This window comes from Haematobacter massiliensis, from assembly GCF_000740795.1.
Lineage (GTDB): Bacteria > Pseudomonadota > Alphaproteobacteria > Rhodobacterales > Rhodobacteraceae > Haematobacter > Haematobacter massiliensis.
Genome location: NZ_JGYG01000009.1, coordinates 1 through 57,052 on the forward strand (window position 1 = coordinate 1; position 57,052 = coordinate 57,052).

Below are 57,052 nucleotides of genomic sequence, written 5' to 3' on the forward strand. Positions count from 1 at the left end.
GGTTCCGACACCGAACGTCTCTGTCGTGGACTTGGTGTTCGAGGCGGCACGGGACACGACGGCGGAGGAGATCAACGCCGCGATCCGCTAGGCGGCGGCGGGGCGGCTGGCGGGGATCCTCGGCTTCACGGAGGAGGCGAACGTCTCCTCCGACTTCAACCACGACCCCCGCTCCTCGGTGTTTCACATGGACCAGACCAGAGTGATGGAGGGCCGGCTCTGCCGCATCCTCTCCTGGTACGACAACGAATGGGGCTTCTCCAACCGAATGGCAGATACCGCCGCCGCTATCGGACGGCTCGGCGATCCCGCCTGAGGCACCCGGGCTTTCCGCCGGGGGTCGCGGGGGGCGTCCCCCGCGCTGCCGAAGGCAGCCTCCCTGCCGGATTGCGCGCCATGCCCTGCCGGAGGGCAGCCTCTGACCCCCAGCGGCTTCAGCACGGTCACTCTGACCCCCACCGGCGCGCGGGCCGGCGGAAGCGGATAGACCAACCTGGCCGTCACGCGCTCACAGGCGATGGCGCAGCCGGCCAAGGCTCCTTGACGCCATCCCGGCCCTCCACACGCGCTGGGGCGATAGTAATCAAGAATCTCGTGCTGGCGTTCACAAAGCCAGCCCTCCACACGCGCGGGAGTGATAGGAACTCAGTCCCATTCCTCGGCGCGCCCTCAAACGGCCCTCCGCACACGCGGGGGCGATTGGTTTGTGGAAAATATGAACAATGCCTCTATCATCGGCTCTCCGCACGCGCGGGGGCGATTGCCAGAGCGCCCGGCCCTCTTGATCGCACCAGGGGCGGCCCGCCCGAAGCACGCCGGCGATAGGTTCTTGTCGCCACGCGCCAGCATGCCGAGGACCAGACCCTCCCTGCGCGCGCTGTCGATAGGCTCGTTCGATCCTTAAAGCCTCGGCAGCAGCCTGACCTCCCAGCCGGCGAGCGATGTCGGCAGCCCGAGAGCGTATTGAGCACACAGTCGCTGACCTCCACGCGCGGACGAGCAATATCCCGGCCAAGTCTCTGTCTTTCTGCGCTCCTGTGCGACCTCTATGCGCGTGGGCGATTGCGCTTCGCCGGTTCCGGGGGCAGGCAAACCCGGGCTACCTCTAGGCGCGCGTGGGCGATTAGTTCTGGAATTAACTGGTTCTAGAATTAACGGCCTCTAGCTTGGGGTCACTGACCTCCACGCGCGCACGAGCGATCACGAGCGATTGTGTCCATGCCCTTGCCGTCCATGCGGCGTGGGCTGACCTCCACTCGCACGGGCTATTGGTTTATCCCTAAGCGCCTTGCATGGCTTGCAAGCTGACCTCCACGCGCGCGGGCGATTGCTAGACGCAGCCATGAATGCGCCCATCCGTGACCTGACCTCCACGCGCGCGCGGGCGATTGGGTACTTATGCGGCGGTTCCAGTGGCAGGGCTCCTGAGCTCCACACGCGCCCGGGCGATTGGGGTGGTCACGCCAGTTGGCTTGCATAGTGTGGCTGATCTCCGCGGGCGCGGGCGATTGTCTAGCAGGAGAAGCACACGAGTGACGTCTGGGCGTCATGAATGCGCGCGCGAGATCCTTCGGGAACCCTCCGCCGACGGGCAGTGGAGCCTTTGACGCCGCCCATGCGCGGGCTATGCTTTTGCGGGAAGCCAAGGAGCCTGTGATGAACAAGCCATCCCCCATCGATCCCTCTGCCGGCCCTGTGAGCGAGGAGCTGCTCGACCGGCTCGCGGAAGTTGCCGTGAAGGTCGGTCTGAACCTTCAGCCCGGGCAGGATCTCGTGCTGACCGCGCCGGTCGCCGCCCTGCCCCTCGTCCGCCGGATCGCCGCGCGGGCCTATGCCGCCGGTGCGGGCGTGGTAACGCCGATCCTGTCGGACGAAGGCGTGACGCTCGCCCGGTTCCAGCATGGTCAGGATGCCTCCTTCGACCGTGCGCCGGACTGGCTTTATCGCGGCATGGCCGCCGCCTATGAGGGGAATGCCGCACGGCTTGCCGTTTCAGGCGACAATCCCATGCTGCTGGCCGAACAGGATCCCGCCAAAGTGGCCCGCGCCAACCGGGCCAACTCCGCTGCCTACAAACCCGCGCTGGAGAAGATCTCCAATTTCGATATCAACTGGAACATCGTCTCCTATCCCAACCCGTCCTGGGCGCGGCTCGTCTTTCCCGACCTGCCGGAGGATTCGGCGGTGGCGCGGCTGGCAGACGCGATCTTCGCCGCCTCCCGCGTTGACGGGCCGGACCCGGTCGCCGCCTGGGCTTCACATAACGCTGCGCTGAAGACGCGCGCGGGCTGGCTGAACGAGCATCGGTTCGCCGCGCTCCATTTCACCGGACCCGGTACCGATCTGACGGTGGGCCTTGCCGACGGGCATGAGTGGATGGGCGGGGCGTCACCCGCCAAGAACGGCATCACCTGCAACCCCAACATCCCGACGGAAGAGGTCTTCACCACGCCCCATTCCCAGCGCGTTGAAGGCTATGTCCGCTCCACCAAGCCGCTCGCCCATCAGGGCACGCTGATCGACAATATCCAAGTGCGGTTCGAGGGCGGGCGCATCACGGAGGCGCGCGCCACCAAGGGGGAAGCCGTGCTGCTCAAGGTGCTGGATACGGACGAGGGCGCGCGGCGGCTGGGAGAGGTGGCGCTGGTGCCCCATTCCTCTCCCATCTCGCAATCGGGGTTGCTGTTCTACAACACACTGTTCGACGAGAACGCCGCCTGCCACATCGCGCTCGGCCAGTGCTACTCCAAATGCTTCGTCGACGGGGCGAGCCTCACGCCGGAAGAGATCGCCGCGCAGGGGGGCAACTCCAGCCTCATCCATGTGGACTGGATGATCGGCTCCGGCGAGATAGACATCGACGGGATCGGCGCCGACGGCGCCCGGGTGCCAGTGTTCCGCAAGGGGGAATGGGCCACCCGCTGAGCCATAGGGGTGGGGCGCGGGCACCCCTCCCCGTCTCCCCCGTCAGTCCTCATCCGCGGCGAGCTGGCTCAACACCTTGCCGCGGCCCCGGATACGCAGGATCATCGGCACCACGAAGGCGAGGACCGCCACCGTCATCAAGCCTGCCGAAACCGGCGAGGAGACAAGCACCGTCCAGTCCCCCTGGCTGATCGCCAGCGCCCGGCGCAGCTGCTGCTCCGCCAGCGGGCCGAGGATCAGCCCCACGACGATCGGTGCGATCGGGTAGCCGAAGAGCCGCATCACGAAGCCCAAGAGGCCAAAGGCCAGCAGCATCGCCAGTTCGAACACCGAGGGATTGGCCCCGATGGTGCCCAGCGTCGCGAACAGCAGGATGCCTGCGTAAAGCCATGGCCGCGGGATGGTGAGCAGCTTCACCCACAGCCCGATCAGCGGCAGGTTCAGCACGAGCAGCATGGCGTTTGCGATCAGCAGCGAGGCCACCAGCCCCCAGACAAGCGTGGGATTCGTGGCGAAGAGCAGCGGCCCGGGCTGCAGGCCGAACTGCTGGAACCCGGCCAGCATGATCGCCGCCGTCGCCGTCGTCGGCAGGCCGAGCGTGAGCAGCGGCACCAGCGTTCCGGCAGCAGAGGCATTGTTCGCGGCTTCCGGCCCGGCGACGCCTTCGATGGCCCCCTCTCCGAATTCCTCGGGATGTTTGGTCATCTTCTTTTCGACGGCATAGGACAGGAAGGTGCCGATCTCCGCCCCGCCTGCCGGCATGGCGCCGATGGGAAAGCCGATGGCGGTGCCGCGGAGCCAGGGCCGCCATGACCGTTTCCAGTCCTGCCGGTTCATCCAGAGCGATCCCTTGACCGCGATCACCTCATCCTTGCCCGACCACCGCTGCGAGGCGAGGTAGAGCGCCTCCCCGATGGCGAACATCGCGACGGCCAGTGTCGTCACCTCCACCCCGTCGAGCAGTTCGGGCATACCGAACGAGAGGCGCGCCTGCCCCGAAAGCTGGTCGATCCCGATGACGGCCAGCCCCAGCCCCAGAAACAGCGATGTCAGCCCCCGCAGCGCCGATTCCCCGAAAGCGGAGGAGACGGTCACGAAGGCCAGCACCATCAGCGCAAAGTACTCCCGCGGGCCGAACACCAGCGCGAGCTTCACGATGATCGGCGCGACGAAGGCGAGCAGCAGCGTCGCGATCAGCCCCGCCACGAAGGAGCCGATGGCCGCGGTGGCGAGCGCGGGGCCGCCCCGACCCTTGCGCGCCATCCGGTTGCCCTCCAGCGCGGTGATGATCGAGGCGCTTTCCCCTGGCGTATTCAGCAGGATGGAGGTTGTCGACCCGCCGTACATCCCCCCGTAATAGATGCCCGCGAACATGATGAGAGATCCGGCCGGGTCGAGCTTGTAGGTCACCGGCAGCAGGAGCGCCACGGTCAGCGCGGGGCCGATCCCCGGCAGCACACCGACCGCCGTGCCAAGCGTCACGCCGATCAGCGCATAGAGCAGGTTCATCGGCTGCATGGCTATGGCGAGGCCCTGCAGCAGGAAATCGAATGTCGTCACCGGACCGCCCTCAGAAAGAGGTTCTCAAGCACGCCTTCCGGCAGGTGCAGTTGCAGCAGTTGCGAAAACAGCAGCCAGACCGCGAAGGACAGGACGATCCCCACGATCACGGCGAAGATCAGGTTGCGATAGCCGAAGCCACGCGCCGTCGCGCCGAACATCACGCCCGTGGCGATGGAGAAACCCGCAGGTATCAGCAGCAGGATCTGTGCGACCAGTCCGCCTATCACCCACAGAAGCGGCGGAACCTCCACCCGCTCCCGTTCGGGGAAATCGTGGCGAAAGGCCGCCACGACCGTCCAGACCGCCAGAAGGATCAGCACTCCGCCGACGATTTCCGGCACCGTCCCCGGCCCGACCTGCGAATAGCCGCCGAGATCGGCGAGCTGCAGCGCATCGGCAATAATGACGGCACCGAAGCCGAACAGCCCCGCCGCGATGACGAGCGCGCCGGTATCGGCGCGCCGCCCGTCCCGCCCGCCATGGCCGCTTGGTCCATGGTCCGGGCCATCGTGGCGCTGCCCGCTCACCGGGCGGTCGCTCATTTCACCAGACCGATGTCTTTGAGCACAGCGTTCGTCGCGGCGATATCTTCCTGCAACTGCGTATCGAAGGCGTCGCCCGCGAGATAGGTATCCGCCCAGCCCTTGTCGGAAAGCTGCTTCTGCCACTCCGCCGACTTCACCATCTTCTCGATATCGGCCGAAACGGCGGCCTTCTGCTCCGGCGTCAGCCCCGGCGCGGCGGCGACCATGCGCCAGTTCTCCAGGACGACATCGAGCCCTGATTCCTTGAGCGTCGGCGCATCGAAGCCCTCTACCCGCTCACCGGAGGAAACCGCGAGAAGCCGCAGCGTACCGGCCTTGATCTGCCCCTCGAACTCGCCCAGCGAAGACACCCCCGCCGAAACCTGCGCGCCAAGGATCGCGGCCAGCGCCTCGCCGCCGCCGGAATAGGCGATGTAGTTGATCTTCGTCGGATCCACGCCCGCCGCCTTGGCGATGAGGCCGACAGCGATATGGTCGGTGCCGCCCGCCGATCCGCCCGCCCAGCTCACCGCGCCGGGGTTCTCCTTCAGCGCCGCGATCAGGTCGTTGATCGACTGGAACGGAGAGGAGGCGGGAACGACCACGGCCTCATACTCTCCGGTCAGCCGGGCAATGGGCGTCACGTCGTCGAGCCCGACGGGCGACTTGTTGGTCAGGATCGCACCGACCATGACGTAGCCGCCCACGATCAGCGCGGATGGATCGCCCTTCTTCTGGCTGACGAATTGCGCAAGCCCGATGGTTCCCCCCGCACCCGGCACGTTCTGAACCTGCACGCTGCGCGAGATGCCTGCCTCCTGCAGCACCGTCTGCATGGTGCGGGCCGTCTGGTCCCATCCGCCACCGGGATTGGCGGGCGCGATGATCGTGTAATCCGCGGCCATGGCAGGTAGCGAAAGCGCGCCAGCAATCAGCGACGCCAATGCGAAGTTTTTCATGATTGATCCTCCTCCAACGGCGCTTCTTTGGAAAGCGCCTCCTTCTCCCGGGGAATGTCCTTCCCCGACCCTCCCCTTGGCCGGGGCCGCTCGCGCGGTCGGGTTCAGGATAGAAAGAGGTTTGCCATCTGACAACTGTGTGATCGCAGTGACAGGCGCTTGGCGGGCGGCCCTGCTTTCAGAGCACCTCGTCCCAGCTCCTGGACAGGCGGGCCGCCGCATTGATGAGCCCGACCATCGAATAGGTCTGCGGGAAATTACCCCACAGCTCCCCGCTCTCCACATGCACCCCTTCGGACAACAGCCCCATCGGATTGCGGTGCGACAGGATGTCGAGGAAGATTTCCCGCGCTTCCTCCCGCCGGCCTACCCGGATCAGCGCATCTATGAGCCAGAAGGTGCAGGCCGTGAAGGCTGTCTCCGGCTCACCGAAATCGTCCGGCGCGCGGTAGCGATAGAGGTGGTTGCCGAAGCGGAGCCACTTCTCGCAGGCCGCGAGGGTGGAGAGGAAGCGTGGGTCGGATGCCTCCAGAATGCCGATTTCCGGCATGAGCAGCAGGCTCGCATCCAGATCGCCGCCTCCGAAGGTCGCCACGAAGCTCCCCAGCTCGGCGTTCCATGCCCGGCTCAGCACCCCCTCCCGGATGTGGTCAGCCACCTTGCGCCAGTAGGTGGCCCGCTCCGTCAGGCCGAGCCGCGCCGCGATCCGCGCCAGCCGGTCGCACGCCGCCCAGCACATCATGGAAGAATGGGTATGCACCCCGTTCCGCGTGCGGAATTCCCAGATGCCGGCGTCGGGCTGGTTCCAGCGGCTCTCCGCCTGCGCGCCCAGAACCTCCAGCTGGCGGAACAGCGCCTCTCCCCCCATCACGGGGAGGCGTTCGTCGAAGAAGCACTGGATGATCGACAGGATGACGGAACCGTAGCCGTCGTTCTGGATCTGGGTATAGGCGGCATTGCCCCGCCGCACCGGGCCATGCCCGCGATAGCCGGGAAGCGAGGGCACGATATGCTCGTCCACCTCCCGCTCCAGCCCGAGACCGAAGAGCGGCTGAAGGTACCCGCCCTCGGATCCCATCGCGATGTTGGAGACGTAGGAGAGATAGTCCTCCATCGTGCGGGTGGCCGACAGGCTGTTCAGCGCCTTGACGGTGAAATAGGAATCCCTCAGCCAGCAGAAGCGGTAATCCCAGTTCCGCCCGCTGTCGCCATATTCCGGGATGGAGGTGGTCAGCGCCGCGACGATCGCCCCCGTTTCCTCCGTCGAGCAGAGTTTCAGCGTGATGGCGGATCGGATGACGACATCCTGATAATCCGGGGGGATCGAAAGGCTGCGCACCCATTCCAGCCAATATCGCTCCGTCTCCCGCAGGAAGGAGCGCGCGATGGAACGCGGCGAATCCGTCAGCCGCTCGTCCGGGCCGAGCAGGAAGGCATAGGGCCTGTCCACGATGAACGGCGTCTCATGCGCGATGTATTCCACCGGCGCATCGGTGGTCAGCCGCAGCACCTGCTCCCCCAAGAGGAAGCGGAGATGGTTCGTGCCCCGCGTGGTCTCCGGCCGGGCATTGCCATAGTCGTGACGGGGCCGGACCAGCATCTGCATCCGGGGCGACCCCGCAACCGGCTCCACCAGCCGCACAACCGTCTGCCCGCGGAACATCCGGCCATGCGCCTGAAAGCGGGGACAGAAATCCGTGACGCGAAGGCGGTTGCCCTGGCCATCGACCAGTTCGGTCTCGATGATCGCGGTGTTGCGTCGGTAGCGCTGGGTGGAGCCTGCCTGATCCACCAGACGGATCGACCAGTCTCCTCCTTCTGCCTCCTCCCGGTCCAGCAGGCGGCAGAATACCGGATCTCCGTCGAGGCGCGGGGCGCACATCCAGACGATGGACGCCTCTCTGTCGACAAGCGCTGCCGAGGAGCAGTTTCCGATGACACCAAGGTCGAGCGAAGGGGAGGCGGGTCGCGACATGCGCTGTCCTTTCTGTCTTGTCTGGCCCCTCGGCGGGTGTGGGATGGTGGCTCCTGAGGGAAGCGGTGGCTCCCTGCCTAACCTATTGGCGCCGGACGCGGCAGACGCAAATTGTCAAACCGGCGTGTCCTGCAGCGCAAGAACACAGCTGGGCTCCCCTGTCCCCGAGAGTGGCATCGGGGCGGTTGCCGGGAGGCACACTGCCATGCCGCAACATCCAGTTCCGCGCGCCGGACACTTGTGAAATCGCCAGCCGCATCGCGACGAAGTCCCGTACCACGCGGTTGAGGTGGAAGGAGATGCTGACCAGAGAGGAACTTCCTCGCCCCGGGATACACCACGCGCAGGGGAGGCGCTGGCGCCATCGAAGCCGCCGACCTCCTCCCTGTCCCGATACCGCGCGTCGGGGTAGCAGAACGGCGGTCTGTCTGGAGGGTACCCCGATACCGCGCGCGTAGCGATGGCAGTCATGACGAAATCCACGCTGGACAGCCGCTCGCCACATGTCGTGCGCGAGGGGAGTTACCGGCCGCGTCGTGCGCCCGATCAGCGATGCGCGCTCGCCATACGTCCCGCGCGGGGGACTGACCTCGTTCATCCAGCGGGGAGGCATTTCTAGCGACCACATGTCACGCGCGCGGGGAGTGTCCGCGATCCAACTGGTCGTGACATGCGGCACAGGCCCACATGTCGCGCGCGCGGGGAGCGCCCATCATCACCGCCCGGGGTGTTATAAGCTATGTCCCACATGTCGCGCGCGCGGGGAGCGCCCGCTTGTGCTTGCGGTGTTTATTATCCCATGTCCCACATGTCGCGCGCGCGGGGAGGGCCCCCATCCAGAGACTTGAGGCTGTCCTCCAACTGCCCACATGTCGCGCGCGGGGGAATGCCCCCGTCCTCGCGCCCGGGCGAAGCTATATGCCACGTGCCGCGTGTGTAGGGTGGGGTGACAAGGCCCATCGGTCTCTCCCGCCAGCCTCAATTGCAGGGGTGGCGTAACTGTATCCCCGCGGGTCACGCTATCCGCCGCGGGCCGCGCGTGGGCTGGGCGGCGTGAGGTTGATTGTTTCATCCATGTCTGAGCGGCCCGGTTCCCCGGTTTGCCCTGTCATTGGGGCCAGTTCTCCCTCCGGTGGCGCCAGGACCGGCTCGCCCTGCAAAGCGGAGTCAGAAGATGCTTCCGCAATGGAAGCTGCGACGGAAGTGCCGGTTCCCGCCGCGATCCAGCCTTCCCCGCCTTTCCGAAAGACATGGGGCGGCGTGTAGGCGAAGCGGCCCGCCTCGTCCACGGCAAGGGCGGCGATCTCCACCCGGTCGCGGTCGATGTCGATCAGGTTGAAGCTGTTCTTCTCCCCGCGCAGGCGGGTGGACAGGACTGTCCCCGCCTGGACGAAAAGCACATGCGGATAATTGGTGAACGGAGCGATGTGGGTATTGTGGATATGCCCCGACAGCACGATATCCGCCCCTGCTTCGGCAAAGCCCTCGACGGCTTTTGACGCCCCCCGCATCACCGGTTTACGCGCCCCCGGAAGCTGTTCGAGCGGGTGGTGGAGCACAACGATACGCGCTGCATCGCCCGCCTCGACAAAGGCCTTTTTCGCGCGGCTCAACGCGTGTTTGGGCATTCTGCCCTGCTGCCACGCGAAACGGTTCACCGTGTTGACGCCCACCACCGCCATATCGTCGCTGCGGAACTCCGGCTCCAGCTCCCGGCTGATGAAACGGCGGTAGCGCTTCCACGGCATCAGGAACCGCATGAAGGGATTGTCGAGCGGCGTGTCATGGTTGCCGGGAACCGAGAGCACCGGCCCGGACAAGCGGTTCAGGAAGGCACGCGCCTCCTCGAACTGCCACACGCGGGCGCGCTGGGTGAAATCGCCGGAGATTACCGTAAGGTCGGGTTTCAGGCCATTCACCGCTTCCACCAGCGGGGCGAACAGGGCGGGGTCTGTCCGGCCGAAATGCAGGTCGGAGAGATGGACTATGCGGCTCATGCGGACACCTGATCTTCCGGGCTGGGTGTGACCACGCTGATCGCATCCTTCAGGATCTCGAAGCGCAGGGGGGCGCGCATCCTTGCCTTCTCACCGTCGAAGGCGACGAGAGGATTCTTCTGCGGCAGCTCCACCTCTATCTCCGCCGCGTCGATGAGCGTCACATCCCGACCAACCTGCAGCCGCTTGCTCACCAGCCGCCAGGCCAGACGGAACAATCCGGCGCGCCCCTCCGCCTTGGCCACATACATGGCGAAGCGGTCGCCGTTGATCGCCTCCGTCCCTTCCAGACCATAGCGCTCTATCTGATAAGCGGAGCGGGCGACGAACAGCAGCGGCGTACGGAAGTCCCTCCGCTCCCCATCCGCGAGAATGGACAGTCGCATGGGCCGCTGAAAGCCCAGAAAGGTCTTGATGACCGACCAGTGGGCCAGCAGCCGGTATCTCCCCCAACGCTCGTATACATCCTCGCGCTGCTTCAAGATGGATGGATAAATGCCAAGGCTCGCATTGTTCAGGAACACCTGTCCGTTCACAGTGGCGAGCGACATCTTTTCCGCCCGGCCGGCAAGTATCGCCTCCGCCGCCTCCTGCGGCTCCTGCGGCAATCCCAGCCCGCGCGCGAAGAAGTTGAACGTGCCGAGCGGCAATACCCCCATCGCGGCCTTGCGGTCCCGCATCTCGGAGGCGACGGCCATGATCGTGCCATCGCCGCCAGCGGCCACGATCAGATCGCGCCCCTCGCCCTCCAGCTCATCAATGAGATCGGCCATGCGGTCGGTTTCCGGGTCCCAATAGACCAAGCGCGCGGTGGGGCCGAAGACCTCCATCGCGTGCTCTACCGCCTCCTTCTCGCGCGAGTTCCGTCCCGATCCCGCATTCGCCACGACGCCGATGGCCTTCGCCTGCATTCCGTTTCCGTCCTCTTTAGCCATGAGCCAACGCAGAGCAGGCGCGCCGGTTGCATCCCCGGTGGAACTCTAGCCCAGAAGCACCCGCGCGACAGGAACGGGCAGCACGGGCACGGTCATGTCGAAGAGCCGCGCTCTCTGGCCTGCGACGCGGGCCACCGTCTCGAGAAGGGGGGCAGGGCCCATCAGGGGCAGCGGCGCTGCCCGCCCCTCTCCGCTCCTTGCAGTCAGCGCGTCGAGCCAGCCGGGAGCCGGGACTGCCCCCCGGTAAAGCCGCGCCGCCTCACCGGCCGGGCCAGGGGGCACCGGTGCGCCGCGCCGCTCCATCTCCACCATGTTGCGCCAGAGAAACATTGCCTCCTCCACCGCACGGATGGCCGTCTGGCATGGCTCCTGTCCAGCGGCGGAACCGATGGTGGGGCGGCCGTTGTTGCGGTCCGCTGTGCAGGCGATTGCCACGACGTGCTGCGGCCCTCCCGCCATCCAGAGCGACAGGCCGCGAAGCTGCCCATCGAGGTAGCTGCGGTAGCGCGCCAGTTCCGGCAGATCGACGCGATGAAACGCGGAGCCGTCCCCTTCGGCCAGCCGCGCGAGGGCGAGGTGCTCCAGCGTCTCCAGGCAGGCGCGATCACCGGCATCCCCAAGACCGTCGCCCGCCGCCGCCCCGCGGGAGGTAACGCCCCCACCCCCCGGTGCGCCGAGCGTCAACCGCGTGATCGGTTCATCCACCATAACGCCGCCGGCTGTGGCGAAGGGCATGAGACGGGTGGGCCTTGCGCCGGAATATTGCAGCGCATATCGCTCCGCCCCCTCCATCAGCGCCCGGAACGCCGCCTCCGCGCGAGTCGCCCCCGCGCCGGACGCCACGCGAGCCGCCAGCCCTTCAGGGGGCGCGCAACCTGCGGGTAACGCCAAGGCAACCACCGCAATGTGGAACGGCCAGTCGGGCGGCAGAGCGGGAAAATGCGGCGCCGAAAGCAAATCGCCCGAACAGGCGCGAGCAAGGTGTTTTTCCATCATGCTTCCGGTTGCAAACCGTCGTTCTTCACAGGATTATCGCGAGACTGTGATTCAATCCATATGCATTGCCCCGGGGAGGGTATGGAATGGCACGTCTCAAACTGAAAACCGGTGAAAGCTACAGATCGGTCGGCGCGGCTCTGCTTGAGATGGCCGAGGCCGTCCGTCGAGACACGCCGGAACAGCGTTTTTCGCCCGACCGGGGCGTAGAGCTGTCGGAAAGGTTCAAGGCTCTTTTCGACGAACGTTTCGTCGATGGCCCGCCCACCCTGCTCAAGACCGGGGATGACGGGCCTGTCGAGGATGGTGTCCACCTCGTGCTGCATTTCGACCGGACGGTGTCGGAGGGCGGCAAGACGATGCGGATCGTCAATGTCGCCGTTCCAGACTTCACCGGCAAGGGGCGGATCGACCGCGACACAGGGCTTTCCGGCATCGCGGAGGAGGCGATCGGCTTCGTCACGATCTGTGGCTGCGCGGGATAGAGCGCCGCCCGGATGCTGCCCGCGAGCCACACTGTCGGCCCCCGCAGCCGTATCGCCATCGGGATGGCTGGCATCAGTGTCTTTGGTGCCTTCCGACTGACCGCACCGGACGGACAGGATGCGACCCCGCCAGGGAAGAGAGCGAAGGCGCTTCTCGCGATGCTGGCGCTCGCCCCCGGCGGGCGGCGGACCCGCGGGTGGTTGCAGGATCGGCTCTGGAGTGACCGCGATCCGGCGAAGGGCCGTGCCAGCCTGCGGCAGGAGTTGAGCGCACTCCGCCATCACCTTGTCCGTTACGGGCTGGAGATCATCTCCACCCCCGGTGATGATGTCGTCCTCCATCTGGAGGCGCTGCGGGTGGATGCCTTCGTCTCTGTTCCCGCGCCGCATCTCGATCTGCTGGAAGGGATGGATCTCCCCGATCCGGAGTTCGAGACATGGCTGAGCGAGGAGCGGGCCCATTGGTACGGCAAGCTCGACGGGCACGCTGTACTGACCGCCCCGCCGCAGGCAGTGCCGCAAGGGCCCGAGCCGCCGCAGTTGGCGGCGCGGACCTTGTTTCCGCATCTTGCCATCGAACCTTTCGCGGTGATCGGGGGGGATGCGCAGCTTTCCTATCTCGCCAGCGGCCTGCGCGAGGAGCTGTCCACGGTCATCGGCGCGGTGGTGGGAACTTATCGGATCATCGACCCAAGCCTTGCCGGAGAGGATGTCGACTATCTCCTTCAGGGCAGCTTGCGCATGGAGGGGGAGCTCATCCGCCTCAACGCACGTATCGTGGCCGCGCATGGTGGATCAATCGTCTGGAATGACCGCTTCGACCTTCGCGCCCTGAGTTTCGGCGCACAGGAGCGCCTGTCGCGACGCATCGTGGAAGCGATTCAGACGGCTCTGTCGGATGGTCGCTGGGCAGAGTACTGGGCCGGGTCCGAAACCGATATCCGCGCCTGGGAGCTGTTTCAGAAGGGCCGGGTGCAGGAAAACTCCGTCAGCCGGACAGCGCTGGCGCGGGCAATGGAATTCTACCGTCAGGCCATCGCCATCGACCCCTCGTTCCTGCAGGCACGCGTGTCGCTGGGCTTTTGTCTGCTCGATGGCCTGCGACTTGGCTGGCATGATAACCCGCGTGATGCCGAAGAGGGTGTCGCCCGCATCGTGGCCGAGATCTTCGTCCTGTCGCCGAGCCATTTGCACGGACGTGCGCTTCACGCCTTCTGGCTCTGTTCGCAGGGTCATTTCGAGGATGCGCTTGCGCGGATGACCGCCGTTGTCGCGGAATCGCCGGAAAGCCCGGAGATGCTCTCCTACCTCGCCGCGATCTTCGGCTATTGCGGCGATCTTGCGCATTCCATCGACCTCTACCGCCACGCCCTCACCCTCACCCCGCATCCGCCCGTCTGGATCCGCACCAATCTGATCCTTGACTGTCTGATGCTCGGGCGGAACGGCGTCGGCCCGCAGATCGATGAGGTTCTGGAAGGCGATCCCGGCAATATCCGCGCCCATATCTGCAAGACTGTGCATCTTATCCGGGCTGACAGGATGGGGGAGGCCCGTCAGGTGGCGGAGCGGATCCGCAGCCTGCAGCCGGGGTTTACCGCCGCGAACTGGCGGTCGCGGGCCTTCTTTCGAGACCCGTCCAACCATGACACCATCGCGGCGGATCTGGCCCGCGCCGGATTGTAGCGGCTCAGGCGGCAAACCGGCGGGCCCGTTCGGTAAGCGCGAGGAAGGTATCCACATCCTCCGCGCTGTGATCGGCCATCGGGTGCAGTATCCAGCGGGCCCCGCCCTGCGGAACGATGGGATATTCCAGAAGGTTCACAACCGCGCCATTATACAACACCTCCGCCGTCATCCGGCGCGCCACGGCGGCGGCACCGAGCAGGACGGGAATGGCGCTCCCCGGCTCGCCCAGCACGTTGTAGCCCTGTTTGGTGAGCCCCTGCCGGAAAGCCCGGCAGTTCCGCAGCAGGCAGCGCCGCCGCCAGTCTCCCTCCATACCGTCGATAAGGTCCAATGCGGCGAGGATCGCTGCCGCCTGAAGCGGTGAGATCGCCGAACTGCTCCAGTGGATAAGGCTGCTCTGGACGATCGCGGCCCGTAGCGCTGGATGGTTGCAGGCAAGGAAACCGCCATTTGAGGCGAAGGCGCGCGCAAAGGTTCCGCTGACCAGGTCAACCTCGCCCAGCACCCCCTGCCGGCCCAGCACCCCACGCCCGCCCGGGCCGGTGGAGCCGAGATCGAGCGCCGTATCGACGAGCAATGTCGCTTCATGCAGGCGGCACATCTCGCGCAGGGTGACAAGATCCGGCGACTGGCAGTCCGCATAGGACATGGCCTCCATCATCACCAGGATACCCGCATCAGGTTCCTGCGCCCGGATCTTCTCAAGATGCTCGAGGACCGAGGCAGGGGAGAGGTGATGCGCCAGATGCACCTTGCGGGTCGCGATCTCCGCCAGGTCGCGGAGGCCGGGAGCCGCAAGGCTGTCGAGGATGATATGGTCTCCCGGCTGCACGAGGGTACGGAAGAGCGCATGAAGCGCATCCGCCCCCGTCGGGAACACCACCGCATCCCGCATGGACAGAAAGGTCGCCATCCGCTGCTCCAACGTGACGACGAGCGATGTGAGACCCATCATGGCCGCAGACCCGCCGGAATGAATGCCGAAGCGCGCCGCAGCGTCCTGCGTCGCCGCCAGCACCCTGGGATGGGTGGAGATGTTCAGAGGGTCGAGCGAAGCGAGATTGACCCCCGAAAGCATCCGCCCCCGCCGGTCATGCGCGAGCGCCCGCGCACCAATCCGCACAGCATTCACCTTGCAGGCCGGATCGAAGCCGTCGCGGAGCCGTGTATCTAGCCAGTCGCACAGCGGTTGCCACCGCTCCAGCAGGTTCCGGTTGGTCGCATCGTGAAAATCGCTGGCAATGCCTGTCAGACTGTCGGGTAGAAAGGGCGACATGATCTCACTCACCTCATCGTCTGGCCCGGGCGGGCGCGAGAGCAGTCCATGCAGTTCATTCTACACCTTTTTATTGGCGACGCGACAACTCAACCCGTAAACCGCGCGCGCGTCTCGATGAAGCGATCGGCCCTGTACCGGGCATCATCTGCGGCACCCCCGCCGCCCAACCCGCCGGAGGAGGATGCAAGCTCTCCCCGCGCGGCCCAGAGGCGGACGAGCTGTTCGGAAGCTTCGAAATGCATCGCCTCTTCCATCTGAAAGGCCGCGCCCCAGTAGAACATGTGACGGGCAAAGATGGGCGCGATCTCCAGCAGTCCGCGCTGAACACAATCGTCGCCGCGCGTGTCTCCGATACCGTCGATCTTCAGGTCGATGGCGATACCCCAGCTATGGTTGGACACCCCCCTGTCCCCGCGCGCCATCCGGCAGCAGAGCATCGCGGATGTGGAGAGGCGGCGATGCAGGTCGGCGTTGTGGAAGGCGACCTCCTCCATCACGCGGGTGAGCACCTTGAGGGCCGGGCGGAGACCCGTGGCCCGAAACGGCCCGAAATCCGCCGTGGCGATCAGCGACAAGAAGGCCGGGTCGTCGGGCTCCTGCCCATGCTCTGAGAAGGACCGGCGCGGTGTGCCGATGAGCGCGAAATTGAGATCGTTGCCCGGCGGCCGCAAGCGACCGTTGACGGCAAAGCGATTTCCCCCCGCAACACATGAAAAAGGCACTGGTTCTGAAAAATATCCCATCGTCAAACCGCACCGACCCCCGCCGCCATCAGCGACAGGAACAGCTTTGGCACGCAGGCGTAAAACCAACGTAAAAGATACGACAGCTTTCATGCGCGGGTGGCCGGAACGGCGCCTCACACTACCTGTCACGCAAGACAATATGGAGAGCACCATGCAGAAAATCCTTTGCGCAGCAACGCTGTCGCTCCTCCTTCCCGCCCAGGGGATGGCGGCCGGCGATACGACAATCACTCTCCCCGGCGTCAGCAGCACCCAGACGAAGCAGCAGTACAGCTGCGCGAACGGCACGACGCGGACGGTCCAGTATGTCAATGCGGGGCCGAATTCGCTCGCCATCATGACGATAGACGGTGAGCCCTTCATCTTGGTGAGCGTCGTTTCCGGATCGGGTGTGAGGTACACCGGAAACCGCTACCAATGGTTCACCAAGGGCGACGAGGCGGTGTTCAGCGATACGCTGGACGACAGCAAACCCTCCGTCGCCTGCACGGCAGGGTGAAACGCCATTCTCCCACAGAGGTGTAAAACGCATATCTCCTTGTCTGACTGACGCTTGAGAACGCGCGGCAGGGGAGTATTGTCGGGCCTGTCCAGTCCCGGAGGCCGAGAATGCCCTTCCTGCCCACCCGCCGCGTCGTGCTTCAGGGGATCGCCCTGCTTCTGGCCTCCACCGCGCTTCCGCGCCTGTCATGGGCGGCGGAGGGCGGGCGCCTGACCGTGGCGGCGGATTCGGAGCCGAGGAACCTCAACCCCGCCATCGTCGCCTCGAACGGTGTTTTCTTCGTCGCAAGCAAAGTCGTGGAGGCGCTGGCGGAGGCGGATTATTCCGCCCCCGACGGCCTCCGCCCGCTGCTGGCGACGGGCTGGGAAGGGTCGGACGACGGCCTGACCGTCACGTTCCGGCTGAGGGAGGGTGTGAAATGGCATGACGGCGCGCCGTTCACCTCTGCCGATGTCGCCTTCTCCGCCATGCAGATCTGGAAGCCGCTCCAGAACCTCGGACGATCGGTTTTCGCCAATCTTGCCGCCGTGGATACGCCGGACGCCCATACAGCGATTTTCCGGTTCTCGGCGCCCACCCCGCTTCAGCTTATCCGCAATGCCCTGCCGGTGGTTTCGAGCGTCGTGCCCAGACATATCTACGAAGACGGGCCGATCCCGGACAATACGGCGAATGTGCGACCGGTCGGAACCGGGCCCTTCGTCTTCGCGGATCACCGTCCGGGGCAATACTACCTGCTCAGGAAGAACCCCGACTACTGGGACAGGGGCAAGCCGCTGCTGGACGAGATCGTGTTTCAGGTGCTGCCCGACCGCGCCTCTGCCGCCGCCGCGCTGGAGGCGGGGGATATCCAGCTTGCCGCTTTCTCCGCCGTGCCGCTCGCCGATCTTTCACGGATCGGCAAGGTGCCGGGGCTTCGTGTCATCACCCAGGGCTATGAGGCACTGACGTATCAGCTGGTCGTGGAGATCAACCATCGCCGCAAGGAGCTGGCGGATCTGAGGGTCAGGCAGGCCATCGCCCATGCGATCGACAAATCCTTCGTGGTGAACACGATCTTCCTTGGCTACGCCACAGCCGCCACCGGGCCGGTGCCGCAGAACGCGACGGAGTTCTATACGCCGGACGTGCCCGCCTACGACTTCGATCCGGCAAGGGCGGAAGCACTGCTGGACGAGGCGGGCTATCCCAGGGCCGCCGATGGCGCCCGGTTCAGCCTGAACCTGCTGCCCGCGCCCTATTTCAACGAAACCCGGCAGTTCGGCGACTATCTGCGGCAGGCGCTGGCCGTGGTCGGGATCGCCGCGCGGGTGGTGAACAATGATTCCGCCGCGCATCAGAAGGCGGTCTATACCGACCATGCCTTCGACCTTGCCATCGCGCCGCCGGTCTTCCGCGGGGATCCGGCGATCTCCACCACCATCCTCGTGCGGTCGGGCGTGCCGGACGGCGTGCCCTTCTCCAACCAGGGGGGCTACGCGAACCCGTCGCTCGACGCGCTCATCGACGAGGCGGCCGTGACGCTCGACACGGCGAAGCGGGTCGCACTCTACAAGGCGTTCCAGCGCGACGTCGCCGCGGACCTGCCGCTCATCAACGTGGCGGAGTGGAGCTTCACCAGCGTTGCGAGCGACCGGCTGGAGAATATCGCCAACACGCCCCGCTGGGCCGTCTCCGGCTGGGCGGATACCGCGCTCATGCCCTGACGGCAAATGGCCCGCCTCCTCCGCCTCCTGCGTCGTCGGGCGCTGACCGCGATTCCGGTGCTGCTCATCGTGGTGCTGGGCACCTTCGTGATGCTGGAGGCCGCGCCCGGCGATGCGGTGGACGCCTATCTGGCGGGCATCGGCGGCGGTGATGCGGCACTCGGGGCAGAGATGCGCGCACGCTACGGGCTGAACATCTCGGGGGCAGAGCGTCTCGGCGCCTATCTCGCTGCGCTTGCCCACGGGGATATGGGGCACTCGGTGGCTTTCGACCGGCCCATCGCCGCGCTGATCGGAGAGCGGCTCCCGACCACGCTTCTTCTGATGGGGAGCGCTACGGCACTGGCCTTCACACTGGGTTCCCTCCTGGGCATCGTCGCGGGGGCGCGGCCCGGCTCGCTGGCCGACAGGCTTCTGTCGTCCGGCTCGCTCGCGCTTTATGCCGTCCCGGGGTTCTGGCTGGGGCTGGTGCTGGTCACGGTGTTCGCCGTCAATCTGCGCTGGTTGCCGGTCTCGGGGCTGGAGACGATCGCCTCGGGGCGGACGGGGCTGTCGCGGGCGGCGGATATCGCAGAGCATCTGGTGCTGCCGGTGACGGCGCTCGGGGTCATATATCTGGCCCTTTTCCTGCGCCTCATGCGCGCGGGAATGGCCGAGGTCTGGCGACAGGATTTCGTCACCGCGCTCCGCGCCCGCGGGCTTCCGAGGCAGAGCATCGTCGTGGGTCATGTCGCACGGAACGCCCTCCTGCCGCTCATCACCATGCTGGGCTATCAGGCGGGGGCGATGCTGGGCGGCTCGGTCGTGATCGAGAGCGTCTTTGCCATCCCTGGCTTCGGGCGACTGGCGCAGGAGGCGGTCGCGGGTCGTGATGCACCGCTTCTGGCGGGGGTCATCCTGACCTCGGCTGTGGCGGTGTTGCTGGCCAACCTGCTGGTGGACATGGCCTATGCCTGGCTCGATCCGCGTATCGGGAGCGGTGAATGAGGCGGTTTCTTTTGGCGTCGGGCGGGCGGGCCGGGCTGATCCTGCTCGGGACAGTGATCGTGCTCGCCCTGCTGGCGCCGGTGCTCTATCCCGGCGATCCGCTGCGCATTGCCGGGGCGCCGCTGCTGCCTCCCTTCACCGACGCAACACACCCCCTCGGCACCGACAGGCTGGGGCGGGACATCGCGGCAGGGCTGGCGCATGGGGCGCGGACATCGCTGCTCGTCGGTGTGACTGCGGCTGCGGTCGCCGTCACGCTGGGCGCCTTGGTGGGCACGCTCGCCGGTTTCGCGGGCGGGATCGGCGACGAGGTGCTGATGCGCGTCGTCGATGCCTTTCAGATCGTGCCGGGATTCCTGCTGGCGCTGGCCTTCGTCTCCGTCGCGGGGCCTTCGGTCGCCGTCGTGGTTCTGGCCATCGCGCTTGGCGCATGGACGGCCCCCGCGCGGGTTGCGCGGGCGGAAGTGCTGTCCATCCGCTCCCGCGATTTCGTTTCGGCCGCGCGGGTTCTGGGGATGCATCCACTGGAGATCGCCTTCAGGGAGGTGCTGCCGCTCGCCCTCCCGCCGGTTCTGGCCCTGTCCTCCGTCATCACCGCGGGCGCGATCCTGACCGAAGCGGCGCTGTCATTTCTCGGCCTCGGCGATCCGAATGTGGTGACATGGGGCGGGATGATCGCGGAAGGGCGGGCCGTGCTCCGCTCCGCCCCCTGGCTTTCCATCCTGCCGGGGGTCGCGCTCATGCTGACTGTCGTCGGGGTGTATCTGCTGTCCGAGGCGCTGGTGGAGACGCTCTCCCGCCGGGAGCGGCAGGGTTGAGCGTGCTCGCTTCGCTTCAGGGGCTGAGCGTCGCCTATGACGGGATGCCGGTGCTGCATGGGGTGGACCTTGACCTGCGGACGGGGGAGCGGCTGGCGCTGATCGGGGAAAGTGGCTCAGGGAAATCCACGCTGGCGCTGGCGCTCGCAGGATTGCTGCCCGTTTCTGCGCGGGTGACGGGGCAGATCCGCTGGACCTCCGGCCCGGTCCGACCGGGGCGGGATTACGGGTTCGTCTTTCAACAGCCAGCTGCGAGCTTCGATCCCGTGCTCTCCATTGGAAACCAGATGGTGGAAGTGCTTCGCCATCACCTGAAACTGTCACCCGAAGCCGCGCGCCTCCAGGCGGCGGCACTGCTCGCCCGCGTGGGCATACCGGAGCCATCGGCCGCGCTCCGTCGGTTTCCCCATCAGTTCTCGGGCGGCCAGTTGCAGCGGATCGCGATCGCCACCGCCATTGCGGCTGACCCCCATGTGCTCATCGCGGACGAGGCGACAAGCGCGCTGGATACCATCGTTCAGGCGCGGATCGTGGCGCTGCTGCGGTCGTTGACTGCGCCCGACTCCGGAATGACGCTGCTCTTCATCACCCATGACATCGCCCTTGCCGCCGGGCTTGCCGACCGGATCGCGGTACTGGAGGCCGGCCGTCTGATACAGGTGGGACCGGCGGCGGAGGTGATGGCCGCGCCGTTGCCCTATACCGCCCGCCTGCTGGCCGCGCATCTGGGCCTCGATAGCCCCCGGCTGGTATCGGCGCGGCCATGACGCCATCCGTCCTGACCATGCCACCGGTGCTGCTTGCGGCGGAGGGGCTGTCGCTCACCTATCCGGGCCGGAGCACGCCCGCGTTGAAGGACGTGTCGTTGACCGTTGCTGCGGGGGAGACGCTGGGCCTTGTCGGCCCCTCCGGCTGCGGCAAGACCACGCTCGGGCGGGTGCTTCTAAGGCTCGTCAGGCCCGATACGGGCCGCATCGCGCTGCTCGGGGAGGACTGGCTGGCGCTGAGAGGCAAGGCGCTCCGTCAGCGGCGCGGGTGGATGCAGCTTGTCTTTCAGGATCCGCTCGCCGCCTTCAACCCTCGCGCCACGGCAGGCTCGGCGATTGCCGATGCCCTGCGGCTTCAGACAGCGCTTCCCGCGGTGGAGCGTCCCGCCCGCGTTGCTGCGCTTCTGGCGCGGACGGGGCTTTCTCCCGATCTGGCGGCGCGGCCCATCCATGCGCTGTCCGGCGGGCAACGGCAGCGCGTGGCCATCGCCCGCGCCATCGCGACGGAGCCGCGTCTCATCGTGCTGGACGAGGCGGTATCGGCGCTCGACATCTCCATCCGGGGGCGAATCCTGCGGCTTCTGGTCGATCTGCAGCGGGAAACGGGGGTTTCATACCTTTTCATCTCGCATGACATCGCGGTTGTGCGGGCGATATCCCACAGGCTTGCGGTCATGGACCAAGGCCGGATCGTCGAGATGGGAGAGACGGAGGAAGTGCTGGCCACCCCGACCTCTGACACGCTGCGCGCCCTGATCGCCGCGGTGCCCCTGTTAAACGCTGGTGGTTGACGCGCCCCGATCCTGCTTCACATTGCCTTTTACAGCACCCGTCGGATCAGGATGACATCATGCCTGCGAATGAGGACAAACCCGCCGAAACGACCCATCTGGGAGATGAGAGCTTCATGACGGCGGAAGATCTCCAATCCTATATGGATCGCCGCCGCGCCGCCTTGAATGCGGATGACAGCGCCACCCGGACAGAGGCGAACAAGGCCCGCGACGAGTTGATCGCCCAGCTTTCAGAGCCGTTGAAGCTTGATCGCCAGACGGTCCATGACGTTGTGGACAATCTCAAGATGCGTCTGACGACCGCCGCCGAGCGGGGAGAGACGGAAGTGCTCATGCTGCGCTTCCCGAACGCGCTCTGCACGGATCACGGCCGCGCCATCAACAACGAGGAGCCGGACTGGCCCGATACCCTGACCGGCCGCCCGCGCCAATTCTACGAAATCTGGCGCGATCATCTGAAGGAAGCGGATTTTCAGCTCAAGACGATGGTCATCGACTGGCCCGACGGGATGCCGGGAGATATCGGCATGTATTTGAGCTGGAAACGGCTGGAGTAGCCGTCACCATCCGGCAAAGGGGTCATGCGCGAGTTTTGTGATGGCCTCTTTATATTCCTGGGCCAGCCGGTCGCAGAGTTCGGCGGCGCCGGGAATGTCACCTAGCGAACCGACGCCCTGACCGGCGGACCAGACGTCGCGCCAGACCTTCGCCTCATTGCCCATGTCGAGCTCGCCATGGCCTTGCAGGTTTGCTGGGTCCATGCCTGCCGCCACGACGCTCTGCGCCAGAAAATTCGCCCCCACCCCGGAAATCGCCGGCGTATAGAGGATATCCGCGGCGCGCGCCGCGACAGTCATCTCCTTCTGCGCGCGGCTCACCATAGCCTCGCGCGTGGCAAGGAAACGGGTGCCGAGATAGGCGAGGTCCGCCCCCATCGCCCGCGCGGCGGCGATATGCGCACCGGTGGACATAGCCCCGGAAAGCGCGATGGCGCCACCAAAGACGGAGCGGATCTCCGACACCAGCGCAAAGGGGCTGATCTGGCCCGCATGTCCCCCGGCCCCTGCGGCGACGGCGATGATTCCGTCCACACCCGCCTCCGCCGCCTTTTCGGCATGGCGGCGGCTGATGACATCGTGAAACACCAGCCCGCCATAGGAATGCACCGCGTCCACCACATCCGCGACCGCGCCGAGAGAGGTGATGACCAGCGGGACACGATGCCGGACGACCTCCTCCAGATCGGCACGCAGGCGGGGGTTGGAGCGATGGACGATCAGGTTCACCCCATAGGGAGCCGGGCTGTCAAAGGCTTCGAGACGCGTCGCTATCTCCTCAAGCCAGGCCACGAAACCGTCGGTGCTGCGCTGGTTCAGCGCCGGAAAGGTGCCCACGACGCCCGAGCGACACACTTCCACCACCAGATCGGGGCCGGAGGTCAGAAACATCGGCGCGGCTATGGCGGGCAGGCGCAATCCCTCGAATGCTTTCGGCAGTGTCATTGCACGACTTCCTTCCCGGGCATGACGCCCCGCATGAGACTATCGACGGTCCGCGTCGCGACCTCCTCTGCGGTTATCGGCCCCGCCGGGTCGAACCAGGCGCCAAGACCGTTCAGCGCCCCCGCGAAAGCAAAGGTGGCAAGGCGCGGATCGGGTGTGCTGAGGCTCCCCTCCGCCGCGCCCTCCGCCACCACGGCACGAATGAGCAGGTCGATCTCCCGCTTCAACGCTCGAAAAGAGGCGCGGCTTTCGGGGGAGAGCAGGTGATCCTGTGTCCGTGCGACGCAGATGCCGAAATCGTCCAGCATGATCCGCGCATAGGCCATCAGCATGGCGCGAAGCCGCTCCGGCGCGGGATCGCCCGCCACCGCCGCATCCCGGGCGGAGGCCGCGATGGCGTTCAGCCCGCGCCGGGTGCATTCGAACAAAATCTCGTCCTTGTTGGCGAAGTAGCGATAGATCGTGGGCTTCGTCACGCCCAACGCCTCCGCCACGTCGTCGAGCGAGGTCGCATGGTAGCCGCGTTCGTTGAAGAACCGCGCGGCGGTCCGGAGCACGGCATCCTGCTTGCGGCTCCGCTCCCCCGAGCGCTGGCGGGAGTGGCTCCAGGGGGAGAGGGCTGGTTTCGACATGGGACCGCGCATTTACTTATCGGTAACAGAATAGAGCCATGCCCCTCCCTTCTGGTCAAGCTTCCAGCGCCGGCACTTCCCCGTGGTTAGGCCGTCCCTATGGCACGCACTCGATTTTCATAATTTACAGCCGTCGCCCCTCACGCGGAGAGTAATCCCAGGCCCGCAAAGGACAGCGCAGGAGCCGGGGGGCGGCCCGTCGGGATGCCGCAGGCCCGGCTTGACGCTCGCGGCGGGCATCTGCTCCCACCATCCGGCATGTCACGCCGGCTGGTCTACATTCCGCGATCCGGTATCGCCGCGAAAGGAATCGATATGACGAAGAAACCGATGGTTCTGGGCGGGCTTTTTGAAGCGAACGGCTACCATTCCTCCGCCTGGCTTGTGCCGGGAGCGACGGACGGGGCCTCCACCGATGTCGATTACTTCAAGGACATCGTGCGGAAGGCCGAGGACGGCAAGCTCGACTTCTTCTTCCTGGCCGATACGCCCGCCGCACGGACGGAAAAGCTCGACGCATGGACGCGGGGGCCGCTCTACATGAACATGCTGGAGCCGATCACGCTCCTGACCGCGCTGGCGGGCTGTACCTCGCATATCGGCCTCGGCGCGACGGCCTCCACCAGCTTCTACGAACCCTACAACGTGGCGCGGCTCTTCGCCTCGCTCGACCATATCAGCCATGGGCGCGCGGCCTGGAACGTGGTGACCTCCGCCAATGATTTCGCGGCGCGCAACTTCGGTCTGGACAAGCTGCCGCCGCATGACCGCCGCTATGAGAAGGCGCAGGAATTCTTCAAGGTCGTCACCTCCCTCTGGGACACCTGGGAGGACGACGCCTTCATCTACGACCGCGACGGCGTGCGGATGTTCGATCCGGCGAAGTTCCATGTCACCGATCACGAGGGCCCGTTCTTCAAGGTGCATGGCGGGCTCAACATGGCGCGTCCGCCGCAGGGCCATCCGGTGATCTTCCAGGCAGGCGCTTCGGAAGCAGGCAAGGAGCTTGCCGCCGAAACGGCGGAGGTGGTGTTCGGCACCGGAGCCAACAAGGCGCAGGCCATCCAGTTCTACGAAGACCTGAAGGGCCGGATGGCGAAGTTCGGCCGCGACCGGGACGAGCTCAAGGTGCTCTCGGGCGTTTCCATCGTCCCTGGAGAGGACGAGGAGGATGCCCGCCGCAAGTGGGACTACTGGCAAAGCCTCGTCCACACCGACATCAGCCTGATGTACATGAAGACCGATCTGGAGACCGACCTGTCGGACCTACCGCTGGACGAGCCCGTTCCAGAGCATCGTATCCCGGAGAAATCGAACTTCCATCAGGTCTATTTTGACGAGATCGTCGGCCTCATCCGTCAGGGGCTGACGCTCCGCGAGGTGATGCGGAAGTACAACCGATCCAAGGCGATCTTCTTCGGCACCTGCGCCGACGTGGCCGACCAGATGGAGGACTGGGTCGCCTCCGGCGCCTCCGACGGCTTCATGATCGCCTTCCCGGTGCTGCCGGAATCCCTGACGGACTTCACGACGAAAGTCGTGCCTGAGCTTCAGCGTCGTGGGCTTTTCCGTACCGACTACACCGGCACCACGCTGCGTGAGAACCTTGGGCTGAAACGCCCGCCGAACCGCCATGCGACGGCCGGCGCCAGCCTCGCTGCGGAATAAACTCCTCTCCCTCAGGCGGGCCGTCAGATGCCCGCCGTCTCCAACAGGACCTCCCCCATGAAAGACAACATCACATCGGCCGATGAACGGCAGCTCCGCATCGACCTTGCGGCGACCTTCCGCATCATTGCACGCTTGGGAATGCACGAAGCCGTCGCGAACCACTTCAGCGCCGCCGTTTCTCCCGACGGCCGCCAGTTCCTGCTGAACCCGAAATGGAAGCATTTCTCCACCATCAGGGCCAGCGACCTGCTCCTGCTCGATGCCGACGACCCCGCAACGGCAGAAGGCGGCCTTGTGGACCCGACGGCCTGGGCGATCCACGGCCAGATCCACAAGTCCAACCCTTCGGCGCGGGTGGTGCTGCATCTCCATCCGATCCACGCCACCACCATCGCCTGCCTGCAAAATCCCGCGATCCTGCCCATCGACCAGAACACCGCCCGCTACTTCAACCGGGTGGCCGTCGATCTGCACTACGGCGGCATGGCCGACTCGGTGGAGGAAGGCGCGCGGCTCGCGGGGCTGCTCGGCAATCATTCGCGGCTGATGATGGGCAACCACGGGATCCTCGTCGCCTCCGACACTATCGGCGTGGCCTTTGACGATATCTACACGATGGAGCGGGCCTGTCAGATCCTCACCACCGCCTATGCCACCGGTCAGCCGCTTTCGGTGCTGTCGGACGAGGTGGCGGAGGCCACGGCGCTGGACTGGGAAGGCATCCGCGATTTCTCCATCGCGCATTTCGAGGAGATGAAGCGGATCCTCGACCGCGAAGAGCCGGACTACGCAGACTGATGACCATTCTCATCAGCGCGGATGCCGAGCGCGTGGCCACGCTCTCGGAAATCCTCCGCCGCGAATTTCCCGGCCGTCGCGTGCTGGCCGCGCCGGAAGGCGTGATGCCCGGAGACATGGCGGCCGAGGATGTCCGCTACCTCGTCACCTATCGTGCGCCCGCCGGCCTGCGGCGCTTGCTGCCGGCATTGCGCTGCGTCTTTTCGCTTTCCGCCGGGATCGACCAGTTCCGGCAGGACGACTTCCCCGAGCAGACGGAGCTCGTCCGTCTCGTGGATCCTGCGGTGGCGGCATCGGTGGCGGATTATGTGACCCTCTCGGTGCTGCTCATCCATCGCGACCTTCTTGCCTACATGGTGCAGAAGGCGCGGCGGCAGTGGCGGCAACTCCCGAACCCGCTGCCCTCCGAACGCCAGGTGGGTATCCTCGGCCTTGGAGAGCTGGGAAGCGCGGCTGCGGAACGGCTTCGGCCCTTCGGCTTCCGCCTGGCAGGATGGAGCAGGACACCGCGGGACGTGCCGGGCGTTGCCTCCTTCACCGGGGTGGCAGGCCTGAAGCAGATGGTGAGCAAAAGCGACATTCTCGTCTGTCTCCTGCCGCTGACAGAGGAAACCCGCGGCATCATCGACGCGGAGCTTCTGGCAGCCCTTCCCGAAGGCGCCGGCCTTGTCCACGCCGGACGCGGACCCCAGCTCGACCAGCGCGCGCTTCTCGCTGCGCTGAACGAGGGGCATCTGTCGGCGGCCGTGCTCGACGTGACGGACCCGGAGCCGCTTCCCCCGGACGACCCGCTCTGGACACATCCCCGCGTCATCCTCACACCGCATGTCGCCAGCCAGACCCGCGCAGGCAGCGCCGCGCGCACGATCGCGGAAAACATCCGCCGCGCGGAGCGCGGAGAGGCGATGATCGGAAGCGTACCGCGCGGGGTGGCGTGTTGATCGCCACCCAGGATTAGGTAAACCCTAAGCAGGGGTGTAGAAGTTGATAATTCTTCGCTCCCCCCAGGCGGCGTAGGCTTTGCATCAAGGCAGGCCCTTTTGTGAAAGGCGGACACCCATGACGCAGCACGATCCCGCGCTCCGACCCATCGAGGAGCTGGCCCAGAACGTGAGCCAGCCTTTTGAAAGCGCCCGCGCGATGCCGAAATCCGTCTATACGTCGGAGGCGTTCGTCGCGCGGGAACTGGAAACGATCTTCGCCCGCGACTGGCTCTGCGCCGGGCGGGCGGACGCGTTGAAGGAGCCGGGCGACTACCTGACCATGGATATCGCGGGCGAGCCGATCATCGTGCTGCGCGACCGGGAGGGAACGCTCCGCGCGATGTCCAACGTCTGCCGCCACCGGATGTCCACGCTGCTGGAGGGGCGCGGTCGGACCCGTGCCATCGTCTGCCCCTATCACGCCTGGACCTACAACCTTGACGGCTCGCTGCGCGGCGCGCCTGCGATGGAACTGAACGAGAGCTTCTGCAAGACCGATGTCGCGCTTCCGCAGATCCGGTGTGAGGAATGGCTGGGCTGGATCCTCGTCACACTCAACCCGGAAGCGCCCGCCCCGGCCGAGCGGCTTGCGGATGTGGAGAAGCTTGTCGGCTATCTCGACATGGGATCCTATGTGGAGACCTTTCGGGAGGAGCACCGCTGGAACACCAACTGGAAGGTGCTGGCGGAGAACTTCATGGAAAGCTACCATCTCCCGGTCTGCCATTCCGACACGATCGGCGGCTCGGTAAACCTGATGAAGATGACTTGCCCTGAGGGGACGGACGCCTTCAACCACCATTTCATCCTCAAGAATGATTCGGTGCCGCTGGCGCTTGCCCATCCGTCGGACACACGGCTGCAGGGAGATGAGCGGCGGATCACCTGGCTGCTCGCCATCTATCCCGCGCTGCTCATCACGCTGACGCCGGGATATTTCTGGTATCTCTGCCTGCACCCCGACGGGCCGGATCATGTGAAGATCCTCTATGGCGGCGGCCTTTCCCCCGCATTCATGGCCGACCCGGAGGCGGAGGCGCATTTCGCAGCGTTGAAGACCCTGCTTGACGAGGTGAACGAGGAAGACCGGGGCTGCACCGAACGCGTGTTCCGCGGCGTCTCCTCCCGCTTCGGCGCGCCGGGCTATCTGTCGCATCTGGAGCGGCCGAATTTCGAGTTCGCCCGATACATCGCTCGCCGCGTCGGCGCGTTGCCTGCCGAAAGCTGATTTTTCGACCCGCCTATTCTCGTCCCGCCGAGCCCCGGCGGACCGCCTGAAAGGCCCTAAAGGCCGGTGCACAAGCGCATCCGCACGTTCAACATCAGGGACACCTATCCCGAGCAGACCCCCAGCAACGATCTGTGGCCTTCGTTCCCTGGGAACAGAGGGTGTTCGTTCGCGGCCATATCGGCAAGAATCGCCTGGATATGCGCAACCCGCGCGTTCACCTGGCGGCGTGGCACCGCCCTCCGCCACCTGCGCCCCCTCAGTGCGTGAGCAGGCCCTTGGCGCTTGCGACGCCGCAGCCAAGCGCAGTCATCGCTCCCGGCCATTATCCTTCCACGCGACCGTGTTGCAGTGCCACCGCTGGCATGAATTTCCACCGGCAATCGTAACCTTATCGAGCCGCTTCTCCGAGGAGGCCCCTGCCATTGTCCCGTGCGGGCAGACCCATTCAACTTGCCTATTGCGTACCTGGCGGAAAGCGAGGCGGCACCTTCGGCGCTGCCTTCCGCAGGCGCTCCGCGCAGCTTCGACGGGAAAGGGGCGCAAGGGCTAGTGAAACGCAGGGGCAATGGGAAAAACGAGCCGCGTGGGGACGGGAGTGGTGCAGAGGCGCCCCTGCTGGCGTTACGGAAGGCTTTTCCGTGGCCGTCATCGTCGACAGCCGCAGAACCGGGCCGTCTCCGCCTTCACCCCGGCTTCCGACGCGCGCTGTTGCGCTTGCCGGTACGAGGGCGATAATTCCCCATGCGTTACACTCTTCGCCAGATCGAATATTTCATCGCCACCGCCGAGACCGGGTCGATCACCCTTGCCTCGGAGCGGGTGAACATCTCGCAGCCCTCCATTTCCACCGCCATCGCGCATCTGGAGGAGGAGCTGGGCGCCCAGCTTTTCATCCGCCGCCATGCGCAGGGCCTTTCGCTCACCCCGGCCGGGAGGGCGGTGCTGGCGGAGGCGAAGCGGCTTGTCGAGCAGGCCCAGCAACTCTACGCCGCCGCGTCCGAGGCGACAGACATGGTGCGCGGCCAGCTGAGCCTTGGCTGCATGGCGACGCTTGCCTCCATGGTGCTGCCCGAACTCAGCCATTCCTTCACGCGCGCCTTTCCGACGACCGCCATCGCACCGCTGATCGGCGATCACGACCAGCTTCTCCGCGCGCTCGTGGACGGGGAATCGGACATAGCCATCACCTATGACCTTCTGGTTCCCGATGGTTTCGAGTTCACGCCCCTCGCCTCCCTGCCGCTGCATGCGGTGGTGGGGGAGGTGCATCCCTTCGCCACCCTGCCCGCGATCACGGTGCGCGAACTGGCAAGCGAGCCGCTTCTGCTGCTGGACCTGCCCTCCAGCCGGGAATATTTCCTGTCGATCTTCCTGCAGGCGGGACTTGACCCGGTGATCGGTGGCCGCTCCCCCTATCCGGAGATCCTGCGGACGATGGTCGCGAACGGCTATGGCTACACGCTCGCCAATGTCCTTCCCCGGTCGGATCTCGCGATGGACGGGCGGAAGGTGGTCCGCGTCCGCATCGCGGGGGAGCCGCGGCCGATGATCCTCGGCCTTGCCACGCTCAAGGGCCGGCGGAAATCTCGGCTGGTCGAAGCTTTCGCGGAACATTGCCGCACGCATATCTCCGATTCCTATATTCCCGGAATGGTCGCGCCGCTGATGGAACGGCGGGTCCGCGCCTGAAGGCTTCCCTTGCGGAAGTGCCGCGAAAACGGGCAGGTGCGCTCATTTCGCGGCAGCGCAGCATTTGGCGCTGTCGCGAGCGGTGAGCCGTTGCTCCCCTTGCGGGCCCTATCGCCGCTTTCTCCGCCAAAAACGCCGGATGGATAGGACTTCCCTAACCAAACCCGCCGGTTTTCTTAATTTACGCCGTCGCCCCCCGCGCCCATCACCAGAGGACAGCCACGACGGGAGCGAGAGATGACCAGCGAATCCCCGATCCGCGCCACCCAGATCACGCCAAAGCTGCAGGCCCGCGGGCTGGGCAAGAGCTACGGAGATGTGCAGGCGCTCCGTCCCGTGGATCTGAAGGTGCAGGCGGGGGAGCTTCTGACCCTGCTCGGCCCTTCCGGCTCCGGCAAGACGACGCTCCTTCAGCTCATCGCGGGGCTGGTGGAACCGACGGATGGCCATCTCCTGATCGACGGGCGCGACATGACCCACGCCCCCGCCAGCAAACGCGACATCGGCGTGGTCTTCCAGAGCTATTCGCTTTTTCCCCATCTCACGGTGGCGGAGAACGTGTCCTTCCCGCTGCAGATGCGCAGGCTGCAGGCCGCCGAGGTCCGCCGGAAGGTCTCGGCAGCGCTGGAGATGGTCGGCCTCTCCGGCTTCGACCGCCGTTTCCCTTCCGACCTGTCGGGCGGCCAGCAGCAGCGTGTGGCGCTGGCACGGTGTCTTGTTTATGAACCCTCGCTGATCCTGATGGACGAGTCGCTTTCCGCGCTCGACCGCAAGCTGCGCGAACAGATGCAGATCGAGATCAAGCGCATCCACCGCGAAACCGGCTCCACAATCATCTTCGTCACCCACGATCAGGAGGAGGCGCTGGCGCTCTCCGACCGCATCTGCCTGATGCGCGAGGGGCAGATCGAGCAACTGGGGACGCCGATGGACATCTACGACGCCCCCCGTACCGAGTTCGTGGCCGACTTTATCGGCATCTCCAACATCCTGCGCGGCGAGCGGACCGGGGCCGACCGTCTGCTCACCCCCGACGGCGAGTTGCCCCTGCCCAATTCCACCGGGCGGGAGGAGCACATATCGCTCGCCGTGCGGCCCGAGTACCTCTCCGTTGTCCCTGCCGGGCAAGGGTTCCTCACCGCACGGGTGGAGGAGCGGATTTACGCAGGATCGGAAACCCGGCTCATCGTTCGCACGGCCGGGAACGCGGTGCTCACGGTGCGCAGACCGGCGGGAGCCGACCCCATCCCGCCGGGCGAGGTGCTCTCCCTCACCTGGGATCCGGCCAATTCCCGCGTTCTCAAGGCTTAAGACCCATAATATTGACCCAACAGGAGTTCTCCATGACCACACTGATGAGGCCGACCCGTCGCGGGCTTCTCAAGACAGCGGCCATTGGCGCGGTGGGCCTTGCCGCCCCGGCGATCCTGCCGCGCGGCGCCCTGGCCCAGGCCAAGCGGATCACCGTCGCCGATGTCGGAGGCGCTCCCGCAGCTGCGATCAAGACGGCGTTCTGCGATCCCTTCCAGCAGGAAACCGGGATCGAGGTCATCAACGTCGCCCATGACGCAGACCCGGTCAGCCAGTTCAAGATGCTGGTCGATACCAAGACCTTTCTGTGGGACGCCTGCATGGTGACGCCCGATCACGTCGCCCGTCTGCACGAGGCGGGGGACTATATCGAGACGTTGGGTTTTGCCCCCGAAAGCGTTGACGGCATGATCCCCGGTACGCTTACTGCCGACTGGGCCGGCTTTTCCGTCTACGGCATCATAATGGCCTACCGGAACGACAAGTTCGGCGAAAACGGGCCCAAGACCTGGGCGGATTTCTGGAATGTGGAGAAATATCCGGGGCGGCGCGGTCTTTATCGCGGGGCTTCGGGGATGCTGGAGCTGGCGCTGCTGGCGGATGGCGTGGCGCCGCAGGATCTCTATCCGATCGACGTGGACCGGGCCTTCGCCAAGCTTGACCAGATCAAGGAACATGTCTCCGTCTGGTGGGCGAGCGGCGCCCAGAACACCCAGATCCTCCAGAACGGTGAGGTGGACATGTCCGACTCCTGGGCCGGACGCACCTTCGCCGCCATCGATGCAGGCGCGCCCGTCACCCCGGTCTGGAACGGACTTTACAACGTGGACGGCTGGTCAGTGGTGAAGGGCACGCCGCATCTGGAAGAGGTGCGCGAATTCTGCCGCTTCTGTCTCCGCCCGGATCGGCAGGGGCACTATTCCAGCATCGTGGCGAACGGACCGACCAACAACGCGGCTTTCGAACACATGGATCCGGCCCGCGCCCACCGGATGCCGACCTTCCCCGACAATATCAGGAACCTGACCATGCTGGACTCCGAATGGTGGACGGCGAACAACGACAAGGTGGTTGAGCGGATGGAGGAGTGGCTGCTTCTCTGAGAGGCAGGCACAGCGACATGGCTTCGCTCACCACGGCTCTCGGGGTGAGCGAAGCTCAATCCAGACTGCCCAATCCAGACTGCTCAATCCAGGAAGCCCGATCCAGACTAAGACATTCACGGCCTGCCGCCGGAGCCGAACATATCGGCAGCACGCAGGGACATGGCGATTGCCGCCCCCGGCGCGACAGGAGGCCGGAGCGAAGACCGAAGGAAGCCGAGAGATGACCGACCAGACCCTCGCGCCCGCAATGACATCGCCGCCCCCGCCCGTCCGGCGGCAGCGTCGGCTGCCGCTTCTCTGGCTGGCCCTGCCGGCTCTGGTGTTTCTGGCCGTATGGTTCCTCTGGCCGGTGGGCCAGATGATGACGGTGGCGTTTCAGGACAAGCAGGGGGCGTTCAGCCTGGAGGGCTTCCAGAAGCTCGTCTCCTCCCCGCTGTATCAGCGGGTGCTTCAGACCACCTTCACCATCGCCTTTCAGGTGACGGTGATCTGCATCCTGCTGGGCTATCCGCTGGCCTACTGGCTGGCGAAGCAGCCGCCGCGACGGCAGCGGATATTGCTGATGCTGGTGCTTCTGGCGTTCTGGACGAGTGCGCTGGTCAAGAACTTCTCCTGGCTGGTGCTGCTGGGCCGGAACGGCGTGGTCGCCGCTGCGATGAATGCGCTCGGCCTGCCGGGAGGCGATGGGCTGCTGTTCTCCCGCCCGACAGTCGTGCTGGGGATGGCGCATACGATGCTGCCGCTCGGCGTCGTGACGATGATGCCGGTGCTCAATCAGATCGACAAGCGCCTGACGCCCGCCGCCGCCACGCTGGGTGCGACGGGGGCGCAGGCGTTCTGGCGCATCTACCTGCCGCTGTCCATGCGGGGGGTTGCAACGGCGGCCTTGCTGATTTTCGTCATGTCGCTGGGCTTCTTCATCACCCCCGCCCTCATCGGCTCACCCAAGGAAACACTGATCGGCCAGATGATCATCTCGCAGATCAACCAGCTTCAGAACTGGCAGTTCGGCGCGGTGCTGGCGCTCGTGCTGATGGGAAGCACCCTGCTCGCCATCCTGCTGTTCGACCGGGTGTTCGGCATTTCCTCCATCGCCGGGGGCGGGGCGCGCCCACGGCCGCCGGAGAGCCTGTTCCGCCGTCTGGGACTGGGGTTGGCCACAGGGCTGGGGGAGGGTTTTGCGAAGGTGGAGCATCTCTGGGCAAGGCATCTTCGGGGTCTGCCGGGCGGAAGGCTGCTCGATGTCTATGCCTGGGGGCTGATCTTCGTGCTGCTGTTCCCGGTCGTGGGCTTCTTCCCGATGGCCTTCACGGCGGGCGAATTCATGACCTTCCCGCCCGAAGGCTTCAGCCTGCGCTGGTTCGAGACCTTCTTCAACTCCCCCCTCTGGCTTGCGGCGATGACGCGCTCCTTCGCCGTGGGCCTTGCGACCGCGGTGGTCACCGTGGTGCTGGCGGGCCTTGCCGCGCTCGCGGTGGTGCGGGGCGGAAGCCGCCTGGCGGGGCCGCTGTTCCTGCTGTTCATGGCGCCGATGGTCGTGCCCACGATCGTTATCGCCATGTCGCTTTTCTACGTTTTCGCGCAGTTCCAGATGGTCGCCACCAATGCCGCGCTGATCGTCGGGCATTCGGTCATCGCGCTGCCCATCGTGTTCGTCGTCCTTCTCGGCACGTTCAAGGGCCATGACTGGCGGCTGGATCAGGCGGCGGCGACACTGGGCGCGCCCCCGCTTGCCATCGCGCGGCGCATCACCCTGCCGCTGGTCGCGAGCGGGCTTGTCGTCGGGTTCATCACCGGCTTCCTGCAGTCCTTCGAGGAACTGACCATCGCCATGTTCGTCGGCGGCGGCCTCGTCACCACTCTGCCCAAGCAGATGTGGGATGACATTCTCTTCCAGGTGAACCCGACGCTGGCCGCGGCCTCCGTCGTGGTGACGGTGATCGTGGCGCTTCTGTTTCTGGCAATGGAGCTCATGCAGGGGCGAGTCCGACGCTGATCGGGCCACCCGAACCGCCATTGGAGAGGTCGCCCCCGAGCCGGAAGAAGTCCATGTCCTGTTCCAACCCGTCTGCGGCGGCCCGGAGCAGCCGGACATCCGCCGATGGTTGTGCGGCAAGTGCCTCTGCGCCCTTCCTCAGCGCCCGGGCGGCCTTGCCGGGGTCCCGGTCCAGCCGGGACAAACGCTCCAGCAGAGCGCGCACAAGGCGGGCCTGATGCGGGGCAAGCGGCAAGGCAGCGAGGTCGTGCAGATGCAGGATCGCCCGCCCGAGCGTCAGGACCGCCAGACCTCCATCCGCCTCCCGGACAGACGCGCGCTCAAGCTTCTCCGACCAGCGGACAAGCCGCAGAACCCGGTGATGAAGCCGTGCCCGCCAGACGGACGCCCGGCGTGCCGCCTGCGGATCCCGTGCGAGATGCGTCAACTCCCTCACCATCGTCTCGCGCAGCATTGTCAGCCGCCGAACACCGTCCACCGGATAGATCAGCCGGAACGCCACCAGCCCGGCGAGCGGACCCAGCACCACGGCCACCGCGGCGGTGAGGGAGCCGGGAAGGCTCATCGCGAGCGGCCAGACGGGTTGCAGCATCAGCAAGACGACCATGTTGTAGTCATAGGCGGCCTGCCCCATCCGCCGCTGCGCCATCAGCAGCGCACCGATGAGGATCGCCGGCATCATGAGCAGGATGAGACCGAACTCCCCCGAGGCGAAGGGCCAGAGCAGCCATCGGACAGCCAGCGCCCCCAAGGCGCCCAGCGCCTGCCCGAGCAACACGGTGCGGAGCGTCACAGCGGGATTGTCAAAGGTCGAAAAGACCGAGGTCATGATGGAGGCACCCAGCATCATGTAAGCGCCAAAGGACCAGCCGGTGACGATCCAGATGCCGCCCACAACCAGCATGGTCACCACGGCGCGGATCGCGGCCTCACGCCCGCCCCGCCAGTCGCGGTGGACAGGCGCGGGATCGGCGCGCGCTGCCTCCTGCCACGGCGCGTCGGCCAGGGCCGTCAGGGCACGCGCCAGCGAAGGCCCTGCCGCGGCCGCGGCCGCGCGTAGGGCGGGCGAGATATCTTCCCCCCGGTCGATGGCGGCGGCAGCGGTGTCCAGCGCCGCCGCCGTTTGCGCATCCCCCGCGCGCGGAGCGCGCCCCGCCCGTTCGGACCTGAGCCAGAGCATAAGTCCCACCTGCCCCGACAGGAGCCAGCGGGTCGCCCGCGCACTCCTGCGGGAGCGTGGGGAGCCGGCGGTGGCGGTGTCCAGCGTATCCTCGATCGACGCCATTTCGGAGAGGAGGGCCGTCGCCTCCCGGGCATCTGCAGGCGCACCGCGGAGCGTGGCGGCTGCCGCCGTCAGCAGACGACGGGTGAGCGCCCTGACGCGGGCATATGGTTCCGAAGGGTCGGCGGCGCGCCCGAAGAGCCAACCGACGGCCAGCGCGATGGCGACGCCGACCAGCACCGTCGCCATCCTGTCCAGCCCGAGATGCAGGACAGTCTCGGGATGTCCGGTATCCAGCAGCGCGACCATTGCCGCGGAATAGCCCGCCAGCATGGCCCCGTAACCCGCGAACCCCCGGATGACATTTCCGAGCCCCGCACAAAGCCCGAGCCAGAGGGCGATTCCCACGACGAGAACCACCATATCTCCACCGGAGACCACCATCAGCCCCATGCCGAACAGCGCGCCGACAACGGTTCCCAGAAACCGGTTGGCGGCCTTTTCAAGAAGCTGTCCCCGCACCGGCAGCGTCGCCGCCCAAACCGACATGGCCGACCACTGCGGATGCTCCAGCCCCAATGCCCAGGCCACGATCAGCGACAGGCACGCCGCCAACGCCGTCAGCCCGGTGAAGCGGAGCCGCGCCGCGTCGATGCCCAGACGGGAAAGAATGAGAGCCGTCACCGCTCATCCTCCTGCATGCAAGCGATGCGGCGTTCGATACGCTCCATCGCTTCCAGAAGACGTCCGAGATCATCTGGGTCGAGATCCTCCAGCATCTCCCGCTCCGTCCGCTCCAGAACGGCCTCGATCTGCCGGACTGCGTCCTCCCCCGCGGGTGTGAGATAGAGCTGGCGGGAGCGGCGGTCAGCCGGGTCGGGCCGGCGTTCGAGCAGACCCCGCTCCGACAGGATATCGAGCAGCCGCACCAGGCTTGATCCGTCTATACCCACACGCTCCGCGAGATCCTTCTGGCTGATCCCGCCCCCCGAGAGGCTGAGGTGCACAAGAGGCGGCCAGGTGGCATCCGCCATCCCGATCTCCGCCAGTCGAAGGTCAAGCTCACGCCGCCATCGGCGCGCGGTTCGGGAAAAGACGAAGCCGAAACGGGAAAGAGGAGTATCGTCACGCATGCCAGAAATATGGCATACAATTAATTTGAATGCAATCTATCTGGTCGCCGCTATCCCAGCAGCCAGACGAAGACAGAGATGATGGCCGCATTCGCAAGGTCGATGAAGAACCCGCAGACGAGCGGCACGATGACAAAAGCCGCATGCGCAGCCCCGTATTGCCGCGCCACCGCCGTCATGTTGGCGATCGCCGTGGCGGTGGAGCCGAGCGTGATGCCGCTGAAGCCCGATGAAATCACCACGCTCTCATAGTCTCGTCCCATCACGCGGAAGACGACAAAGACGGTATAGACCAGCGTCAACGCGATCTGCACCGCCAGTGCGACCGTCACGAAGCCCAGAACATCCGCCAGCGCCCAGGGCTTCAGCCCCATCAGCGCCATGACAAGAAACAGCCCCAGCGCCAGTTCCGACAGAAGCGCCATCGCGCGCCTCATCCCCGGCCACTGGCGGCTCACCCGGCCCCGCAGCCCGCGCGGAAGCAGCGCACGAATAAGTATGCCGGCGACAAGACAACTGACAAAGGCGGGAAGCGTGATTCCGGTGAGCGAGATCACGCCATGCAACGCCTGTCCTGCCATGACCGTCACATCCAGCAGCAGCACCGCCCATAGCACCGACATGTAATCCAGCGGCGGCGGATTCTCGTGCGCGGCGCCGATTTCCAGCCGCTTGTCCTCCGACGGTCGCACCCGGTAGCGGGCCATCAGAAAGGCCGCCATCGGCCCGCCGATGAGGCAGGCCGCAACCAGCCCAACCGTATTGGAGGCGACACCAAGTTCCAGAGCCGTGCCGATGCCGTGTTGCGTCTCCAGAATCGGCGCCCAGGCGAGTGTGGTTCCGACACCGCCCGTCAGCGGGATGGAGCCGACCAGCAGCCCCTCCAGTGCCGGGCGCCCGAAAATCAGCGCGATCAGCACCCCGGCAACGTTCTGAATGACCATGAAAGCTACCGAAATGCCTGTCAGCACCAGAAGGGGCCGCCCGCCCTCCCGCAGCGCCCGGATATCTGCGTTCAGTCCGATCCCGGCAAAGAACACGAGCAAAAGGAAATCCCGCGCCCCAAGCTGCATCTCGAGGTCGATCCCCCAGACCATGTGGAGGATCGTGACGACGGCGATGAAGGCCAGCCCTCCCGCAACCGCCTCCGGGATGGAATACCGGCGCAGCAGCGACCAGCGCAGGGTGAGTATCTTGCCCACGATGAGCAGGAACACCGCCAGGGTGAAAGAGAGATGCGCATCGACCTGCAACACCTGGAGCGGCATGAAGGGATCTCCGCTGACGGCCGTTCAGGAAAGCCTAGGGCCCGGACCTGAAGCATGCAAGGGAACCCGAGCCTCCAGCTGGCGACGGCGGATGCCCGGTGGAGGAGCCCGCCATGAAGAGCCATCCCATCGGTTGACGACCATGGGGTACCGGCGGCAGAAACGCGAGTCTGCGACGCAAGTCTGCGGGTCATCCCCCCAATAAGCGTCTCGCCCCCACGGACAACACCGGCGGCAGAGGGGCAAGGGGGACCTCTACCGGGCATCGCCCAAGGGCATCCCGCCTTGATCACGACGGCGCGCCGCGCCGCGCGCAGGTCTGCGTCGGAGGGCAAGTCTAACGGACGTCTCTCAGGAGGCATCCCGCCTTGACCGCCACAGGCGCGGGTGGCGGCAGCAGGTCCGCGACGAAGGGACATCTGCCGCGCCTCCTCCCCTCCAGCAGACATCCCGCCCTTGACCCTGAGAGGGAGCGGGGCCAAGACTGCGCGGGCCGCGGCCAGCCGCGCATCTGCTGACCTGCATCCGGATGAGAGGAACCATCATGACTGCCTATACAGACGTCCAGCTCCACATCGACGGCGACTGGTGCGATGGAACGGGCGGGTGGATCCCCGTCGTCGATCCCGCAACGGAAGAAGAGATCGGCCGCGTCGCCTGGGCCAAGCAGGCCGACCTGGACCGCGCGCTTGCCGCCGCCGAGAAGGGTTTCGAGATCTGGAAGAATACCGGGGTCATGGACCGGGTGAAGGTCATGCGCAAGGCGGCGGCGCTGCTCAGGGAGCGGGCCGACGACATCGCCTGGAAGATGACCCGGGAACAGGGCAAACCGCTCGCCCAGTCCAAGGGCGAGATCCTTGCTGGCGCGGAAACCATCGAATGGTTCGCCGAGGAAGGCCGCCGCACCTATGGCCAGGTCATCCCCTCCCGCCAGCCCGGGGTGATGCAGATCACCATGAAGCTTCCCGTGGGGCCGGTCGCCGCCTTCACGCCTTGGAACTTCCCGATCAACCAGGTGGTGCGCAAGCTCTCCGCCGCAGTGGCGACGGGCTGCTCCATCATCGTGAAGGCCCCGGAGGAGACGCCCTCCTCCCCCGCCGAACTGATCCGCTGCTTCATCGATGCCGGCGCGCCTGCGGGCGTCATCAACCTTGTCTATGGGGTGCCTGCGGAGATCTCCGAATATCTCATTCCGCATCCGACCATCCGCAAGGTGACCTTCACCGGCTCAACCCCCGTCGGGAAACAGCTCGCGGCACTTTCCGGGCAGAGCATGAAACGCGCGACCATGGAGCTTGGCGGCCATGCGCCGGTCATCGTGGCGGAGGATGCGGATATCGAGAAGGCGATCTCGCTGATGTCCGTGCACAAGTTCCGCAATGCCGGGCAGGTCTGCGTCTCTCCGACCCGTTTCCTTGTTCAGGAAAAGGTGGCCGATGCGTTCATCGACGGCTTTACCGAAGCAGCGAAGGCCGTGAAGGTCGGCAACGGGCTCGAAAAGGGCATGGATATGGGTCCGCTCGCCAATGAGCGCCGCATTCCGGCCCTTCAGGCGCTGATCGGCGATGCCGTGGAGCATGGCGCGCGGCTGACTACGGGTGGCCAGCGGATCGGCAACAAGGGCTATTTCTTCGAGCCGACCGTGCTGGCCGATGTGCCGACCGAGGCACGGATCATGAACGAGGAGCCTTTCGGCCCCGTCGCCGTCGTGAACCGCTTCGGCGATCTGGATGAGGCGATCGCGGAAGCCAACCGCCTGCCCTACGGTCTTGCCGCCTATGCCTTCACCCGCACCTCCGCCACGGCAGACCGGCTGTCGCGCGAAGTGGAATCGGGAATGCTGGCGATCAACCATCTCGGCCTTGCCCTGCCGGAAGTGCCGTTCGGCGGCATCAAGGATTCGGGCTATGGCACGGAAGGCGGCTCCGAAGCGCTGGAAGCCTATGTCGAAACCCGTTTCATCACGCGCCTGGGGTAACACAGGCGGTAAACAAGGCGCGGGGGTCGCCCCCCGCGTCCTCTGCGGCGCGAGAGGACGGGTGCCGCAGAGGCCTCTGCTCCCAGGCGTCGACAGGCCGCGCGGCCCTCAACGCAGTCGCGGACCAAGGCCGCTCACTTTCCCAGAAGTTCCATTCGCTGGGCGAGACCTTCGCGGCAACGCTGAACCATGAAGTCCACGAACAGGCGGATCTTCGGATCCCGGAGCCGCCGATGCGGCGTCAGGCAGGAGAGATGGATGGCGAGCGGCGGCGTTGCCTCCGCCACCGCGACGAGCGCGCCCGAGGCAAGGTGCCGCGCCACTTCGAACACCGGCTTCATCACGATACCACGCCCGGCCAGCGCCCAGCCCGTCAGCACGTCGCCGTCATCGCTCTCATAGGGGCCGGAGACCTGGAACCGCTCCGGTCCCTCCGGTGTCATCAGCGTCCACCGAAACTCCCGCGCGCCCGGAAAGCGCAGGTTGAGGCAGGCATGGCGATCCCGGACCAGCGCGAGTCCGTCCGCCGGATTTCCCCGCGCCGCGATGTAAGCAGGCGCGGCACAGAGAAGCCTCGGGCATTCCGCGATCACCCGCACCTTCAATTCGCTGTCCTCCAGCCGGCCAAGGTGGAAGGCCACGTCCAGCCCCTCCCCCGCCATGTCCACACCGCGGTCGCTCAGCCGCATACGGATGTCAACGCGGGGGTGCATGTCGTGGAATTCGGGCACGAAAGGCGCGATGAGCCGCCGCCCCACCCCCAGCGGTGCCGCGACGAATACCGTGCCCTGTGGCGTGTTGGCGGCGTCCCTCACCTCCGCCTCTGCCGCCTCCATCGCTTCCAGCAGCCGAAGCGCGCCTTCATAGAAGATCCGGCCCGATTCCGTCGGTGTCAGGGTCCGGGTGGTGCGATTGAACAACCGGGTATCGAGATGCCGCTCCAGATCGGAAATCCGCGCCGATGCGACGGCGGGAGAGGTGCGCTGATCCCGCGCGGCCGCACTCATGCTGCCCAATTCATAGACACGGACGAACATGCGGACGTTCTCGACATAGGCCATGGGTTATTTTGCGCCGGATTTTGAAGGTGCTGGGAGATTTATCGAATTAACAGGAAGGTCGCCCCCGGTATAGCCTGCCCGGCGCATAGCCGGGAGTTTGCCAATGTTCGATCTAACCGTCCTCGGGGAATGGCTGGAATTTGCCATCCGCTGGCTTCACGTGGTGACGGCGATCGCATGGATCGGATCGTCCTTCTATTTCATCGCTCTCGACCTCGGCCTGCAGAAGGCGCCGGGCATGCCGGAAGGCGCGCATGGGGAGGAATGGCAGGTCCATGGCGGCGGATTCTACCATATCCAGAAATATCTCGTGGCGCCGGAGCGGCTGCCCGAGCACCTCACCTGGTTCAAGTGGGAGAGTTACTTCACCTGGATGTCGGGGTTCGCGCTGCTGGCAGTGGTCTATTATCACGGCGCGTCGCTGTTTCTCGTCGATCCGTCGGTGGCGGATATCCCGGCCTGGGGGGCGATCCTGATCTCGCTCGGCTCTCTCGGCTTCGGGTGGCTGGCCTATGACCTGATCTGCAAATCCAAGTTCGGCGATGATAACACGCGCCTGATGGTCCTGCTCTATGTGCTGCTGGTCTGCATGGCCTGGGGTTACACGCAGGTCTTCTCAGGCCGCGCGGCGCTGCTGCATCTGGGCGCTTTCACCGCGACGATCATGTCCGCCAACGTGTTCATGACCATCATTCCCAATCAGAAGATCGTGGTGGCAGACCTGAAGGCCGGACGCACGCCCGATCCGAAATACGGCAAGATCGCCAAGCAGCGCTCGACCCATAACAACTACCTGACGCTGCCGGTCATCTTCCTGATGCTGTCGAACCACTATCCGCTCGCCTTCGCCACCGAATACAACTGGCTGATCGCGAGCCTCGTGTTCCTCATGGGGGTGACGATCCGTCACTATTTCAACACGATGCACGCCCGGAAGGGCCAACCCAACTGGACCTGGGCGGTAACGGCGGTGATCTTCCTCGTGATCGCCTGGCTTTCCACCGCGCCGATGTTCCGTACCGATCCGCCGGATGAGGTGCTGCTGCAGGGCGGGGCCGCGAAATTCGCGCAGGCGGAGGGGTTTCAGCAGGTCTCCGACATCGTGATGGGGCGCTGCTCCATGTGCCACGCGGCAGAGCCGGGCTATGAGGGTATCCTGTGGGCACCGCGCGGCGTGCGGCTGGATACCCCCGGCCATATCGCGCGGCAGGCCAAGGACATATACCTGCAGTCGGGCGTCACCCATGCGATGCCGCCCGCCAACGTCTCCTTCATGGAGCCGGAGGAGCGTGCCCGGATCATCGCCTGGTATCGCGCCGCCAACGGATCCTGACTTCGGGCCGACTTATTTCAGGCCGAACTGTTACAGGCCGGACTATTCAGGCAGCCCTTACTTCAGGCAGGCCGAAACCGTATCCGCCAGACCCGTCATCAGGGTGGCGTAAAGCGCGGCTCCCGGCTCCAGCCGGCTGCCTTCCGGGTCCAGCGCGCCGCCTATCTTCACCGTCGTCCCTTCGGTCAGCAGCCTGAGATAGGCCGGGTCATGGTTGGCCTCCGGGAAGATGCAGGCCGCATCCGCGATCTCTCCGCGCAGCGCGCTCAACCGCTGGGCGCCGGGCGTCGCCGCCTCTCCATCCGACACGGTAGCGAGAATCTGCAGCCCGTAATGGGCCGCGAAATAGCCGTAAGCGTCATGGAACAGCACGATGGGCCGATCCTTCACCTGCGCCAGTTCCGCCTTCAGCCGCGTATCCAGCATTGAGACGCGCTCCTGCGCGGCGGCGGCATTGCGCGCATAGATTGCCGCATGTTCCGGGTCGAGGCGCGACAGTTCCACCGCGATCGCCTCCAGCCAATGCGCCGCATTCGCGGGGTCGAGCCAGGCGTGGGGGTCAAGGCCCTCATGATGATGCCCCGCGTGACCGTCGTCCGCATGATCCGCGTTATCGCCTTCATCATCATGATCGTGGCCCTCGTGGCCATGGTCGTGCCCGTCGCCATGGTCGTGGCCATGGTCGTGATCGTCGGCGTGATCCTTCTCTCCGAAGTTCCGAACTTCGGTTCCGGGCGTGTGCAGAAGCGCAAGGGCGGGCGTCTTGCCGATCCCCCGCTCCATCCACGGCGACATCTCAGGGCCGATCCAGACCACGAGATCCGCCGACCCAAGCGCCCGCGCCTGCGAGGGGCGAAGCTGGAAGTCGTGCGCATCCGCGCCGCGGTCCAAAAGCAGCACCGGTTCCGCCACGCCCGCCATCACCTGCGCAGCCAGCGAATGCACAGGCGGGATATCCGTCACCACGGTGGGTGCGGCGGCGGCGGGCGCTGCAAGCGCGGTCAGCAAAGGGAGGAGGTAGCGCATCAGGTTTCTCCTTGCGGTCTCTCGGCAAGTACATATGTTATTCTGTAACGCTTCGTAGTGAGTTATAATATAACATGTCAAGCACTGAAACGGACGGACCGCGCGCCTTTGCGGATCATGACCATTCCCACTGCACCGGCGATCTGCTTGCGCGGGCAGAGTTGCTTGCGCAGGAACATGGCGTGCGGCTTACCCCGGTGCGCCGCAGAACGCTCGAAATCCTGCTCGAGGCGCATCGCGCCATGGGCGCCTATGATGTGCTGGAGCGGCTGGCGGCAGAGGGTTTCGGCAAGCAGCCGCCGGTGGCCTATCGCGCGCTGGAATTCCTTGTAGAGAACGGGCTTGCCCACCGTGTCCGCCGCCTGAACGCCTTCACTGCCTGCATGAGCCCGGGCAAGGAGCACGCACCGGTGTTCCTGATCTGCGAGGGCTGCGGAACGGTGGCGGAAACACCGGGTGAAACGGTGCGCGCCGCGCTCGAAGCCGCCGCCGGGGATTTCGTCGTCCAGCGCTCCAGCATCGAGGCGGTCGGTCTCTGCCCCAGTTGCCGGAGCGCGGCATGAGTCTCCTCACCGCACGATCTCTCGGCGTAACCTACGGCGGCGCGCCCGTGTTGACCGGGGTGGATTTCGCCATCGAGCCGGGCGAGATCGTGACTGTCATCGGCCCGAACGGTTCGGGCAAATCCACGCTGCTCAAGGCGCTGCTCGGCGCCATCCCCTCCACCGGGCAGATCACCCGCGTGCCGGACCTCAGCATCGGCTATGTGCCGCAGAAGCTCCATGTCGATACCGGGATGCCCATGACAGTGCGGCGGTTTCTGTCGCTTCCCCACCCCGTCAGCGACACGAAGGCCGTGGCGATGCTCGACCGGGTGGGCGTGCCCGCCCTCGGCTCCCGGCAGCTCGCCGGACTTTCGGGCGGGCAGTTTCAGCGTGTGCTGCTCGCCCGCGCCCTCCTCTCCCGACCGAACCTGCTGATGCTCGACGAGCCGACACAGGGCCTGGACCAGCCGGGAACCGGCGCCTTCTACCGGCTGATCGAAACCGTGCGACAGGAAACCGGCGCGGCGGTGCTCATGGTCAGCCACGATCTGCATGTCGTCATGGCGGCCTCCGACCGGGTGATCTGCCTCAACGGGCATGTCTGCTGCGAGGGCGCACCCCGGCATGTCTCCACCGCGCCGGAATACCGGGCGCTGTTCGGTGATGGCACGGGCGGCACCATGGCGCTCTATCGTCACCATCATGACCACGATCACGACCCCGGCGGCGATGACGGGCATGGTCACGATCACCCGCACGATCACGACCATCATGATGGCGAGAGGAAACATGCCTGATCCCTTCCTGATCCGTGCGGCCCTTGCAGGACTGGGCGTTGCGGCCGCGGCGGGGCCGCTGGGCTGTTTCGTCGTCTGGCGGCGGATGGCCTATTTCGGCGATGCGACCTCCCATGCCGCGATTCTGGGCGTTGCATTGTCGCTGGCGCTGACCCTGCCGGTGCAGGCGGGGATCATGCTGGTGGCGCTGGTCGTCGCACTTGCCGTCTCCACCCTCGCGGCGCGGGGCTGGGCGCTGGACACGACGCTCGGCGTCATCGCGCATTCGGCATTGGCCTTCGGGCTGGTGGCCGTGTCATTCCTGCCGGTGCGCGTCAGCCTCGACGCCTATCTGTTCGGCGATATCCTCGCGGTAAGCTGGGGGGATGTGGCGACGATCTGGATCGGCGCCGCACTGACGCTGGCACTGCTCGGCCTGCGCTGGAATGCGCTCGTGCTGTCCACGCTGTCCAGCGATCTGGCGGTCGCTTCGGGTGTCCGCCCGGACAGGGAGCGGCTGGTGCTGACCGTCGCGCTCGCGCTGGTGGTGGCGCTGGCGATCAAGGTGGTGGGCGCCCTGCTGATTGCGGCCATGCTGCTCATCCCGGCTGCTACCGCCCGCGGCATCGCCAGAACGCCCGAATCTGCGGCGCTGGCCGCCGTCGCGGCGGGCAGCGTGGCGACACTGGCAGGGCTTTGGGCCTCCTTCCGGCTCGACACGCCCGCCGGACCCTCCATCGTGACCGCCGCGACGCTGATCTTCGCCGCGACGGCCCTTATCCGCAGGAAGACCTAGGCGACCTGCCCAAGCAGCACATCGCCGTAAAGCTCCCGCAACTTCGCTTTCACGACCTTTCCTGTCGCGCCGAGCGGAAGGCTCTCGACAAAGATCACACGGTCGGGAACCTGCCACTTCGCCACCTTGCCATCGAAGAAGGCCAGCAACTCGGCCTCGGTCACCTCAACGGCGGGTCGCTTCTGCACGATGAGCACGGGGCGTTCATCCCATTTCTCATGACGCGCCGCGATCGCCGCGGCATTGGCCACGAGCGGATGGGCAATGGCGATGTTTTCAAGCTCCACCGTGGAGATCCACTCCCCCCCGGACTTGATGATGTCCTTCGCCCGGTCGCGGATGATCATGTAGCCGTCCTCGTCCAGCGTGGCGATGTCACCCGTATCGAACCAGCCGTCGAAGGTCAGCGCGGATTTCTCCTGCCCGAAGTAGTTCTGGATGATCCAGTGCCCCCGGATCTGAAGCTGGCCCTGCTCCTCCCCGTCGTTTGGAAGGATATGCCCCTCCGCATCCACGACGCGCAGATCCACGCCAAAGGGCGGGCGCCCCTGCCCCTGCCGGATCTCCTCCTTCTCTGCATCGGTCAGGTGCTGGTGCTTCTGCTTCAGCTGGTTGAGCGAGCCGATCGGACTGGTTTCCGTCATTCCCCAGGCGTGGATCAGCTCCACCCCGTAGCGGTCGCGGAATATCTTGATCATCGAGGGGGGCAGGGCCGACCCGCCGACGATAGTGCGCTGGAGACTGATGGAGGTCTCGCCCGCCTTTTCCAATGCGCCGAGCAGCCCCATCCAGATCGTCGGAACCCCGAGCGCGACGGTCACCCCCTCCGCGTTGATGAGCTTGACCAGGCTTTCGCCGTCCAGCCCCGGCCCAGGCAGCGCCACCTTGCAACCTATCGCCGCCGCAACATAGGGCACGCCCCAGGCGTTGACGTGGAACATCGGCACCACCGGCATCACGGTGTCGGACCCCTTGAGCGCCAGCCCGTCCGGCTGGTTCGCCCCGTAGGAGTGCAGCACGGTGGAGCGATGTGTATAGAGCACGCCCTTAGGATTGCCCGTCGTGCCGGACGTGTAGCACAGGGAGGACGGGGTGAGTTCGTCCAGTTCCGGCCATGTGTAACCGGCATCCCCTTCCGCCACCAGTTCGTCGTGGAAGAGCAGCCCCTCGACCATTGCCGCCGCTTCTTCATCCCGCGGGCCCATCAGGACGACGCCGCGAAGCGTCTGCAACTCGGGCAGCACCTTGGCGATCAGCGGAAGGAAGGTCCGGTCCACGAAGATCAGCCGGTCGCTGGCGTGGTTCATGATATAGATGAGCTGCTCTGGCGGCAGACGCGGGTTCAGCGTGTGGCAGACCATCCCCGCCCCCGCTATGCCGTAGTAGAGTTCCAGATGCCTGCGGTTGTTCCAGGCCAATGTCGCGATACGGTCGCCGCGCTCAAACCCCCGGCCTTCCAGCGCCGAGGCGAGCTGCCGTGCATGACGCTCCACCGTTGCCCAGTCGGAACGGTCTATCCCGCCCGCCGTCTCCACCGAGACGATCTCCGTATCCCCGTGCCAGCGTGCCGCATGTTCGATCAGGCTGCTGATCAAGAGCGGCTTGTACATCATTCCGCCGAGCATCCAGTAATCCTCCCCCTTGGATCGTATACGCCCCTTCGGGCGCCTCATTCGCCATTTTGTGGCACGAATGCTGGCAAAACTACCAGAACTTCATTGCCATGGCGCGCAAGGTTCGGCGTGTTCCGTTGGGTCACGGCGGGCAGGTTCAGTCGTGCTTGGCCGCATCGAAGGCGGCCTTTTGCGCGGCATTGGCTTCCTGCTGATGCTCCGTCTTCCATTGCTCGTAAGGCATTCCGTAGAAGGCGGTGCGCGCCTCCTCCTTGTCCATCGGGATGCCCTGCGCTTCGGCGGCCTCCTGATACCAGCGCGACAGGCAGTTGCGGCAGAACCCGGCGAGATTCATCAGGTCGATGTTCTGCACCTCGGGATGCGCCGCAAGATGGTCGCGAAGCGCGCGAAAGGCCGCAGCCTCCAGTTCGATGCGGGTCCGGTCGTCCATGCTCATCCTCCAGTTTCCAGGTTGTTGTATCGGCTGCATGAAGATGGGGGTTCGGCGCGGCACTTTCAGCAGACAAGGTGCTGCTTACGCCGCGCCCCTTCAGACGGAAGAGGCCGCGAGCGCATCGACGAGCAGCGGCGCCAGCCGCTCCGCCCAACCGCGTTGCCCCTCCGCCTCACGGATAAGATCGTTGCGCACCTCGATCAGCGTATTGGCCCGCCCCTGCGCAAGCGCGTGGCGGTCGATCGAATCTCCCGGAAGATGCCCCGCATAGGGTTCGTTGTCGCCGATGCAGAGATCGGCTTCGCGCCGGAACCGTGCCAGAACCGCCTGCGAGAACGCATCCTCCCCCGCGTGGAGCACCCCCAGATGCCACGGCCGCGGCTCCCGCCCCTGAAGTCTGGGGGTGAAGCTGTGCACGGCGAGGATCACGGTATCTTCCCGCCGCGCCGCCAGTTCCTCCAGCGCCGCGTGGTAGGGCCGGTGATAGGCGGTGAGCCGACGCTCCACCTCCGCTGCGTCGGCGTGGCGATTCGCCAGAATGATCGTACCGTCGTAGAGCTTCATGAGCAGGGTCGGATCATCCTCCCCCCGGTTGGGGTCGATGACGAGGCGGGAAAAGTTCGACAGGATCACCGGGGCGTCCAGAAGCTCTCCCAACCGCGCGCCGATGCCCGCCGCCCCCACGTCATAGGCGATGTGGCGCTGCATATCGGCGGGCGCGATGCCCAGATCACCACCGTTGACGGCGTCCGGCACGGTATTGGCCGCGTGGTCCACGGTGACGAGCCATCGGGACGGGCGTTCCGCGCCGATGATGTGATAGGGCTGGTATGTCATTCGGGCCTCCGCGAGCGGACCATAGATCCGCCTCCGCCAAACGACCAGTTGCCGCAGCGCCGCAATGGGGCAATAGTGCGCCCGAACAAACCCCGTTAGCGCGAACGAGGACAGATGAGACGCCAACGCAACGTTAAAATCGTGGCCACTCTTGGCCCCTCTTCCAGCGATTACGAGACGATCCGCGCGCTCTTCGAAGCAGGCGCGGACGTGTTCCGCCTGAACATGAGCCATGGCAGCCAGGCAGAACAGGCCGCGCGCCATGCCATCATCCGGCAGGTGGAGGCGGATATCGGCCGTCCGATCGGCATTCTCGCCGATCTTCAGGGCCCCAAACTGCGCTGTGGGGTATTCGCAAACGCCTCCGAGGTGCTGGAGGAGGGAGCCGCATTCCGCTTCGACCTCGACCCCGCGCCGGGCAATCAGCAGCGCGTCTGCCTGCCGCACCCGGAGATTTTCGCGGCGCTCGAACCCGGCGCTACCCTGCTGGTCAATGACGGCAAGATACGGCTCTCCGTCACCGCCTGCGGCGTGGATTACGCCGATTGCACGGTGATCGCGGGGGGCGTCATCTCCAACCGCAAGGGTGTGAACGTGCCGGATGTGGTGCTTCCGCTCGCCGCCCTGTCGGAGAAGGACCGGGCCGATCTGGAATTCGCCTGCGAGCTTGGCGTGGACTGGCTCGCACTCTCCTTCGTGCAACGGCCCGCCGATGTGACGGAGGCGCGGGAGCTGGCGAGAGGCAGGGCGCTGATCCTGTCGAAGATCGAAAAGCCCGCCGCCGTGAAGGCGCTGAACGAGATTCTCGAAGTGTCGGATGGCATCATGGTCGCCCGCGGCGATCTTGGCGTGGAACTGCCCGTCCAGAACGTGCCGCCGATCCAGAAGCGCATCGGGCGAAAGTGCCGGGCCGCGGCGAAGCCCGTCATCATCGCCACCCAGATGCTGGAAAGCATGATCGAATCGCCCGTGCCGACGCGGGCCGAAGTGTCCGACGTCGCGACCGCGATCTATGAAGGCGCGGATGCCGTCATGCTCTCCGCCGAAAGCGCCGCAGGCAGATATCCGGTGGAGGCGGTCCGCACCATGAACGCCGTGGCGGAGGAGGTGGAGACCGATCCCACCTATCGCGAGATCATCGAAAGCTCCCGGAAGGTGCCCTATCCCGGCCGCGCCGAAAGCATCGTCGCCGCTGCGCGCCAGGTGGCGGAATCCACCGAGCTTCAGGCGATCTGCTGCTTCACGCAGACGGGGCGGTCGGCACGGCTGGTTGCGCGGGAACGGTCGCGCGTGCCCCAGATCTCCATGACCATGACGCCGCAGGTCGCGCGGCAGCTCTGCCTCACCTGGGGCACCTATTGCGTGATGACGGGGGAGCTTGACCGCTTCCGGACCGCAGTGCTGAACGGCGTGGGCGCGGCCATCAACCATGGTTTCGCCAGTCCGCAGGACAATATCATCGTCATCGCAGGCGTGCCCTTCAACACGCAGGGCACCACCAACATCCTGCGCATCGCCCCTTGCGAAGTGCGCCAGATCATGAAGATGGAGGAGGACGCCGAATAGGCACCCTCCCCCCGCCCGGTTCACCGCACCCGGTTCACCCCTACCGGGCGCCCCGCGGCCGACCGTCGCGCCCTCCGCTCTGAACGGGAGGCGCGCGGGAAGCCGGTTCTCCCGTCGTCACGGGGGCCTGCCGCGAAAGGTGCGGCGGATTCGCGGGAAAGTGTCGCATCAACCCTTGTCTCCTCCGCCGGTCCCGTGTATGCGGCCCCTTCCGAAATCGTGCGGCCGGCCAGTGTGGCATGCCGAGTCGCGCGGAAGACCACTCGAAAGAGGAGATGGAAATGCCCAAGATGAAGACCAAATCGGCCGCCAAGAAGCGGTTCTCGATGACGGCGACCGGCAAAGTGAAAGCTGGTCCCGCCGGGAAGCGCCACGGCATGATCAAACGCTCGACGAAATTCATCCGCGACGTGACGGGAACGATGATCCTGTCCGAGCCGGATGCGAAGATCGTCAAGAAATACATGCCGTACGATCGCTGAGGGAGGCTGACACATGGCACGCGTCAAATCCGGCAAGGTCACCCACGCCGCTCACAAGAAAATCCTGAAGGCCGCGAAGGGCTACTACTCCGCCCGCTCGCGCAACTTCCGCACCGCCACGCAGGCGGTGGACAAGGCGAACCAGTATGCGACGCGCGACCGCAAGGTCCGCAAGCGGAACTTCCGCGCGCTCTGGATCCAGCGCATCAACGCTGCCGTGCGGCTGGCCGATGCCGACATGACCTATTCGGTCTTCATCAACGGCCTCGCCAAATCGGGGATCGAGGTGGACCGCAAGGTCCTCGCCGATCTCGCCGTGCATGAGCCGGAAGCCTTTGGGGCGATCGTGGAAAAGGCCAAGGCCGCTCTGGCCGCCTAATCCCGCTCGTACGATCTGGCAATCCTGGAACACCCGGAGCCTCGCTCCGGGGGTTTTTTCACGTCTGGCAGACTTGGCCTCACGCATTCCTTGACTCTCCAAAACGTTTTGGAGAAACTTTTCGCGGGAGGAGCCATGACGAACCTTCGCGAACTCGCCGAATCTCTGAACCTGTCGATCACCACGGTGTCGCGGGCACTGGACGGCTATTCCGATGTGGCGGAGGCGACGCGGAACCGCGTGCGGCAGGCGGCCGATGCGGCGGGTTACCGCCCTAATGCCTCCGCGCGGCGGCTCCGGCGCCAGCGGGCGGAAGTCGTGGCGGTGCCCCTCCCCATCGCTGCGGGCCGGATCGGAACGCCGCATCTGCTCGACCTGCTGTCCGGCTGTGCGGAGCGGCTGGCGCAGGAGCAGTTCAACCTCATGATCGCGCCGGTCCCGAAGGGGGAGAGCGAGATCGACATCTGCCGCCGCTTCGTTGACGGGCGGCGGGTGGATGCGATCCTGCTGGTCCGCACCCGCAGGCAGGATGAGCGCGTGGCCTTCCTGCAATCCCGCGGCGTGCCTTTCGTGACGGACGGTCGCACGGAGAACCCGCAGCCGCACCCATGGCTCGACGGCGATGGGGAGGACGGCTTTCGCCGCGCGACGGAGCGGTTCATCGCGGACGGGCATGGCCGGATCGGCCATGTCGCCGGCAATCAGGATTTCTTCTTCGCCCATGCCCGCGCGGCAGGCTGGCGCGGAGCCATGGCGGCGGCGGGCCTTCCCGCCGATCTGCTGGCGGTGGGGGATCTGTCGGAACAGGGCGGCTTCGACGCGACGCAGGCGCTACTCGCCGCGCAGGATCCGCCCACGGCGCTGCTCTGCACGACGGATGAAATGGCCATCGGCGCGCTTGGCGCGCTGCGTGCGGCGGGACGTTCCGCGGCCGTGGTGGGCCATGACAATCTGCCGCTCGGCGCTTTCACCCATCCGTCGCTCTCCACCATGAGCATGCAGGGGGAGGCGCTGGGACATCGTGTCGCGGAACTCATCATCGGCGCGATGGCGGGGCGCCCTGCGGCGGAACTTCAGGATCTGCGCCCCGTCCGCTTCGTGGACCGGGAAAGCCATCTTTGGCCCGGCAAGACCAATCAAGGGAGGGAGACATCATGACCACTGCAACCCGCAAGGGGATGGCGCTTGCCATCCTCGCCGCGACAACGGCAAGCGCCGCTCCGGCGGAGACCATATTCCTGTCCACCCAGCTCCGCCCGATAGAGGAGGCGACGGCCGTCCGGCAGGAATTGCTGAAGGGCCTCGACGGTGTGGACTACGTGGTGGAGGAGCCGCCGCAATTCGCCGTCCGGATGGCCGCGGAGGCAGAGGCCGGAAAACATACGATCAGCCTCGTGGGCGCGACGCATGGCGAGCTTGCCCCGCTGGCGGACCGCAACATGCTCACCCCGCTCGATGACATCGCCGCCGCGCTGAAGGACAAGGGCATCACCCCCGCGCTGATGGATCTGGGCAAGCTCGGGCATGACCACCAGCAGTATATCCCGTGGATGCAGGCGACCTATGTCATGGTGGCCAAGCAGGAGGCGCTGGAATTCCTGCCCGAAGGCGCGGATCTGAACGCCCTGACCTATGAACAGCTCATCGCCTGGGGCAAGGCGATGCAGGAGGAGACGGGCCAGGCGCGTATCGGTTTCCCGGCCGGGCCGAAGGGTCTCTTCTCGCGCTTCTTCCAAGGCTATCTCTACCCCTCCTATACCGGCGGCGTGGTGCGGACCTTCAAGTCACCGGAGGCCGTGGCGGGCTGGGAGATGATGAAGTCGCTCTGGGCCGTGACCAATCCCTCCTCCACCAACTATGGCTTCATGCAGGAGCCGCTGCTCGCCGACGAGGTATGGGTCGCATGGGATCACGTCGCGCGGCTGAAGGAGGCCGTCATCTCCATGCCCGATCAGGTGAAGGTCTTCCCTGCCCCCGCAGGGCCGAAGGGCAGGGGTTACATGCCGGTCGTCGCGGGGCTGGCCATACCGCAAGGCGCGCCCGATGTGGCCGGAGCGGAGAAGGTCATAGCGCATCTTGTCACGCCCGAGGTGCAGCTCATGACGGCGGAGAAGGTCGGCTTCTTCCCGACCCTGTCCGTACCGCTGCCCGAAGGCGGCGACCCCGGCATCGCTGCGATGGCCGCAGCCGTCACCGCCACACAGACGGCGAGCGACGGGGTGGTCTCGCTCCTGCCGGTCGGGCTGGGTGACAAGGGGGGTGAGTTCAACAAGATCTACACCGACACCTTCCAGCGCATCGTCCTGAACGGAGAGGATATCCAGACCGTGCTGGAGGCGGAGGCCAAGGTGCTGAGCGGCCTCATGGAGACGACAAAGGCACCCTGCTGGGCGCCGGATGCGAAAAGCGACGGACCCTGTCCGGTGGAGTGAGGGATGACATAGTGCTTCCGAACACGACGGCATCGGCGGATCGCGCCGCCCCTCCCGGCGCGCCGCTGTCCCGACGGATCACCCCTCCCCCCTGATCCGTCAGAGACGGACGGCGGGCGGTTCGCCGCCCGCCGGACCCCGGGGTCGCAAGCCCCCGGCCCCCGCATCAGGCCCCCTACCGGCCCCGCATAAGCTCCCTCCCCGCAACCCGGAGACCCCAGACCCCTTCCCGGAACCCCTCCCGGTCGAGACCCCCGCTTCGCTGGCCGGTGTTCATTCCCGCCACTGTCGCTGGCCCCTTCTGACCTGAAACGTCGCCCGGGAAGCCCATTCACGCAGGATACCATGCCCGAAAGACGCTGGACCCCCTATCTGCTAATCCTGCCCGCCAGCGTCTTTCTGGTGGTGCTGTTCCTCATCCCGCTGGGGCAGACGGTCTGGCTGGCCTTCTCCGACGGCGGGAGGCCGACGCTCGACTATGTCCGGCGGATGGCGGGCGATCTGAACTTCGCCCCGGCGCTCCGCAACACGCTGCTGCTGACGGCGATCGTGGTTCCCGTTCAGGTGGCGCTGTCGCTGCTGATGGGCACGATGGTGGCCAAGATCGGGCGGGGGCGGGAAACGATCCTTTGGATCTGGACGATCCCCCTTGCGATATCCGATCTGGCAGCGGGGCTGGTCTGGCTCTCCATCCTGCAGAATTCGGGGTATCTCAACAGCCTGCTCTACAGCCTCGGTATAATCCCGCGGCAAACGGCCTGGCTCACCTATCAGACCCCGGTCGCGCTGTTCTTCGGTGTGGTCGCAGCAGAGATCTGGCGTTCCACCGCCATCGTGCTCATCGTGATCGTCGCGGGGCTGAATCAGGTGCCGAAGGACTTCGGCGAGGCGGCGGCAGTCTTCGGCGCATCGCGCTGGACGCGGTTCACCAAGATCACCCTGCCGCTCATCCGCCCGGCGCTGCAATCCGCGCTCATCCTGCGGACGGTGCTGGCGTTCGAGGTGTTTGCCGTCGTCTATGCGCTCGGCGGGCGGAACTTCCCCGTGCTGATGGGTGAAACCTACATCTGGCAGCATGAGAACCAGAACTACGCCGTGGCGGGGGCCTATGCCGTGCTCATCATGGTGATCTCGCTCGCCGCGACATTCGTCTATCTGAAAGCCATCAAGGTCGATCCGGAGCGGCTGCCATGAGCGATACATCCGTGGCCACCGCCGCCCCCAGTGTCCCTGCCGCGCGCCGCCTGCTGTTCTGGGCCGGGATTGCCGTGCTCTGTGCCTGGGTTCTGGTGCCGATCTATCTGCTGGCTCTCGGTGCCTTCGGGGGCAGGCAAGGGGTCTATCAATGGCCCAAGACCATTCTCCCCACCAATGTCTCGCTGGATGCCTTTCTGGTCTTTCTTCAGACGGAAGGGTTGATAGCGGCCCTGCTGAACTCGCTCTGGGCGGCAGGGATCACGGTGCTGCTGTCGCTGCTGCTGGGCGCGCCGGCCGGCTATGCGCTGGCCCGCTACGACTTTCGCGGCAAGAACCTGTTCCGGGTGATGGTTCTGCTGACCCGTGCCTTCCCGCTGGCGGTTCTGGCCCTGCCGCTTACCGTGTCCTACATCCGGCTCGGGCTTTACGATACGGTGCTCGGAGTCGGACTGATCCACACCATTCTCGCGCTGCCCTTTGCGGCGCTGGTGACGCAGGGCATCTTCATGGGCGTCCCGCGGGAGCTGGAGGAGGCCGCATGGGTCTTCGGCTGCTCGCGGCTCAAGGCGTTCTTCCGTATCGTCGTGCCGCTGGCCCTGCCCGGCTTCGCCGCGACGGCTGTCTTTGCCTTCGTCATCTCGTGGAACGAGGTGTTCGCGGCCTCCGTGCTGACCGTCCGCAACCGGACGCTCACCGCCTATCTGCTCACCGTCCTGTCGGAAAGTCCGCTGCACTACCGCTTTGCGGGCGGGCTGCTGCTCATCGTGCCCTCCGTCGCGTTCATCTTCGCCGTCCGGCGTTACCTGTTCGCGATCTGGGGCGTTTCGTCGAAATGACCGGAAGACCCATTCATGGCTGATATCGTCATCGACCGCATACGGAAGCGTTTCGGCGCCACCGACGCGCTGAAGGAAGTGTCCCTCACCGTTCGGGACGGAGAATTCGTCTCGCTCCTCGGCCCCTCCGGCTGCGGCAAGACCACGCTGCTCCGCATCGTCGCGGGCCTGGAGACGGCGTCCTCCGGCGATGTCCGCATCGGCGGCCGTTCCGTTCTCGGGCTGGAACCGAAGGACCGGGGGCTGGCCATGGTGTTCCAGAATTACGCGGTGTTTCCCCATATGACCGTGCGGGAGAATGTGGCCTTCGGTCTCAGGATGCAGAAGGCGGAGGAGGCCCGTGTGACCGCACAGGTCGCCAAGGCCGCGGCGCTTCTGCATATCGAGCCCTATCTGGACCGCTATCCGAACAAGCTCTCGGGCGGTCAGCGGCAGCGGGTGGCCGTGGCGCGGGCGCTTGCGGTCGAACCGGCGGTGCTGTTGATGGACGAGCCGCTTTCCAACCTCGACGCGCTGCTGCGGCTGGAGATGCGGACGGAGCTGAAGCAGGTGCTGGCGGAAGCGGGCACGACCACGCTCTATGTCACCCATGACCAGACGGAGGCGATGGGCCTGTCCGACAGGATCGCGGTGATGCACGACGGGGTGGTCGAACAGATCGGCTCGCCCATAGATATCTATGACCGGCCGGCGACGCGCTTCGTTGGCGGCTTCATCGGCAATCCGCCCATGAATTTCCTGACGCTGCCGGTGACCGGCGGTGCGGTGACGCTGGGCGGTTTCCACACTGCTGCCCCGCCCGGATCGGGCGCGACCGTGACGCTCGGCCTTCGCGGCGAAGCCGTCCAGCGGGCGCCGGCGGGCGAGGGGTTGCCGATGACCGTCCGCGTGGCGGAACCCATGGGCTCCCATCTGCTCCTGACCGGCACCATCGCCGGAGAACCGGTCCGCGTGAGCCTGCCGCCGGGGGAGCTGGTCCGACCGGGGGAGGAGATCGCCCTTGCCCCAGACCCCGCCCGCCTTGTCTGGCTCTCGCCCGAGAGCGGACGCAGCCTTCCCGCCTGACGGACATTCCCATGACCACCGATTACATCGCCGCCGCCAAGGCCGTCCTCGCCCGGAATGACAGGGGCGGATATACACTGCCGACCGACCGGCTCTATCCCTTCCAGTGGAACTGGGATTCGGCCTTCGTCGCCATGGGCTTTGCCACCTATGACGTCGACCGGGGCTGCCGCGAGCTGGAACGGCTCGCCGAGGGTCAATGGCCGGACGGCATGATCCCGCACATCGTGTTCCACCAGCCAAGCGACAGCTACTACCCCGGCCCCGAGGTCTGGCGCACCCACAATGCCGTGGCCACCTCCGGGATCACCCAGCCGCCGGTTTTCGGCATGGCGGTCCGGGTGCTCCATGAGCGGGGGGCCCCGCACGCCCGCATCCGCCCGCTGTTCGAGGCGGCGCTCCGCTGGCATCGCTGGTGGTATTCCGCCCGCGACCCGGAGGGCACTGGCCTCGTGGCGCTGCTCCACCCTTGGGAAAGCGGATCGGA

The 57,052-nt window shown here is 66.0% G+C and carries 51 protein-coding genes and 1 pseudogene (1 of these 52 cut by a window edge); 33 read left to right on the forward strand and 19 right to left on the reverse strand.

Annotation, left to right across the window (positions count from 1 at the left end):
• Together CN97_RS20300 and CN97_RS13115 are read left to right on the forward strand one after the other, a co-directional pair.
• A pseudogene (locus CN97_RS20300) lies at positions 1-316 on the forward strand (erythrose-4-phosphate dehydrogenase); the annotation flags it as partial.
• Positions 317-1,656: 1,340 nt separating this feature from the next.
• Positions 1,657-2,925 carry an aminopeptidase gene (locus CN97_RS13115; protein WP_035712615.1) on the forward strand — a complete coding sequence of 423 codons (1,269 nt, stop codon included), beginning with the start codon at positions 1,657-1,659 and terminating at the stop codon, positions 2,923-2,925.
• Between the two features lie 42 nt (positions 2,926-2,967).
• Here CN97_RS13115 and CN97_RS13120 read toward each other — a convergent pair whose 3' ends face one another.
• From CN97_RS13120 to CN97_RS13150, 7 genes are all read right to left on the reverse strand, one after another.
• Positions 2,968-4,485: a tripartite tricarboxylate transporter permease gene (locus tag CN97_RS13120; protein WP_035712282.1), complete on the reverse strand. Its 1,518-nt coding sequence runs from the start codon at positions 4,483-4,485 to the stop codon at positions 2,968-2,970.
• Positions 4,482-5,030 carry a tripartite tricarboxylate transporter TctB family protein gene (locus CN97_RS13125; protein WP_084684165.1) on the reverse strand — a complete coding sequence of 183 codons (549 nt, stop codon included), beginning with the start codon at positions 5,028-5,030 and terminating at the stop codon, positions 4,482-4,484. The genes CN97_RS13120 and CN97_RS13125 overlap by 4 nt, the downstream gene beginning before the upstream one ends.
• Positions 5,027-5,971 (reverse strand): Bug family tripartite tricarboxylate transporter substrate binding protein, encoded by a 945-nt coding sequence (locus CN97_RS13130; protein ID WP_035712285.1) that lies wholly within the window; start codon positions 5,969-5,971, stop codon positions 5,027-5,029. The genes CN97_RS13125 and CN97_RS13130 overlap by 4 nt, the downstream gene beginning before the upstream one ends.
• Before the next feature lie 178 nt (positions 5,972-6,149).
• Positions 6,150-7,946, reverse strand: a complete 1,797-nt coding sequence (locus tag CN97_RS13135) for a glycoside hydrolase family 15 protein (protein WP_035712287.1) — start codon at positions 7,944-7,946, stop codon at positions 6,150-6,152.
• Positions 7,947-8,965: 1,019 nt separating this feature from the next.
• Positions 8,966-9,943: a metallophosphoesterase family protein gene (locus tag CN97_RS13140; protein ID WP_084684166.1), complete on the reverse strand. Its 978-nt coding sequence runs from the start codon at positions 9,941-9,943 to the stop codon at positions 8,966-8,968.
• Positions 9,940-10,854: a diacylglycerol/lipid kinase family protein gene (locus tag CN97_RS13145; RefSeq protein WP_035712289.1), complete on the reverse strand. Its 915-nt coding sequence runs from the start codon at positions 10,852-10,854 to the stop codon at positions 9,940-9,942. The genes CN97_RS13140 and CN97_RS13145 overlap by 4 nt, the downstream gene beginning before the upstream one ends.
• Positions 10,855-10,923: 69 nt before the next feature.
• The gene (locus CN97_RS13150) at positions 10,924-11,871 is read right to left on the reverse strand and encodes a hypothetical protein (RefSeq protein WP_035712291.1); all 948 of its coding nucleotides are present in this window, start codon (positions 11,869-11,871) and stop codon (positions 10,924-10,926) included.
• 89 nt (positions 11,872-11,960) lie between these two features.
• On the opposite strand from CN97_RS13150, the gene CN97_RS13155 reads away from it, so the two are divergent.
• Together CN97_RS13155 and CN97_RS13160 are read left to right on the forward strand one after the other, a co-directional pair.
• The gene (locus CN97_RS13155) at positions 11,961-12,359 is read left to right on the forward strand and encodes a hypothetical protein (protein ID WP_035712293.1); all 399 of its coding nucleotides are present in this window, start codon (positions 11,961-11,963) and stop codon (positions 12,357-12,359) included.
• A 12-nt stretch (positions 12,360-12,371) separates the two neighbouring features.
• The gene (locus CN97_RS13160; protein WP_035712296.1) at positions 12,372-14,045 is read left to right on the forward strand and encodes a hypothetical protein; all 1,674 of its coding nucleotides are present in this window, start codon (positions 12,372-12,374) and stop codon (positions 14,043-14,045) included.
• A 4-nt stretch (positions 14,046-14,049) separates the two neighbouring features.
• Here CN97_RS13160 and CN97_RS13165 read toward each other — a convergent pair whose 3' ends face one another.
• Complete coding sequence (locus CN97_RS13165) at positions 14,050-15,324, reverse strand: aminotransferase class I/II-fold pyridoxal phosphate-dependent enzyme (protein WP_051911241.1); 1,275 nt, start codon at positions 15,322-15,324, stop codon at positions 14,050-14,052.
• An 89-nt stretch (positions 15,325-15,413) separates the two neighbouring features.
• Positions 15,414-16,049, reverse strand: coding sequence for a M15 family metallopeptidase (locus tag CN97_RS20960; RefSeq protein ID WP_165496695.1), 636 nt, complete (start codon positions 16,047-16,049; stop codon positions 15,414-15,416).
• Between the two features lie 175 nt (positions 16,050-16,224).
• On the opposite strand from CN97_RS20960, the gene CN97_RS20965 reads away from it, so the two are divergent.
• The 7 genes from CN97_RS20965 to CN97_RS13205 all read left to right on the forward strand — a co-directional run bounded on the left by CN97_RS20965 (position 16,225) and on the right by CN97_RS13205 (position 22,204).
• A complete protein-coding gene (locus CN97_RS20965) occupies positions 16,225-16,572 on the forward strand; it encodes an MliC family protein (RefSeq protein WP_035712298.1) in 348 nt (115 codons plus the stop codon).
• A 110-nt stretch (positions 16,573-16,682) separates the two neighbouring features.
• Complete coding sequence (locus CN97_RS13180) at positions 16,683-18,281, forward strand: ABC transporter substrate-binding protein (RefSeq protein ID WP_035712300.1); 1,599 nt, start codon at positions 16,683-16,685, stop codon at positions 18,279-18,281.
• 6 nt (positions 18,282-18,287) lie between these two features.
• Positions 18,288-19,268 carry an ABC transporter permease gene (locus CN97_RS13185; protein WP_035712303.1) on the forward strand — a complete coding sequence of 327 codons (981 nt, stop codon included), beginning with the start codon at positions 18,288-18,290 and terminating at the stop codon, positions 19,266-19,268.
• On the forward strand, positions 19,265-20,086 hold the full coding sequence (locus tag CN97_RS13190) for an ABC transporter permease (protein ID WP_035712305.1): 822 nt from the start codon (positions 19,265-19,267) through the stop codon (positions 20,084-20,086). The genes CN97_RS13185 and CN97_RS13190 overlap by 4 nt, the downstream gene beginning before the upstream one ends.
• A 2-nt stretch (positions 20,087-20,088) precedes the next feature.
• Complete coding sequence (locus tag CN97_RS13195; protein WP_242685249.1) at positions 20,089-20,853, forward strand: ATP-binding cassette domain-containing protein; 765 nt, start codon at positions 20,089-20,091, stop codon at positions 20,851-20,853.
• Entirely contained in the window at positions 20,850-21,644 is a 795-nt protein-coding gene (locus CN97_RS13200) for an ABC transporter ATP-binding protein (protein WP_242685195.1), read from the forward strand. Before CN97_RS13195 ends, CN97_RS13200 begins: the two co-directional genes overlap by 4 nt.
• 59 nt (positions 21,645-21,703) lie before the next feature.
• Positions 21,704-22,204: a hypothetical protein gene (locus tag CN97_RS13205; protein ID WP_035712310.1), complete on the forward strand. Its 501-nt coding sequence runs from the start codon at positions 21,704-21,706 to the stop codon at positions 22,202-22,204.
• Between the two features lie 3 nt (positions 22,205-22,207).
• Here the strand turns inward: CN97_RS13205 and CN97_RS13210 are convergent, their stop codons facing one another.
• Both CN97_RS13210 and CN97_RS13215 read right to left on the reverse strand, forming a co-directional pair.
• On the reverse strand, positions 22,208-23,149 hold the full coding sequence (locus tag CN97_RS13210; protein ID WP_035712312.1) for an NAD(P)H-dependent flavin oxidoreductase: 942 nt from the start codon (positions 23,147-23,149) through the stop codon (positions 22,208-22,210).
• Positions 23,146-23,781: a TetR/AcrR family transcriptional regulator gene (locus CN97_RS13215; RefSeq protein WP_035712634.1), complete on the reverse strand. Its 636-nt coding sequence runs from the start codon at positions 23,779-23,781 to the stop codon at positions 23,146-23,148. The genes CN97_RS13210 and CN97_RS13215 overlap by 4 nt, the downstream gene beginning before the upstream one ends.
• Before the next feature lie 315 nt (positions 23,782-24,096).
• On the opposite strand from CN97_RS13215, the gene CN97_RS13220 reads away from it, so the two are divergent.
• From CN97_RS13220 to CN97_RS13255, 8 genes are all read left to right on the forward strand, one after another.
• Positions 24,097-25,449 carry an LLM class flavin-dependent oxidoreductase gene (locus CN97_RS13220; protein WP_207391649.1) on the forward strand — a complete coding sequence of 451 codons (1,353 nt, stop codon included), beginning with the start codon at positions 24,097-24,099 and terminating at the stop codon, positions 25,447-25,449.
• Positions 25,450-25,506: 57 nt separating this feature from the next.
• Positions 25,507-26,250 (forward strand): class II aldolase and adducin N-terminal domain-containing protein, encoded by a 744-nt coding sequence (locus tag CN97_RS13225; protein WP_035712640.1) that lies wholly within the window; start codon positions 25,507-25,509, stop codon positions 26,248-26,250.
• Positions 26,250-27,191: a 2-hydroxyacid dehydrogenase gene (locus tag CN97_RS13230; RefSeq protein ID WP_035712314.1), complete on the forward strand. Its 942-nt coding sequence runs from the start codon at positions 26,250-26,252 to the stop codon at positions 27,189-27,191. Before CN97_RS13225 ends, CN97_RS13230 begins: the two co-directional genes overlap by 1 nt.
• A gap of 118 nt (positions 27,192-27,309) precedes the next feature.
• The gene (locus tag CN97_RS13235; protein WP_035712316.1) at positions 27,310-28,461 is read left to right on the forward strand and encodes an aromatic ring-hydroxylating oxygenase subunit alpha; all 1,152 of its coding nucleotides are present in this window, start codon (positions 27,310-27,312) and stop codon (positions 28,459-28,461) included.
• Positions 28,462-29,205: 744 nt separating this feature from the next.
• A complete protein-coding gene (locus CN97_RS13240; RefSeq protein WP_035712319.1) occupies positions 29,206-30,153 on the forward strand; it encodes a LysR family transcriptional regulator in 948 nt (315 codons plus the stop codon).
• Positions 30,154-30,390: 237 nt separating this feature from the next.
• A complete protein-coding gene (locus CN97_RS13245; protein ID WP_035712321.1) occupies positions 30,391-31,464 on the forward strand; it encodes an ABC transporter ATP-binding protein in 1,074 nt (357 codons plus the stop codon).
• 32 nt (positions 31,465-31,496) lie between these two features.
• A complete protein-coding gene (locus tag CN97_RS13250; protein WP_035712323.1) occupies positions 31,497-32,567 on the forward strand; it encodes an ABC transporter substrate-binding protein in 1,071 nt (356 codons plus the stop codon).
• 223 nt (positions 32,568-32,790) lie between these two features.
• Positions 32,791-34,566, forward strand: a complete 1,776-nt coding sequence (locus CN97_RS13255) for an ABC transporter permease subunit (RefSeq protein ID WP_088217396.1) — start codon at positions 32,791-32,793, stop codon at positions 34,564-34,566.
• On the opposite strand, the gene CN97_RS13260 is transcribed toward CN97_RS13255, so the two are convergent.
• From CN97_RS13260 to gltS, 3 genes are all read right to left on the reverse strand, one after another.
• Complete coding sequence (locus CN97_RS13260) at positions 34,541-36,472, reverse strand: FUSC family protein (protein ID WP_051911243.1); 1,932 nt, start codon at positions 36,470-36,472, stop codon at positions 34,541-34,543. The two genes, CN97_RS13255 and CN97_RS13260, sit on opposite strands and share 26 nt — an antisense overlap.
• Positions 36,469-36,822 (reverse strand): MarR family winged helix-turn-helix transcriptional regulator, encoded by a 354-nt coding sequence (locus CN97_RS13265; protein WP_242685196.1) that lies wholly within the window; start codon positions 36,820-36,822, stop codon positions 36,469-36,471. The genes CN97_RS13260 and CN97_RS13265 overlap by 4 nt, the downstream gene beginning before the upstream one ends.
• A 149-nt stretch (positions 36,823-36,971) precedes the next feature.
• Positions 36,972-38,189, reverse strand: a complete 1,218-nt coding sequence (gene gltS, locus CN97_RS13270; protein ID WP_242685197.1) for a sodium/glutamate symporter — start codon at positions 38,187-38,189, stop codon at positions 36,972-36,974.
• Between the two features lie 544 nt (positions 38,190-38,733).
• On the opposite strand from gltS, the gene CN97_RS13275 reads away from it, so the two are divergent.
• The gene (locus CN97_RS13275) at positions 38,734-40,167 is read left to right on the forward strand and encodes an NAD-dependent succinate-semialdehyde dehydrogenase (protein ID WP_035712327.1); all 1,434 of its coding nucleotides are present in this window, start codon (positions 38,734-38,736) and stop codon (positions 40,165-40,167) included.
• A 134-nt stretch (positions 40,168-40,301) separates the two neighbouring features.
• Here the strand turns inward: CN97_RS13275 and CN97_RS13280 are convergent, their stop codons facing one another.
• The gene (locus CN97_RS13280; protein ID WP_035712329.1) at positions 40,302-41,228 is read right to left on the reverse strand and encodes a LysR family transcriptional regulator; all 927 of its coding nucleotides are present in this window, start codon (positions 41,226-41,228) and stop codon (positions 40,302-40,304) included.
• 103 nt (positions 41,229-41,331) lie between these two features.
• Here CN97_RS13280 and CN97_RS13285 point away from each other — a divergent pair, with 103 nt between their 5' ends.
• Complete coding sequence (locus CN97_RS13285) at positions 41,332-42,561, forward strand: urate hydroxylase PuuD (RefSeq protein WP_035712331.1); 1,230 nt, start codon at positions 41,332-41,334, stop codon at positions 42,559-42,561.
• A 57-nt stretch (positions 42,562-42,618) separates the two neighbouring features.
• Here CN97_RS13285 and CN97_RS13290 read toward each other — a convergent pair whose 3' ends face one another.
• Complete coding sequence (locus CN97_RS13290) at positions 42,619-43,587, reverse strand: zinc ABC transporter substrate-binding protein (RefSeq protein WP_035712334.1); 969 nt, start codon at positions 43,585-43,587, stop codon at positions 42,619-42,621.
• Positions 43,588-43,661: 74 nt separating this feature from the next.
• Here CN97_RS13290 and CN97_RS13295 point away from each other — a divergent pair, with 74 nt between their 5' ends.
• The 3 genes from CN97_RS13295 to CN97_RS13305 are packed head-to-tail and all read left to right on the forward strand — an operon-like array spanning position 43,662 to position 45,704.
• Positions 43,662-44,150 carry a Fur family transcriptional regulator gene (locus CN97_RS13295; protein ID WP_035712337.1) on the forward strand — a complete coding sequence of 163 codons (489 nt, stop codon included), beginning with the start codon at positions 43,662-43,664 and terminating at the stop codon, positions 44,148-44,150.
• A complete protein-coding gene (locus tag CN97_RS13300) occupies positions 44,147-44,929 on the forward strand; it encodes a metal ABC transporter ATP-binding protein (protein WP_035712341.1) in 783 nt (260 codons plus the stop codon). Before CN97_RS13295 ends, CN97_RS13300 begins: the two co-directional genes overlap by 4 nt.
• A complete protein-coding gene (locus CN97_RS13305) occupies positions 44,922-45,704 on the forward strand; it encodes a metal ABC transporter permease (protein WP_035712343.1) in 783 nt (260 codons plus the stop codon). Before CN97_RS13300 ends, CN97_RS13305 begins: the two co-directional genes overlap by 8 nt.
• Here the strand turns inward: CN97_RS13305 and CN97_RS13310 are convergent.
• The 3 genes from CN97_RS13310 to CN97_RS13320 form a co-directional block, all read right to left on the reverse strand.
• Positions 45,701-47,329, reverse strand: coding sequence for a long-chain-fatty-acid--CoA ligase (locus CN97_RS13310; protein WP_035712346.1), 1,629 nt, complete (start codon positions 47,327-47,329; stop codon positions 45,701-45,703). The two genes, CN97_RS13305 and CN97_RS13310, sit on opposite strands and share 4 nt — an antisense overlap.
• A 145-nt stretch (positions 47,330-47,474) precedes the next feature.
• Positions 47,475-47,768, reverse strand: coding sequence for a DUF1244 domain-containing protein (locus CN97_RS13315; protein ID WP_035712647.1), 294 nt, complete (start codon positions 47,766-47,768; stop codon positions 47,475-47,477).
• Positions 47,769-47,867: 99 nt separating this feature from the next.
• Positions 47,868-48,608 carry an N-formylglutamate amidohydrolase gene (locus tag CN97_RS13320; RefSeq protein WP_035712348.1) on the reverse strand — a complete coding sequence of 247 codons (741 nt, stop codon included), beginning with the start codon at positions 48,606-48,608 and terminating at the stop codon, positions 47,868-47,870.
• A gap of 114 nt (positions 48,609-48,722) precedes the next feature.
• Here CN97_RS13320 and pyk point away from each other — a divergent pair, with 114 nt between their 5' ends.
• The 9 genes from pyk to CN97_RS13365 all read left to right on the forward strand — a co-directional run.
• Entirely contained in the window at positions 48,723-50,174 is a 1,452-nt protein-coding gene (pyk, locus tag CN97_RS13325; protein WP_035712350.1) for a pyruvate kinase, read from the forward strand.
• A gap of 281 nt (positions 50,175-50,455) precedes the next feature.
• Entirely contained in the window at positions 50,456-50,656 is a 201-nt protein-coding gene (rpmI, locus tag CN97_RS13330) for a 50S ribosomal protein L35 (RefSeq protein ID WP_035712352.1), read from the forward strand.
• Between the two features lie 13 nt (positions 50,657-50,669).
• Positions 50,670-51,035, forward strand: a complete 366-nt coding sequence (gene rplT, locus CN97_RS13335; protein WP_035712356.1) for a 50S ribosomal protein L20 — start codon at positions 50,670-50,672, stop codon at positions 51,033-51,035.
• Between the two features lie 135 nt (positions 51,036-51,170).
• Complete coding sequence (locus tag CN97_RS13340) at positions 51,171-52,193, forward strand: LacI family DNA-binding transcriptional regulator (RefSeq protein WP_035712359.1); 1,023 nt, start codon at positions 51,171-51,173, stop codon at positions 52,191-52,193.
• Positions 52,190-53,467, forward strand: a complete 1,278-nt coding sequence (locus tag CN97_RS13345) for an ABC transporter substrate-binding protein (protein WP_035712362.1) — start codon at positions 52,190-52,192, stop codon at positions 53,465-53,467. Before CN97_RS13340 ends, CN97_RS13345 begins: the two co-directional genes overlap by 4 nt.
• 345 nt (positions 53,468-53,812) lie before the next feature.
• Complete coding sequence (locus CN97_RS13350; protein ID WP_035712365.1) at positions 53,813-54,661, forward strand: carbohydrate ABC transporter permease; 849 nt, start codon at positions 53,813-53,815, stop codon at positions 54,659-54,661.
• The gene (locus CN97_RS13355) at positions 54,658-55,500 is read left to right on the forward strand and encodes a carbohydrate ABC transporter permease (protein ID WP_035712368.1); all 843 of its coding nucleotides are present in this window, start codon (positions 54,658-54,660) and stop codon (positions 55,498-55,500) included. Before CN97_RS13350 ends, CN97_RS13355 begins: the two co-directional genes overlap by 4 nt.
• A gap of 15 nt (positions 55,501-55,515) precedes the next feature.
• Positions 55,516-56,565, forward strand: a complete 1,050-nt coding sequence (locus CN97_RS13360; protein ID WP_035712370.1) for an ABC transporter ATP-binding protein — start codon at positions 55,516-55,518, stop codon at positions 56,563-56,565.
• Positions 56,566-56,576: 11 nt separating this feature from the next.
• Positions 56,577-57,052 carry the 5' portion of an MGH1-like glycoside hydrolase domain-containing protein gene (locus tag CN97_RS13365; protein WP_035712372.1) on the forward strand. 784 nt of this gene lie beyond the right edge of the window, so the window shows 476 of its 1,260 coding nt (coding positions 1-476); it begins with the start codon at positions 56,577-56,579; its stop codon lies beyond the right edge, outside the window.

Coding starts and splice junctions, on each gene's coding strand:
- CN97_RS13115 (WP_035712615.1), top strand. CDS start 1,657: ATGAACAAGCCATCCCCCATCGATCCCTCTGCCGGCCCTGTGAGCGAG.
- CN97_RS13125 (WP_084684165.1), bottom strand. CDS start 5,030: ATGAGCGACCGCCCGGTGAGCGGGCAGCGCCACGATGGCCCGGACCAT.
- CN97_RS13130 (WP_035712285.1), bottom strand. CDS start 5,971: ATGAAAAACTTCGCATTGGCGTCGCTGATTGCTGGCGCGCTTTCGCTA.
- CN97_RS13135 (WP_035712287.1), bottom strand. CDS start 7,946: ATGTCGCGACCCGCCTCCCCTTCGCTCGACCTTGGTGTCATCGGAAAC.
- CN97_RS13140 (WP_084684166.1), bottom strand. CDS start 9,943: ATGAGCCGCATAGTCCATCTCTCCGACCTGCATTTCGGCCGGACAGAC.
- CN97_RS13145 (WP_035712289.1), bottom strand. CDS start 10,854: ATGCAGGCGAAGGCCATCGGCGTCGTGGCGAATGCGGGATCGGGACGG.
- CN97_RS13150 (WP_035712291.1), bottom strand. CDS start 11,871: ATGGAAAAACACCTTGCTCGCGCCTGTTCGGGCGATTTGCTTTCGGCG.
- CN97_RS13155 (WP_035712293.1), top strand. CDS start 11,961: ATGGCACGTCTCAAACTGAAAACCGGTGAAAGCTACAGATCGGTCGGC.
- CN97_RS13160 (WP_035712296.1), top strand. CDS start 12,372: ATGCTGCCCGCGAGCCACACTGTCGGCCCCCGCAGCCGTATCGCCATC.
- CN97_RS13165 (WP_051911241.1), bottom strand. CDS start 15,324: ATGTCGCCCTTTCTACCCGACAGTCTGACAGGCATTGCCAGCGATTTT.
- CN97_RS20965 (WP_035712298.1), top strand. CDS start 16,225: ATGCAGAAAATCCTTTGCGCAGCAACGCTGTCGCTCCTCCTTCCCGCC.
- CN97_RS13180 (WP_035712300.1), top strand. CDS start 16,683: ATGCCCTTCCTGCCCACCCGCCGCGTCGTGCTTCAGGGGATCGCCCTG.
- CN97_RS13185 (WP_035712303.1), top strand. CDS start 18,288: ATGGCCCGCCTCCTCCGCCTCCTGCGTCGTCGGGCGCTGACCGCGATT.
- CN97_RS13190 (WP_035712305.1), top strand. CDS start 19,265: ATGAGGCGGTTTCTTTTGGCGTCGGGCGGGCGGGCCGGGCTGATCCTG.
- CN97_RS13200 (WP_242685195.1), top strand. CDS start 20,850: ATGACGCCATCCGTCCTGACCATGCCACCGGTGCTGCTTGCGGCGGAG.
- CN97_RS13205 (WP_035712310.1), top strand. CDS start 21,704: ATGCCTGCGAATGAGGACAAACCCGCCGAAACGACCCATCTGGGAGAT.
- CN97_RS13210 (WP_035712312.1), bottom strand. CDS start 23,149: ATGACACTGCCGAAAGCATTCGAGGGATTGCGCCTGCCCGCCATAGCC.
- CN97_RS13215 (WP_035712634.1), bottom strand. CDS start 23,781: ATGTCGAAACCAGCCCTCTCCCCCTGGAGCCACTCCCGCCAGCGCTCG.
- CN97_RS13220 (WP_207391649.1), top strand. CDS start 24,097: ATGACGAAGAAACCGATGGTTCTGGGCGGGCTTTTTGAAGCGAACGGC.
- CN97_RS13225 (WP_035712640.1), top strand. CDS start 25,507: ATGAAAGACAACATCACATCGGCCGATGAACGGCAGCTCCGCATCGAC.
- CN97_RS13230 (WP_035712314.1), top strand. CDS start 26,250: ATGACCATTCTCATCAGCGCGGATGCCGAGCGCGTGGCCACGCTCTCG.
- CN97_RS13235 (WP_035712316.1), top strand. CDS start 27,310: ATGACGCAGCACGATCCCGCGCTCCGACCCATCGAGGAGCTGGCCCAG.
- CN97_RS13240 (WP_035712319.1), top strand. CDS start 29,206: ATGCGTTACACTCTTCGCCAGATCGAATATTTCATCGCCACCGCCGAG.
- CN97_RS13245 (WP_035712321.1), top strand. CDS start 30,391: ATGACCAGCGAATCCCCGATCCGCGCCACCCAGATCACGCCAAAGCTG.
- CN97_RS13250 (WP_035712323.1), top strand. CDS start 31,497: ATGACCACACTGATGAGGCCGACCCGTCGCGGGCTTCTCAAGACAGCG.
- CN97_RS13255 (WP_088217396.1), top strand. CDS start 32,791: ATGACCGACCAGACCCTCGCGCCCGCAATGACATCGCCGCCCCCGCCC.
- CN97_RS13265 (WP_242685196.1), bottom strand. CDS start 36,822: ATGGCGGATGCCACCTGGCCGCCTCTTGTGCACCTCAGCCTCTCGGGG.
- gltS (WP_242685197.1), bottom strand. CDS start 38,189: ATGCCGCTCCAGGTGTTGCAGGTCGATGCGCATCTCTCTTTCACCCTG.
- CN97_RS13275 (WP_035712327.1), top strand. CDS start 38,734: ATGACTGCCTATACAGACGTCCAGCTCCACATCGACGGCGACTGGTGC.
- CN97_RS13280 (WP_035712329.1), bottom strand. CDS start 41,228: ATGGCCTATGTCGAGAACGTCCGCATGTTCGTCCGTGTCTATGAATTG.
- CN97_RS13285 (WP_035712331.1), top strand. CDS start 41,332: ATGTTCGATCTAACCGTCCTCGGGGAATGGCTGGAATTTGCCATCCGC.
- CN97_RS13290 (WP_035712334.1), bottom strand. CDS start 43,587: ATGCGCTACCTCCTCCCTTTGCTGACCGCGCTTGCAGCGCCCGCCGCC.
- CN97_RS13295 (WP_035712337.1), top strand. CDS start 43,662: ATGTCAAGCACTGAAACGGACGGACCGCGCGCCTTTGCGGATCATGAC.
- CN97_RS13300 (WP_035712341.1), top strand. CDS start 44,147: ATGAGTCTCCTCACCGCACGATCTCTCGGCGTAACCTACGGCGGCGCG.
- CN97_RS13305 (WP_035712343.1), top strand. CDS start 44,922: ATGCCTGATCCCTTCCTGATCCGTGCGGCCCTTGCAGGACTGGGCGTT.
- CN97_RS13310 (WP_035712346.1), bottom strand. CDS start 47,329: ATGCTCGGCGGAATGATGTACAAGCCGCTCTTGATCAGCAGCCTGATC.
- CN97_RS13315 (WP_035712647.1), bottom strand. CDS start 47,768: ATGGACGACCGGACCCGCATCGAACTGGAGGCTGCGGCCTTTCGCGCG.
- CN97_RS13320 (WP_035712348.1), bottom strand. CDS start 48,608: ATGACATACCAGCCCTATCACATCATCGGCGCGGAACGCCCGTCCCGA.
- pyk (WP_035712350.1), top strand. CDS start 48,723: ATGAGACGCCAACGCAACGTTAAAATCGTGGCCACTCTTGGCCCCTCT.
- rpmI (WP_035712352.1), top strand. CDS start 50,456: ATGCCCAAGATGAAGACCAAATCGGCCGCCAAGAAGCGGTTCTCGATG.
- rplT (WP_035712356.1), top strand. CDS start 50,670: ATGGCACGCGTCAAATCCGGCAAGGTCACCCACGCCGCTCACAAGAAA.
- CN97_RS13340 (WP_035712359.1), top strand. CDS start 51,171: ATGACGAACCTTCGCGAACTCGCCGAATCTCTGAACCTGTCGATCACC.
- CN97_RS13345 (WP_035712362.1), top strand. CDS start 52,190: ATGACCACTGCAACCCGCAAGGGGATGGCGCTTGCCATCCTCGCCGCG.
- CN97_RS13350 (WP_035712365.1), top strand. CDS start 53,813: ATGCCCGAAAGACGCTGGACCCCCTATCTGCTAATCCTGCCCGCCAGC.
- CN97_RS13355 (WP_035712368.1), top strand. CDS start 54,658: ATGAGCGATACATCCGTGGCCACCGCCGCCCCCAGTGTCCCTGCCGCG.
- CN97_RS13360 (WP_035712370.1), top strand. CDS start 55,516: ATGGCTGATATCGTCATCGACCGCATACGGAAGCGTTTCGGCGCCACC.